This window comes from Mycobacterium sp. E2479 (assembly GCF_001667925.1).
GTDB lineage: Bacteria > Actinomycetota > Actinomycetes > Mycobacteriales > Mycobacteriaceae > Mycobacterium.
This window is the reverse complement of record NZ_LZJR01000122.1, coordinates 1-55,144: the sequence shown is the minus strand read 5'-3', so window position 1 is coordinate 55,144 and position 55,144 is coordinate 1. Positions and strand designations below refer to the sequence as shown.

Here is a 55,144-nt window from a genome sequence, read left to right as displayed (position 1 = left end):
CTCGCGGGCGCTGTGGCGCGGTCAGCGCGACGAATGCGATTGCGGCGCAACACGCCACAAACAGCACCGCGACGACGGTGTTGAGCACCGTCGGCGGCTGCCAGAACCCGAGCTTGGGGTCGAATCCCCGCCAACCGGTGAACGACTTGATGACGTTGTACAGCGAGTCCATATCGTCGTCGCGGTGCTGTTTGTGGCGTGTTGCGCCGCAATCGCATTCGTCGCGCTGACCGCGCCACAGCGCCCGCGGGTAACCCAGCTGGTGTTCTTGGTGGTCGCGGCTTTTCTGCTGACCAACAAGGTGTGGAGCCCGCAGTTTTCGCTGTGGTTGGTGCCGCTGGCCGTGCTCGCGCTGCCGCATCGGCGGATACTGCTGGCATGGATGACCGTCGACGCCTCGGTATGGGTGCCGCGGATGTATTTCCTGTACGGCAACCCCAACCGCTCGCTGCCCGAACAGTTCTTCACCACGACCGTGCTGCTGCGGGACCTAGCGGTGATCGCTTTGTGCGCGTTGGTGATTCGCCAGATATATCAGCCCGGTGAGGATTTGGTGCGCTGGGGCGCGCGGGTGGACGATCCGGCGGGCGGACCGTTCGATCGCGCACCTGATGCCCCGCCTGCCTGGTTGCCGGACTGGCTGCGGCCGGTCGGGTCGCGCCGCTCGACCGCGCCGGCACCCGACGACGCCGACGAGCAAGCAGCGGTGGCGAGCGGCGCCAGGCCATGATCCGGGACGATGACAATGTTGCCGCGTAACCGGAATCGGCGGGATCGTGGCGCCGTGACGCAGGTCGTCATCCCGATCTTTCCGCGATTCACCGCGCTCGACGCGGTGGGTCCGTATGAGGTGCTGCAACGCATCCCGTCGATCGATGTCGTGTTCGTCGGGAAACAGCGGGGTGAGGTGCGGACCGAGAACGGACTGCTCGGTATCAGCTGTGACGCCACCTTCGACGAGGTGAACGCTCCCGATGTGGTGGTGTTCCCCGGCGGGATCGGGACCCGCCCGCTCGTTCATGACGAGGCCATCCGGGCGTGGCTGCAGGCGGTACATCCCAACACCAGGTTCACCACCTCGGTGTGCACCGGTGCCCTGCTGCTGGCAGCGGCCGGACTGCTCGACGGGCTCACCGCCACCACCCACTGGCGGGCCGCCGACACACTCAATGGCCTGGGCGCCCGATACGTGCCGGAACGAGTCGTCGAACACCTGCCGCAGCGGATCATCACCGCCGCCGGTGTATCCAGCGGCATCGACATGGCGCTGCGTTTGGTGGAACTGCTCGTCGATCGCGAGGCCGCACAGGCGGCCCAGCTGCTCATCGAATACGACCCGCAGCCACCATTCGATTCGGGAGTGCTTGCCAAGGCCACTCCCGCAACGCTGGCGAGGGCCGAGGAATACTTGGCCGCCCGGCGGTAGTGAATTGCCCAACCGACCGGATTTTTCTGGTCAGCCCGGTATCCGGTAGCCTGATGCGGTTGCCGACGCAGGCGACCCTCCTGCCACGGAACGTCCGTGGCCGCACAGTCCAGAGGAGGTGGTGAGGTTTCCATGCGTCCATACGAAATCATGGTCATTCTTGACCCCACGCTCGACGAGCGCACCGTTGCCCCATCCTTGGAGACGTTCCTGAACGTCGTTCGCAAGGATGGTGGCTCCGTCGACAAAGTCGACATCTGGGGCCGGCGCCGTCTGGCCTACGAGATCGCCAAGCACGCCGAAGGCATTTATGTGGTCGTCGACCTCAAAGCCGAGCCGGCGACGGTATCCGAGCTCGACCGCCAGCTGAGCCTCAACGAGTCGGTACTGCGCACCAAGGTGATGCGGACAGACAAGCACTAACAGCCTTGGCTGCGTCGCGTGCTTCTCGTCGGCGCACCTGCCTAGGCTGTGGAGAGCTCAGCGAAAAGCACGCTCATGACGTCCACCACCGGAGCGGCGAGGAACAGGGTGGAACGAGGAGGAAACTGTGGCTGGTGACACCACGATCACCGTTGTCGGAAACCTGACCGCCGACCCCGAACTGCGGTTCACCCCGTCGGGTGCCGCCGTCGCGAACTTCACAGTGGCGTCGACACCGCGAATCTATGACCGCCAGAGCGGGGAATGGAAAGACGGTGAAGCGCTGTTTCTGCGGTGCAACATCTGGCGAGAAGCCGCCGAGAATGTCGCGGAAAGCCTCACGCGCGGTGCCCGGGTGATCGTCACGGGCCGGCTCAAGCAGCGCTCTTTTGAGACTCGTGAAGGTGAGAAGCGCACCGTGGTCGAGGTAGAGGTCGACGAGATCGGCCCCTCGCTGCGGTACGCCACCGCCAAGGTCAACAAGGCCAGCCGTAGCGGCGGTGGCGGCGGCGGCTTCGGCGGTGGCGGTGGATCCCGCCAGCAGCCGGCACCGGCGAGCAGTGCGCCCGCGGACGACCCGTGGGGCAGCGCGCCCGCATCGGGCTCGTTCGGCGGCGGGGACGACGAACCACCCTTCTGATCTGAGAAAACTTCAGTAATAGAGAACGGAAAGAAAGACAGACATGGCCAAGTCCAACAAGCGGCGGCCGGCTCCGGAAAAGCCGGTCAAGGCGCGCAAATGTGTCTTCTGCGCCAAGAAGGATCAAGCGATCGACTACAAAGACACCGCATTGCTGCGTACGTACATCAGCGAGCGCGGCAAAATCCGTGCGCGTCGCGTCACCGGCAACTGTGTGCAGCACCAGCGTGACATCGCCATCGCGGTGAAGAATGCCCGCGAGGTGGCGCTGCTGCCCTTTACCTCTTCGGCGCGATAGTCGCTCCAGTCCTACCGAAAGTACGAAACGATGAAGCTGATTCTGACGGCCGACGTCGACCATCTTGGCACCGTCGGCGAGACTGTCGAGGTCAAGGACGGTTACGGCCGCAATTTCCTGCTCCCGCGCGGTTTGGCGATCGTGGCCTCCCGCGGTGCGCAGAGGCAGGCCGACGATATCCGCCGGGCCCGTGAGACCAAGGCCGTGCGCGACCTCGGGCACGCCAACGAACTCAAGACGGCGATCGAGGCGCTCGGCCCAGTCTCGCTGCCGGTCAAGACCGCAGCCGATTCAGGGAAGCTGTTCGGCTCGGTTACCACCGGCGATGTCGTCGCGGCGATCAAGAAGGCCGGTGGGCCCAGCCTGGACAAGCGGATCGTGCGGCTGCCCAAGTCGCACATCAAAGCCGTCGGGACTCACCCAGTGGCGGTGCACCTGCACCCCGAGGTCGACGTCGAGGTCGCGCTCGAGGTCGTCGCGCAGAGCTAAGCACCCGGCATTTGCCCGTTCCCGGTGGTGGCCATGATCGGCCGCCGCCGGGCTTCGTTGTGCAGCGGGCATGCGGTGGCACTCCGGTGCCGAGGGTCGCGGGCGCGCTTCCTGGCGAACTGTTTCCGGGGTGTGTGGCGCCCGGGCGATTTACCGGCCCGTAACGCTGGGAAAACACGGTGGAAAGCCAACACGCCCGGGGCAGTAACCTGGCCCGACACGCCGTAGAGATTCTTGTCCACACGAATTTCATGGCGTTGTATGGCCGGTATCTGCAGTGATGTCCTTGCCCTTTGCATTAATCCACAGGTTCTCCACACCCCGCTCAACACAGGTGTCGACGGATATGCACACACGATGCACAGCTCCATAAACAGCACCCCCTTTGCCTGCTAGCCAGCAACGTTTAACGTCGTCCCGGCGCCGCGAGTCGGGCGCCATGCGGCGCGGTTTGTCAGCACCTTGACTTACGCTCGATGTCGGCGATCGAATGTATGTTCGGATGCGTGAATCAGGGGAGGAGGGAATCCGTGGCGGTCGTCGATGACTTGGCGTCGGGCATGGATTCCTCGCCGCCAAGCGAGGACTTCGGGCGGCAGCCTCCGCAGGACCTGGCGGCTGAGCAGGCGGTGCTGGGGGGCATGCTGCTCAGCAAGGACGCCATCGCGGATGTGCTTGAACGGCTGCGGCCCGGCGACTTCTACCGCCCCGCCCACCAAAATGTCTACGACGCGATCCTGGACCTCTACGGGCGCGGCGAGCCGGCCGATGCGGTGACGGTTGCCGCGGAACTGGACCGCCGCAACCTGCTCCGTCGCATTGGTGGGGCACCGTATCTGCACACGCTGATCTCTACCGTGCCGACCGCGGCCAACGCGAGCTATTACGCGACCATCGTGGCCGAAAAGGCGCTCCTGCGCCGCCTCGTGGAGGCCGGCACCCGCGTCGTGCAATACGGTTACGCGGGAGCCGAGGGCGCCGACGTGGCCGAGGTGGTCGACCGTGCGCAAGCCGAGATCTACGAGGTGGCCGACCGCCGGACGTCAGAGGATTTCGTTCCGCTTGAGGATCTGCTGCAGCCGACGATGGACGAGATCGACGCCATCGCCTCCAATGGTGGTGTCGCGCGGGGCGTTCCGACCGGTTTCACCGAACTCGACGAGGTGACCAACGGTCTGCATGCCGGGCAGATGATCATCGTGGCGGCCAGGCCTGGAGTGGGCAAATCGACACTAGGACTGGATTTTTTGCGGTCGTGCTCGATCAAGCACCGCATGGCCAGCGTCATCTTCTCGCTGGAGATGAGCAAGTCCGAGATCGTCATGCGGCTGCTGTCGGCGGAAGCGAAGATCAAACTTTCCGACATGCGTTCCGGCCGCATGAGCGACGAAGACTGGACGCGGCTGGCGCGGCGCATGAGCGAGATCAGCGAGGCGCCACTGTATATCGATGACTCGCCCAACCTGACCATGATGGAGATCCGCGCCAAGGCGCGGCGGCTGCGGCAGAAATCCGACCTGCGCCTGGTGGTGGTCGATTATCTGCAGCTGATGTCGTCGGGAAAGAAGGTTGAGTCGCGCCAGCTCGAGGTGTCTGAGTTCTCGCGCCAGCTCAAGCTTTTGGCCAAGGAGCTGGAGGTGCCCGTCGTCGCGATCAGCCAGCTGAACCGCGGTCCCGAGCAGCGCACCGACAAGAAGCCCATGTTGTCGGACCTTCGTGAGTCGGGATCGCTCGAGCAGGATGCGGACATGGTGATCCTGTTGAACCGGCCGGACGCGTTCGACCGCGACGATCCACGCGGAGGAGAGGCGGATTTCATTCTCGCCAAACACCGCAACGGCCCCACCAAGACGGTGACGGTCGCGCACCAACTGCACCTGTCGCGGTTCACCAACATGGCGCGCTGACCTAGGTCCAACTGCCATCGCGCGCCCGCGAGCTCCCGAGCGCGGGTTTTTGCCGGTCTCGGCGCGCCCGTAGGGGTCCCCGGTAGAGCGGCTCCCTAGCACGTTCCGTCGTTGCCGGCATGGGTGATGCTCCACCGCCGCGGTCCGCTAAATAAGCGCGCAGCCGGTTGATCACTTTGTGGCGGTGGAATTTTGGACGCACGCTTGCCAAGACCGACCGGCCGAGCTATATAAAAATATATGCCGCAAGGCATAGATAATCGATGCTCAGTGACAAATAGATGGGAGTGTTGGAGGTGACGACCATGTTGGTGCGTAGCGATCCGTTTCGTGACCTCGATCGCTTCACTCAGCAGGTTTTCGGTACTGCGGCGCGTCCGGCGGTGATGCCGATGGATGCCTGGCGCGACGGCGAGCAGTTCATCGTCGAATTCGATCTGCCGGGAGTCGACGAACAGTCGCTGGACCTCGATATCGAGCGCAACGTGGTGACGGTACGAGCGGAACGCCCCGACCTCGATCCAAGCCGGGAAATGCTGGCGACCGAAAGGCCGCGCGGGGTGTTCAGCCGGCAGTTGGTGCTCGGAGACAATCTCGACACCGACCGTATCAATGCGCGCTATGACGCGGGGGTCTTGCGATTGCACATTCCGGTCTCTGAGGAGGCCAAACCGCGCAAGATCGAAGTCAAGCGCGGGGATAGGCAGAACGCCGCCATCAGCGCATGATCGGCCGCTCCGATGCTGACAGAACGCTTGTTGGTGATGACACACAACGGCACCGGGGCAGGCGCGGTCCCCGACGGCTCGATGGTCCAGGCCGCGGCGCTGGTTGACGAGGGCTCGGCATTGTCCGTGCTGATCGCAGAGGTCGACGCCATCCTGTGCGATGCGGCGGCGAGCCTGCTTTGCCCCCCACCGTCGCCCCCAGTGGCCGGTTGTGCCCTTGCCGGGCCTCGAACATCTGGGAGGTTCCGGGTGATATCTGGGCGGCCCTGGACTGCGCCCGCGCCCGACGTGCGCGCCGTGCAGCGCAGCCCTCCGTGAGCGCGCATTTGCGAAAAAAGGTGAGACAACAACTAAGGAAGGCAGGTGATGGCATCACAACGAGGATGACCGGGCCAGTCCGTCGGCCGGGCAATACCGTGGGCGCTGCGTGAATCCCGACGAGGCACGCCACTGCCGCAACCAGGCAACTCGTTTCCGGCGCGGACGGCCCGCCCTCACATCCACCGATGACGGTGTGATCAACGCGAAGATGTTGCTAGTTGGTGCTATTCGCCAGTAGGCAAGGAAGGGGTACCCGTGATCAATCAAGCCATCCTCGGCGCTGCACGCGGTCACTCGGGCGCGCTGCGCAACTTTCACCCGCTCGAGGCCGATCCCGCCGACTGGGCCGAGCAGCAACAGCCGGTTCCGCTGCCCGATGACGAATATCCCCATGCTGGTGGTGACCGCCGTGTCTGGTGACGGCGGGTGCTTCGACATCGACTGAGGAAGTATGCCGTTCCGCGGCGGCGACGCTCCCGCCGTCAAGGTATGCGCGGCGGGGCGTTCGCCGCTGCGTGACGGCCGGTATCAAAAGGCCATGTCGTAGCAGACCCACAGCAGCGGGCCTACCAGAATCAAAGCCAGCAGGGTGACGCCGCCGATCAGCCGCCACGTGATGGTCGAGCGAAAGATCACCGCCGCCACCGCCGAGGCGCTCGACAGGACAGTCAACACGGCAGCGACGACGACTTCGGTGCGTGCGGATTGCACCGCCGATTCGGACAAGGGAGGGAAGAAGCCGGCCTCCAGTCTGAATGCCAACGCAGGGTTGCTCAAGGCAATCAGCAACAGCAGGGTCGCCAGCACCATCGTCGCCAAACCGACCAACGACAGACATGCCCCAAAGATGTTGCGGTTGCAGGGGTCTATCGGGCCCGTGTAGCGAGGCATCTCATCCACAACCCAGATCGTAGGGGCTGGATTCAGCGTTGTTCGCCGACTGATCAACAACGGTAAAGCGCCGAAAGCGCGATGAGGTGGCTGGTCTTTCGCCGCTGACCGTGCGCCGGTCCAGCGGTTGTTGGCCGAGGTGTAGCCCTCGCGTGACCTCCCCGTGACGGCGACGAAGGACGCTCTACACGTGACGATAATCGCCGCCATCGCCGGGCTGGCGACAGCGACATGCGTCGGCTACTACTTCGGACGGCGTGCCGCTTCTGCGCCGCCAAGCTGGAAGAAGCGAACGAGCCGGGTCGCGCTGGGCAGGCAGGTGTGCAGCCTGCTCGCGATGATCACGGCGCGCCGGATCCAGCAGCGGTTCCATCCCGAGCGTGTCCTTTCCGACCTGGCCGCCAGATGCGGGTCGAGAGCCATTGCACCGCTTCGCGTTCGACGCAGCGGCGTGGTGCGGTTGCGGTCCTACTAGACGGAACCAAGTAGTGTCTGCCGGATCGACGGTCACGGAGAAGGACGGGTTGGCATGGCCGCACTGCAGGGCAAAGTGGCGTTGGTGACGGGTGCGTCGTCCGGTCTGGGCGCTGAAACGGTCAAGCTGTTTTTTCGCCAGGGCGCAACGGTTTTCGGTATCGGGCGTGATGCGGGTCGCTTGGCCGACGTGTTCACCGGCATCGATGGCGGCGGATTCGCGTCGCTGGACGTCGGTTCGGTGCAGGCCTGCCGAGATGCGGTCGAGCAGTGCGTTCGTGATTTCGGTGGGCTCGACATCCTGGTCAACGTCGCCGGGCGACACCAGATGCGCCGCACGGAGTCGATGACCGACGAGGACTGGGAACAAGACCTTGCGGTCAACCTCAACGGGCCGTTCTACCTCTGCAGAGCGGCGCTGCCTCATCTGCTGAACCGCGGCGGCAACATCGTCAATGTGAGTTCCATCGCCGGAGTCGAGGGCCAGGCGTACTCGGCTGGCTACTGCGCCGCCAAGCACGGCCTGATCGGGCTCACCCGTGCGTTGGCCGTGGAGTACACCCCGGATCGGTTGCGTGTCAACGCGATATGCCCCGGCGGCATGCTCACGCCACAGATCGAGCAGTTCAGCGCGCCGGAAGACCCCAATTACGACCTGATCATGCGCACGGCTTCGCCGCGCGGCATGATGCAACCCCTCGAGGTCGCCAACGTGATCGCCTTCCTCGCCAGCGACGCCGCTGCCGCGGTCCATGGTGCCGTCTATCGGGTCGACAACGGTAAGGGCGCCGGATAGCAACCGGCCCACAGTTCGAGGGGGCGGGCGGATGACCTGACCGGACACCGGGCGGGCGTACCTGACTGCGGTAACGGTTCGGGCACGTTTAGATCACCCACCGACACGTCGTGTGGCATCACGCTTCTCGTGGTTGACAATTCGGGCTATGACGCAACCGCGGGAGTGCGACGATGGCGCGTGAAATCTCGCGGCAGGCGTTTCTGCGGGGCGCCGTCGGAGCGTTGGCCACCGGCGCTGTCCTTGGCGCACCCCGGGTCGCCGCTGATCCGAGACCAACCGGATGGGAGGGTCTATCCGCCACCCTCGGCGGGAAGGTGCTGCTTCCGGATAATCCCCAATTCCCCGGGGCGAAACAAGTTTTCAATACTAACTACAACGGGCTGACCCCGGCTGCGGTCGTCATCCCGACATCGGCGGCCGACGTGCAGAAGGCGATGGCTTTCGCGGCCGCCCACAACCTCAAGGTCGCCCCGCGCAGTGGCGGGCACTCGTATATCGGGGCGTCGACCGCCAACGGTGCGATGGTGCTCGACCTGCGCCAACTGCCCGGGGACGCGAATTATGATGCGGCCACGGGCCAGGTGACGGTAACGCCGGCTACGAGCCTGTACACCATGCACCGGACATTGGCCGCGGTCGGCCGCGGCGTCCCAACCGGTACCTGCCCGTCGGTCGGCGCCGCGGGGCACGCGCTGGGCGGTGGCATGGGGGCCCAATCGCGCCATGCCGGTCTGCTCAGCGACCAGCTGACCTCGGCGTCGGTGGTGCTGCCCAACGGCCAGGTGGTGACCGCGTCCGCGGCCAGCAGCCCGGACCTGTTCTGGGCACTGCGTGGTGGCGGCGGCGGCAACTTCGGCGTGACGACCTCGCTGACCTTCGCCACCTTCCCCACCAAGGACGTCGACGTCGTCAACCTCAACTTCCCGCCACAGTCGTTCGCGCAGGTTCTCGTCGGTTGGCAGAACTGGCTGCATACCGCCGACCGCAACAGCTGGGCGTTGGCGGATGCCACCGTGGACGCGACGGGGATGCATTGCCGGATCCTGGCGACCTGCCCGGCCGGATCGGGTAACAGCGCCGCGGCCGCAATCACCCAAGCTGTGGGATTGCAGCCATCGGGTATCGAGAACCACACTTTCAATTACCTGGATCTGGTGAATTATCTGGCCGTCGGGAACCTCAACCCGTCGCCGCTCGGGTATGTCGGTGGATCCGACGTCTTCGCCACTGTCAACGCGGGCGTCGCACAGGGGATCGCCTCGGCGGTCAATGCCTTTCCTCGGGGAGCCGGCCGGATGCTGGCCATCATGCACGCTCTGGACGGCGCCCTCGCCACAGTGGCGACGGACGCGACCGCCTTCCCATGGCGCCGGCAGTCGGCGCTGGTGCAGTGGTATGTCGAGACGGGCGATCCCGCGGCAGCAACCAACTGGCTGAACACGGCACATCAAGCGGTGCAGCAGTATTCGGTAGGCGGCTACGTGAATTACATTGAAGCCAATCAGTCGCCGTCACGGTACTTCGGCCCCAATATCTCCCGGTTAAGCGCGGTACGGCAGAAGTACGATCCCGGCCGGGTCATGTATTCGGGGCTCAATTACTGAACGCCACCCGGCGCGGTCGCCGCGGCCAGCCGATATCCGATGGTTGCGCCGGCTTGGCACGGGGTATTTCCACTGAGTCTGCGGCGAGTTTAGGGGGTGGCGAATGGCCATCGAGCACGGTCCTGCGCGGTGCCCACGGTGTATGGCGTGGGCGCAATACCGGTTTCTCGAGGGTGCTGGGGACACGCTCGAGTATCAGGTGAATTGCGATACGTGCGGAAACCTGTACTCCGAGGTGACCATCGCATCGACCGCGGCCTCGCCAGCTGCCTAGCGCACCGTCGGCTGTCCCTGTGCGGTGAACCCGCCCGGCGACCTGCTGCGTTACGAAACTTTTTCCGGGTGTAAATTCTAAAACCGCGAGCCAAGACGCCCCCACACCGGAGCAGCGTTTAGCGCGCGTAACGCCGTGCGACACGCGTTGAAAGGGGCGGCGTGAACGAGGTATTGGCGCGAGCCGGCATCTTCCAGGGGATCGCTCCCGATGCGGTCGATGCGCTGGCTCGCCACCTGCAACACGTAGCGTTTCCGCGCCGACGCACCGTCTTCGTCGAAGGCGAGCTGGGTAACGATCTGTACGTCATCTTGTCGGGCGCGGTGAAGGTACGCCATCAAACTGCGGACGGCCGCGAAACGGTCTTCGCCGTGCTGGGCCCGGGGGACGTGTTCGGTGAGCTGGCGCTGTTCGATCCCGGCCCGAGAACATCGACGGTAATCACCCTGACCGAAGTGGAGGCCGTCAGGATGGACCGTCAGGCGTTACGGACGTGGATCGTCGAACGACCCGAAATCGCAGAGCAGCTGCTGCGCGTGTTGGCGCGCCGGCTCCGCCATACCAACAACACCCTGTGCGACCTGATCTTCACCGATGTGCCTGCCCGGGTAGCAAAGCAAATCCTTGACCTGGCAATGCGATTCGGCACCAGCAACGGAGGATCGGTGCTGGTCGAACACCACCTCACGCAGAAGGAACTGGCTCAACTCGTGGGGTCCTCGCGTGAAACGGTCAACAAGGCACTATCCGACTTCGCCCAACGCGGCTGGATTCGTCAGCACGGCAAGGCACTCATCGTCGACCAGCCCGCGAAACTGGCCCGCCGCGCACGGGCTTGACGTCTCGGTAAACCCTTTCATGCCTTAGGTGATCGACCAGAATTCCAAAAGCGTCCGTAGGGTCGCGACCAGCGGGAGCGGTTGGTCCAGCATGGGATGGTGGCCGGCGAGGGCCAACTCCACGAAGGGGCCACGCAGCTGAAGCAGGGAACGGATCCGTTCGGCCATCTCGGGCGGCACCAACCCGGCTTGGCAGCGCAAATACCCAACGCGGCAACGTATCGCAGACAGCATCGTCTCCAACGAATCTTCGTCGGCGGGCGTCGGCTCGAGAAATTCACCATCGAAGACGGCCGGGTCGAACTTCCAGATCCATCCTTCGTCGGTTTTGCGTACCGACTCGCTCGCTATGTGTTGTCGGACGTAGGGCAGGATCAACTCCTGCGAGGGCACGGCCGTAAAGCGGGCCAGGATTTCCTCCCTGGTCTGATACCGGGTGTGTTGGCGCCTGCGCAGTCGCGCTTCCTCGGGTGCACGCTCCCACAACGGCGAGTCGATCACCAGCATGCTGTTGATCTGTGGGCTGTAGTGCATCGCGGCCGTGGAAACCACCCAACCGCCCATGCTGTGGCCGACGATCGTCGGCCGTCCCGCGGGCCCGGCGGCTGCCGCGGCCGCCATCACTTCGCTTGCCCAGGTTCGCAGGTCATAACCGCCACGCGCTTCGCTGTCACCATGTCCGGACAGATCCGGCGCAATCACTCGATGGGTGCGCGACAGGAACGGCGCGATGTGATCCCACCAACCCGAATGCGCTCCGCCGCCGTGGACGAGCACCACGGGGGCTTGGTCAGCAGCGCCCCAGACCCGCAGGTGTATGCGCGAACCGTCGACGTCGACGTCGCGGTGCTCTGGCTTTTGATCGAGTGCCGTGCTGAACCACGACGGTGTGACCGGCGGCCGGCGCGAACGGGAAAACAGTTTCGACCTCCGTGGTTCAAACGCTTTATCTTGGTCCAGCTTTCGCTCGGCTGGAGCCAGTGGCGCTGCGGTAGCGGTACTCAGGAATTCGGTTCGGCGAGCCGCACCGTGACGGTGACAGCCCCCTTTTCGTCCTGCTCGGCGACGGCGTGTCCAGCGCGTTCGGTCTCGTCTAGTCGTAGCGTCAGGGGCCCGCCGGTGTCGAGGAAGTTGCGCCACCACGTCTTCGCCTCGGGCATACCGACGCTGATGACGATGTCGCCACCGGCACGCCGATAGGCCACCGGGATGCTGTACGTGCGTCCAGAGCGCCGACCCTGATAGGTCAGCATCGTGATGTTGCGTTTGATCAGGCGGCCAAACCGACGGGAGTTGGCCAGCGCGGCTACCGGCGCATTGAAAACAGGCGCGCCGCGCACAAGGAGGTGGCCGAGTTTGTTGGGACCCACGTGCAAAGTATCGCAGCAAATACCGCCGGACTGTCGACGCGGGCACTCAACGCGATGCCGGCCGTTGGACACGGAGGTAGCATCCCGCGCAGATAATCCAGCGTTTGCCATCCACGAGGAGAGGGCGCTGATGACTGCTCCTGTCGACCCGTCGGTGCCGCCCAGCGGTATGGGCTGCGTCGAGTGCGATGAGGCCGGTGGTTGGTGGGTGCACTTGCGGCGTTGCGCCGCCTGCGGGCACATCGGCTGCTGCGACGACTCGTTCTCTCGTCATGCGACCAAGCACTGGCAACAGACCGGTCATCCGATAATCCGGTCGTTCGAGCCCGGCGAGGACTGGTTCTGGAACTACGAGGCAAACGACTACTGCGAAGGCCCTCAGCTCGCTCCGCCCGAGTGCCGCCCCGAAGACCAGTCGGTCCCCGGGCCCCGCGGGCGGGTGCCACATAACTGGTTCGAGCTGCTCCGGCATCGACAAGGCTGAAGAGGTTAACCGGCCGGTGTGTGAAGCCCGATAGCGTTGCAGTCCTGCACGCGAAAGGCGTGGCCAATAGGCTCGTCCACCATCCGCTCATCCGCGGCCTCGCGTCTGTGACGATGCACCCTGCGGAATATTCGACGGAGGCGTGGTGAATTTCAACAGTGGGCACCGTATCGGATCACGGCGGGTAATCGCGACGGCGGCAATCGTTGCGTCGGCGACCGCATTCACCGGCCCCGCCATGGCCGGCGCGGACGCGCAATTGTGCAATCCGGCGAGCGTCGATGCGAATCAAATGTGCCATTTCAACGCCTCTGAACCCCTGTCGGACGTCAGCATGGTGTTTCCGGCCAACTATCCCGACGAGCAGACGATGATCGGCTATTTGACCAAGGCCGATGACGATTTTCACAACGCGCGCGGACCACTGCACACGTTGAAATCGCCGAGCGCGCTCAACATTACGGGCACCCGATACAGCTCCGGTCGCCAGGCACGGGGCACCCAGTCCGTGGTCACCGAGATCTACCGGAACCTCGGCACCGCTCACCCCTTGGTCTGGTACAAATCCTTCAACTACAACCTGGCCAATCAGCAGCCGATCACCTTCGATGCGTTGTTCCAACCAGGAACTCAGCCGCTGCAGGCCATCTTGCCGATCGTGCAGAAGACCTTGGCCGACCGGTATCGAGCGACGGTGTCGATTCCGCCGGCTACCGGCCTACAGCCGGCGAGCTACCAAAGCTTCGCGATCACCAATGACGCGATCGTGTTCTTCTTCGACCAAAACGCGCTGCAGCCGGCGATGGAGGCTACGCAAGTATCGGTGCCGCGCAGCGCGATCGCGCCGATGATCAGCCCCGACATCGCGTAGCCGACCGGTATCTGCTCTGGAAGACGCTACCGCGCAAGGGGTTTGAGGGCGCGCGATCTTGTCGGCCAGCCGCCGACCCCGTTGCCGATTCTCCGCGGCAACGGGAAGCGACTCGCCGACCAGGTTCCGGGTAGGCGACAGCTTCGTAGCGTTGGGCGATAGCTGGTCAGTTGCATGCGCCGGAGTCGCGAAGCGCGTTGGCCCAGCCGGTGGCCGAGACGATGTTCGCGTGTGTGACTCCCGACGGATCCATTCTCTTGATGCTGTCGCTGATGCGTGACAGTTGAAATGCCAAGTGGGTCATCGATTCGCCGCCATCCACCGGCGAATACGGCCCTAGGTTATCGGGCTGGTTGGTGATGATCAGCGGCTTCACTCGCGGTGCCAGGAAAGCCGTCGACTGGTCGATATTGGCGACCACAGTGTGCGCGTTCCCCTGCACATTGCCGACCGAGTAGTCGTCATGCTGATCGCCGAGGTACCGGTTGAAGTCATTGATCTGGCCCATCAGCGGGTCGAACTGCGACTTGAACCATTGGCAGGAGTCCGACATGCCGCTGATCATCTCCGGCGTCACCCGTGGCGCGAATATGTTGTACGGCCAGATGTCGAACTTCGGCGACCAGTCGCTGGGCGCCGGCGTGAACACTGGCAACGGCGGAGGGGGCTGACTCGGATCGGCGGAGGCCCGGCCGGAGAACATCATTGCGGCGACCAATGCCGGGCCGGCGCACGCTAGGGCGCACCCGGTCCGGCGCAACTCGGTCAGATCCATCCGCCCTCCCGAACCAATACGATATCGCGCGGCCACCGAATACCGAACCATCAATCTGATCGTCGAAATACCAACCGGTATCCGGGCATTGGTAGGGGACCGTCTCACGAGCGCTCCGGCTCGGCAATTCCGGTCGTCTACCGACCGCCCGGGTGGCCGCCGCTGCGGCTACGGTGATCTGTATGCCGTCGGCTGGCAGCTCGTCCGCAGATCAGGTAAAGCGGCGCCCGAAGGACCGCAAAATCCAGATCGCACGCGCCGCGACCGATGCATTCAGCGAGTTGGGCTATCACGCGGTCAGCATGGAGAACATCGCTGCCCGCGTCGGCATCTCCGCGGCCGCGTTGTACCGCCACTCGCAGGGCAAATACGACCTGTTCCGCGACGTCATCTTGGCCCTGGGCCAGCGACTGGTCGACGCCACCGCGTTTGCCGACGATTTGCCGGACGATGCCGATCCCGAGAAGACGTTGGGCGCACTGACCAGCGCGCTGATCGACAGCACGATCGTCAACAGGACAGCCGGTGGGCTATACCGGTGGGAGGGCCGCTACCTACGTGGCGACGATCAGCGCGCTCTGGCTGACCAAATCAAACTGATCAACCGGCGGCTACAGCGTCCGCTCATGAGGCTTCGACCGAAACTCACGTCGCGGCAACGCTGGGTTCTGTCGGCTGCGACGCTGAGCGTCATTGGCAGTATCACCGATCATCGGTCCCGGTTGGGTAACGCCGAGATCCGCGCGGCGCTGACCGACATCGCAACCTCCGTGTTGCACGCCGAGCTGCCAGGCCAACGTGGCCGCGAACCCGACCAGCCGCGTCCGGTGACGCTGACCAGCGCCGCTGGAAGTTATGAACTTCTTCTCCACGAATCGATGCGCCTGTTCAACGAGCGCGGCTTTCGCGAAACCGGGATGGAAGACATCGCGGCGGCCGTGGGTATACCGGTTGCCAGCATCTACCAGTACTTCCCGAGTAAGGCCGCGATTTTGGCGGTCTACTACCGGCGCGCCGCGGACCAACTTTCTGCTGATCTCTCCAGCATTTTGGCCACCAACGCAGACCCGGAGCAAGCCCTTGCGCAACTCATCGAGGCCTACGTCACCCGGTCGTTCGCCAATCCCGAACTGGCCTGCGTGTACTACACCGAACGGCACAATTTGCCCGACACGGACGCGGTGCTGCTCTACAACATTCAACGCTCCACTGTCGAGTCCTGGGCCAGCCTCGCAGTTGCGGCCGGCCCGGAACTCACCCTGGGCCGGGCCCGCTACGCCGTCCACGCCGCGTTCGCGCTTGCGGTGGATGTCGGGCGCCTCGTTTACCCTGACTCGGGTGCGACGGCCGGCCTCACGGTACGGCGCCTGATGGAGGTGACGGTGCTGGGACGACCGGCCGCAGCATCCCGCCATGCGGCGCGCGGCGGGGGGCGCCGACGCCGCCCTCAATAGAGGTTCGCGGTGGGGCCCACGAAAGTATCTGCTGTTCAAGTGTTCTCGTGCGATACGGCACGCCGGAACTCATCAGCTGCGCTGCTTGGCAGCCGGAACAGGGCATCCGCCGCCGAGGCTGGCCGTCGCTAGCGGCCGGTTCATCTTCAGCATCCGGCCCCACAACGCGGTGTCACTTTCTCGTCTAGCGGCGCGACGCGCGGCGCCGGGCGTGCGATCGAGCAGTCGGCGGAATCCGATGTTGATATGTGCCTTGGCCACCCGCGTCCTGCAACGGCGGCGAAGTGCAGTTTTTCATTTCGCGACGTGACTTCGGTTAGAAGGATTCGCATTGACGGTGGAGGGGTTAGGTACGGAACCGGTTGCGGCGAGCCATCCTTTGCGTGCGGTCGGGTGCCAGGCCAGTTGTGCCGGCATCAACGGCCACGCCCGTGCGATGGTGGTCCGGATCATGCGGTAGGAACGCTCATGCCGATTGGTCCACCTGATAGCGAATTGCCGGCGCACGACTGGTGGCAGCCCGCCGAAGATAACGAGGCGCATCGGCGGCGCCAAGGCAGCCCGCACAGGCAATGTCGGCAGCAGGATGTCAGCTATAGGACGCAGTCGGGGATGAGCCGGGTAGTCGGGGGAGGCACTCATATCGGGAATGGCTGAACGCTTGATGTAGTCGATGAGGTAATCCGATGCCGGGTTGGGGCGCAGCACTTCTCGACAGTAGCGATCAACTTCGCGCTCGAACGCAGCGCGATCAGGCGGCAGCACGCTCTCGGCGACCCCGTAGCGGCGATACCACTCGCATCCTTCGGCGTAGAGGCGTTCACTGTCGCGTGCACTAAGTGGTCGGCGTTGCCAATATTCAGCAATGCGATCGACCATGCGCTGAAATGTTGCGTGCGCCCACCAGAACGTTTCTGGATTCAATGCGTGGTAGCGCTGGCCGTCCGAGAGTTCCCCCTTTATCTCGCGATGAAAATCGCGAACTTGTATTCCCGTCGCGCCAGCTTGCGGACCGTTGTAGACGGTGCCCAGGATTCCGGGCAGGGAACGGAAGACGCGGTCGACGGGGTCGTTGAAGAAATCAGAGTGGTCGATCAGGCCCTGACCGATGGCGGGATGCATGGTCTGTAGCAGTCCTGCGGTGCCACCTTCGAAAGCTATGCGCATATCGCCGGCCCATCGCCACAGCAGTGAATCGGGTCCTAGGTCGAGGCGGTCGTCAGTGGGCCGCGCTAGTTCGTCGGTCATGGCGCCCACTTTCCTCTCGACGTCGATTACTGTGCCGGAGTCGATGTCGCACCCACTGCATATTTGGCCGCTCTAATGATTCATCCATCACGGCCGTTCCTGCCCAGGGGATTTCACGCCGGCGGCGGTAGCAGCTGATGCGCGCTGTAAGGCGCGGGCCATCTGTGCCACCATGATCTGATGGTGACACGAGTAATAACTCACATTCAATTCGCGTTTTGATGGGGGACTCGTCCTCACCGGAGCGGCGCCGGATCCCACGACTAGATCGATCGCGCGCGACGGTCGAGCGCATCCTTGACGCCGCTCAGGAGGTCTGGGGCGCTCCTCGATTCCGTCGATCAGCCGCGATGAAATTACTGTCCTGGCACTCAATTACCTGCGTCCGTCGCCGGCTCATGAGTGCGCATCGACCCGGGACCGACGAACGGACACGCGTGACACCGAAAGACGAATCGAGACCGAGTAGACGACAGCGGCACCACCCACAAGAACCCGATGCTGAATAGTGCGCGTGCATACTGCGTCGAACGCTGCTGCACTTTTTCGCTCAAACACCGTTCCAAAGGCAGCTGGTAATATATGTCGAACCGCTTATATGACCCCATGTTATGGGGTATAAAAGGCAATTCGTGACGCGGTTGATCGGGCCGCGGCACTACCGAATGATCCGAGCGATCATTAACATATATGGCGTCTAGTCCGCACGCCGAGACGCGGTGGGTCCTGATTGCTTGGTGAGCCGCCTTCAAACTCGGCAGCCCGCGCGAAAGGCATGCCCATGCTCAGCAGGATTCGCACCCTCCTGGAGTATCAATTGACCATCGCTGAACTGCTGGGGCTGGCGATATTGCTGGGGACGCCGTACGTGATCGTCGGCGTGATCTGGTCGAGCACCCATACCCAGCACCTGCACGACGTGCACGGCGCCGATCTGGTGGTGTCGTTCCTCGGCTCGATCGTGTCGTGGCCGGTGCTGCTTTTCGCCAACGTGTGCATGACTTAGGGGCTCGCATGGCCAACCGTGGGCCGCTGATCGTCTCCGCCGCCGTATTACTCCTCGCCGGCGGGCTCTTGGCACTGTGCTTCCCGGTGTTCATCGACGCCTTTGATCAGTTTGGTTGGCAAGTCAAGTGCGGCAACGGCTTTGTGGCCGAACTCATCCAAGCCTCAAGCGCGGTCGGCACGGCGAGCAACAAATACGTCGACCAATGCAATAGCGCGTTGATGGTCCGACGGTTGTGGGCGATTCCGATGGCGGTCCTGGGCGGCATGACGCTCACGTGGCAGGCGGCGGTGGCAGTCGCCCACGACCACCGGCGATCGACGCCATCAGGGCGTGGGGCGCAACCACCACGACGTGGGCAAGTGGCATCTCGGCAAGACGGAAAACCGTATTGACAGCACTTTCCACCGTCTAACAGCAAAGGGAATCGCTTACCGCGTGCTCTCGTCCGGTAAGTCGTGCCGAGACTGGTGCAATCCCGGCCCGGCCGGGTCCTCGTCCTGGTGTTCGAGTTGCTCCTGCAACTTGCGCTGTTCTTCGGTCGCCTCGCGTGCATCCTCAGGTGCCGCGGGCGGGTCGAAGTTGACCTGTTGATCCACCGAGATCTCCTCTGAACGCCTGCACTGCCTGTTCCAGGATCTCCCGAATAAGGGGCGGCGAAACGCGGTCCGGTCCCGCGATGTCGATTGCGCTGCTCACGGCGCCGCGGAAATCAATACCGCTTGACCAGCGCGCGCGGCACCGTCCGCCACCCTCTGCTTCCATCGTCTGGCGACTCGAGCAGCAATACGGCCCGGCGTTCCCGCCCCCATCCCCGGCCCTGGTGACCGGGGCCGAGGGCTTCGGCTACATGGTTGGCGGCGTCGGCCTCAACATGGAATCGAAAGCGCAGACAGAGGCCAGAAGCGCGGTACCCACCGGGCAGACCGCCGCATCGGCGGCGAGCCTGACGTCTGCGGAGCATGCGCAGGGACGCTCACGTAAGCGTCCGCGGTCGATCGTCGACCCCGGTTACCGCTACGAATTCATCGAGGCCGACGAGGATGCCGCGCTTGCATCGGCATTGCCGGATCGATATCGGCCCTCGGACTCCAGGGCCTCGATACAGGGCTTCACCGGTACGTTACCCAAGCCTGTTGCGCGCGTGGCAGGCCTGATCACGCTGACCGGCAAGGAATCCGGTGACCGCACCTGCATGCCAATGGTGCCGGAGAGCTGGGAGGGGTCGTAGGCCGCGCGCTTCGGCGCCGTCAGCCGAGGTGCGCGGACAGTAGCCAGGCGCCCACGGACTTGCGACCGTTGTCCTCGTCGCGGATGTCGGCGCCGGCGAAGGCCTCAAAGCCCGCCAGGAAGCCCTCGGGCACGTTGGCGTGGATGCGGGCTGGCCGGATCTCGTCAATCACCCAGTATTTCGAGACCACATCGCGCAGCTCATCTTCCGTGACCGCATTGATGGGGCCATCGGGTGGCATCGCCGCGCGGTCGAAGACGAGCACGAAGTACGAGGCTTCTGGAGCGGCTGCCCGCACGATCGACTGCTGATATCCCTCGCGCAATTCAACGGGCATCGAGTGGAAAAGGGTGCTGTCGACGACGGTTCCGAAACGGCCGTCGTAGCCGGTGAAGGCGCTGATATCCGCGACGTCAAAGGTGGCGCTGGTCAGGCCTCGTCGAGCGGCTTTCTCGGTTGCCAGCGCGATGGCGGTGGGCGACTGGTCGAGACCCACCGTGGTGAAACCGCGCTCGGCGAGGTAAAGCGACACCGCCGCCTCGCCGCAACCCGCATCGAGCACATCGCCATGGAACTTGCCTTCGTCGATGAGGGCCGCGATCTCTGGCTGCGGCTCACCGATGCTCCACGGCGGTCGATTGCCCTCGCCCATCTCGGGGGCCTCACCCCGGTAGGCGGCTTCGAACATCTCTTGAGTTGGTTGCGTCATGATGCGTTTATATCAACCGCACTGATATATGTCAATAAGGCTGATATGCTGGGCGGCCGCCAGCGCTGCGCATGAAGGCTGGGTCCTGCAAGGCGAGCGCTGACAACCCGCGACCGCGCGGGCTACCCGATCGCGACCTGTGCGAAAACCTGCAGCGGTGCTCCTGCTCGCAGCGGTCATTGGCTCGAGCGGTGTCGGCCGGTGTAGGCGAGACCCGGGGAATGCAGCAGCGGTGCGCGGGTGTTCGCTGTAGGTATGGCTGACGAAATCGAACTGAGCCCCAGGGGTTGGGTGCGCGACCAGACCGAACAGATCTTGAGTCAAGGAACGACCGACGGAGTCGAGGTGTTCGACCGGCCGATTGTGCTGCTCACGATCACCGGGGCGAAGTCCGGCAAACAGCGCTACGTACCGTTGATGCGGGTTGAGAAGGATGGCCGCTACGCCGTAGTCGCGTCGCACGGTGGCGCTCCGGAACATCCGGTCTGGTACTTCAACCTCAAGGCGAATCCGATGGTGACGCTGCAAGATGGCGACAAGGTTGTCACACTGACCGCCCGCGAGCTCGACGGTGCCGAGCGGGACGATTGGTGGGAGCGGGCCGTTGCAGCCTTTCCGCCTTACGCGGAATACAAGACGAAGACCACGCGCGCGATTCCGGTTTTCGTTCTGGAGTAACCACTTTCCATCTCATGCACCGTCGCCTGCGATGGGCATCACAAAGATTTGCATTCAATATGCGCTCGGCCCGTCAGGTTGACCCTGGTACGCGCCCCGCATACCTTCGAACGCATAGGCCAGGCATGTCCGCCGAACAATGACGTTCGTGGTATTTCTAACCGCCTGTGCTGCACGGCTTTACACAATTTTTACCTGCCGTGACCGGGTGGATATCCAAAGCTCGCCGCTAAAGACCAATTCAGGGGAGGGCCGGTGCAACACGTCGAACAGCCAGTTGGCCAGGGTGCGGAGGACGCAGTCCCGTCCCGCATCGGCCGGATGCGCGAGACGCTCCCGTATGACCTGCCGGCCTCGTTGGTGGTCTTCCTGGTGGCGCTTCCGTTGTCGCTGGGCATCGCGATTGCCTCGGATGCACCGGTTCTCGCCGGTTTGATCGCGGCGATCGTTGGGGGCGTGGTCGGTGGATGGATCGGCGGTTCACCGCTGCAGGTGAGCGGACCGGCCGCAGGACTTACCGTCATTGTCGCCGATCTGGTGGCCCAGTTTGGTTGGGCAATAACGTGTTTCATCACGGTGATCGCCGGTGTCCTGCAAGTCATGTTGGGGCTCAGCCGGATTGCCCGGGCAGCTCTGGCGATCTCGCCGGTGGTGGTGCACGCCATGCTGGCCGGCATCGGGATTACAATCGCCCTGCAGCAAGTGCACGTATTGCTCGGTGGTGCCTCGAAGAGCTCGGCTTGGAGCAACGTCATCGGTCTGCCCGCACAGATTCTCGGTGCTCACCGGCCGGGACTCGTCCTGGGCCTATTGGTGATCGCTATTCTCGTTGCCTGGCGCTGGGTTCCGGCCCGGGTTTCCAAGATTCCCGGACCGTTGGTTGCGATCGTCGTGGTCACCGCTATCTCGATAATCTTCCCGTTCAACGTATCCCGAATAGTCCTGGACGGCTCTGTCCTCGAGGCGCTGCGCCTGCCATCGCTGCCGCACGGGAACTGGGGAGCAGTCGCCGTCGCAGTCATCACCGTCACCCTGATCACGAGCGTGCAGAGCCTACTGACGGCGGTATCGATCGACCGGATGCACACCGGGCCACGAACAGACTTCAATCGCGAGCTGATTGGCCAGGGCGCGGCGAATATCGCGTCAGGCGCCGTCGGTGGGCTTCCCATCGCGGGCGTAATTGTGCGCAGCGCGGCCAACGTGAGTGCCGGCGCAAAAACCCGCGCCTCGACGATCCTGCATGGCATTTGGATATTGCTGTTCGCCGTACCGTTTGCGGGACTCGTCGAAAAGATCCCCACGGCGGCCCTCGCCGGCCTTCTCATCGTGATCGGCATCGAACTGCTGAAGCCCGCACATGTCGAAACCGCTTTGCGGAATGGCGATCTCGTTGTTTACCTGGTGACCGTTCTCAGTGTCGTCTTCCTTAATCTGCTGCATGGCGTCATGATCGGACTAGCCTTGGCCGTCGCCATGACCGGATGGCGGGTGGTGCGAGCCAGGATCGATGCCAAACCCGTTGGTGACGGATGGCACGTCGTTGTCGAAGGTGCGTGCACCTTCCTGGCGCTGCCACGGCTGACCGGCGTCTTGGCCTCCGTCCCCGAACGTACTTCGGTCACCATCCACCTGCTCACGAATTATCTCGATCATGCAGCACACCAGGCGATCAGCGACTGGCAACGACGGCACTGCGCTACCGGCGGTCAGGTCCACGTTCGTGACACGGTCGACACGAGCGACTCTGACACCCTGGCCACCAGCGGCCTTATGGAATCGGTTGGCCCCAAGAGGAAGTCGCCGAAAACCAACCGCCGCAACGTGCACCTGAGCCTGGTCGAGGAGTTGTCCGCGTCCGGGGGCAAATAAGACCGACTATCGTGTCGGCGCCGCTAGGTCAAGTCGGTGGCAACCTCCTGCAAGGCGGCGAGGTGTTCATCGACACTCGCGAAGCCGGCCTTCATGGTGTTCACCGACAGGTGGCTGGCGCCGGCTCCGCCCTGATCGACCACGGTCGTCAGCGGGATTTTCCATTGCGGGCTGAGCGAATCGGTAATCGGTGTGAAGCATGATGTAGTCGTGACGGTAAAGAAGGTCAGTGGGGTGCTACGGGTCGGCGAGATGGAGCCGACATTCGAACACGAGTTGGCCGCGCGCTACGCGATTCCGAAGCTCCCCGACGGAACAGCGCGAACGCAGTTCCTTTCCGAGCATGGCGCCGAGGTGCGGGTGCTGGTGACGTCGGGATCACCCGGTGTCGATGCCGCCACCATTGCGGCACTGCCCAATCTGGAGGTGATCGTCAACAACGGCGCCGGGGTGGATCTGATCGATTTGGGTGCGGCGAGGCGGCGCGGCATCGGCGTGAGCAACACTCCCGATGTGTTGTCGGACACAGTCGCCGACACGGCAGTGGGTCTGATCTTGATGACGCTGCGCCGTTTCGGTGCCGCCGATCGGTACGTGCGCGCCGGCCGGTGGGCCCGTGAAGGCCCATTTCCCTATGCCAGAGATGTCAGCGGGCTGCAGGTCGGAATTCTGGGCATGGGCCGGATCGGTTCGGCTATCGCGACCAGGCTCCTCGGATTCGACTGCGCCATCGCCTATCACAACCGCCGCCGCGTCGAGGGATCGCCATTCCGCTTTGCCGAGTCCCCCGTGGAACTCGCCGAATCGGTAGACGTGCTGGTCATCGCCACGACGGGTGATCGCCACACCCGCAAGCTGGTCGACCGCGCTGTGCTGCGAGCCTTGGGCCCCGAGGGTTACCTGATCAACATCGCGCGGGGCAGCGTCGTCGACGAGGACGCGCTGGTGGAGTTGCTGGTCGCCGGGCAACTGGCCGGTGCGGGGCTGGACGTCTTCGCCGAAGAGCCGCAGGTGCCCGCGGAATTGCTCGAGTTGGACAATGTGGTGCTTCTCCCGCATGTCGGCAGCGCCACCGCGCGGACCCGGCGGGCCATGGCACTGCTGGCCATCCGCAACCTCGACAGCTACCTCGACAGCGGCGAATTGGTCACACCTGTCTTACCGCCGCGCCATTAGAACTTGCTAACGACGCGGTCCGCGGCCATGACCTGGTGATTCTGTACGGGTATCGGTCTGTGGCCGAAGCGATACTGGCAGAAGGTTATTGCTCCGAGCGCATCTGGGTATGCGACCTTCATGAGTCCACTACCGCCGGAGATTGCCATGCCAATGCGGCTGACGCTTGCCGGCACAGCTCGCCCCGATACGGCAGCGGAGTGGCGTCGTGTGCTGCAACGGTGGTTGCAGCAAGAGGTGCGCGCACCGGACGAAATCCGTGAGGACGTGGTTCTGGGCGTCAACGAGGCGCTGGCAAACTGTGTTGAGCACGCCTATCGCTCGCATAGCCAGGTCGGTGCCATGAGACTTCAGGCCAGCTTCGATCCCGAAGCCGAGTCGATTCGGGTCTGTGTCAGTGATCGCGGGAGCTGGCGGAAGCCGTCATCCAGGCACTCCAGCGACCCTTACGCGTCGCGCGGCATCATGCTGATGCACGGCGTCGCCAATCACTGCACCATCCATGCCCGTCCCAATGGCACCAGCGTCTACCTGGATTACGCGACCGACGTGGAGGCTGGCGCTCGCCAACAAGATTGGAGCCCGGCCCAGCCCGGATCAGACGCCTGACCGCGCCGATGGCGTGAACTTGACCGGCATCCTTTCCAGACCGCTGACGAAGTTGGCCGGACGCAGCGGCAGCGATTCCTCGGAGGCCAGCTGCATATCGGGCAGGCGCCTCAGCAACCGCTCCAGCATCGTCGACAACTCCAAGCGCGCCAGCTGGTTGCCCAGACAGAAGTGGGTTCCGAAACCGAACGCCAGGTGATTGTTGGGGTAGCGGTCGATGCGGAAGCTGTCCGGATCGCCGAAGACCGCCTGGTCGAAGTTCGCCGATTCGAACAGCAGGATTATCTTCTCGCCCCGCTTGAGCTGCGCACCGTGAAAGTCCAGTTCGGCGGTCATGGTGCGGGCCATGTTCTTGACCGGGGCGGTCCATCGCAGCATTTCCTCGATTGCGTTGGGTAGCAGCGTCAGGTCGTTAACCAGCTGCCGGTGCTGCTGTGGGTGCCGCAGAAGCTGCGCGGTTCCGCCGGACAGCGTGTGCCGGGTGGTCTCATCGCCGCCGATCAGGAGCAACAAAACTTCGGTGACGATCTCGTGCTCGGCCAGCTTCTCGCCGTCGACCTCCGCGTGCACCAGCACGCTGACCAGGTCATCGGTCGGATCCGCCTTGCGCGCGGCGATCATGCCCGTCATGTACTCGGTGTATGCGGCGAAGGCGTCCACCGAGACCTGAAAGTCCTCCTGCGCGGTCGTGCTGCTGAGCAGGGTCACCATGTCGTCAGACCAGCGAAGGAACATTTGACGTTCCTCCGGGAGCACCCCGAGCATGTCGCCGATCACCGCCATGGGAAGCGGAGCGGCGAGGTCCCAAACGAAGTCGCACTCCCCTCGCTCGCAGACGTTGTCGATCAGCGCATCGCACAGCGTGCCGATCGAGTGCGCCCGGTCCTTGACGCGCTTGCGGGTAAAGCCCGCGTTGACGAGCTTGCGCCGCAGCAGGTGCGCGGGGTCATCCATCGCGATCATCATCGGCGGCGCGTCCTGGTCCGGCCGGATCCCGCCGGCGTTGGAGAACAGCTCGGGCGCACGTTCGGCTTCGATGACCGCCTGATAGGTCGCCGCGGCCGCCAATCCGTTGCGGTCCCGAAAGACCGGTTCGTTCTCGCGCATCCACTGATAGACCGGCCTCGAGTCGCCCGCGTAGAAGGCGCCGTCCGTCAGATCAATGTCGGGCCGCAGCTGGCTGCGCGTATCAACAGTGCTTGGCACGGCTCACCCTCCCAGCATGCGCTCACTACCGTGAACCTTACAGTAGGAGCTGTGGTATTTCCCACAAGCTTCAACCGGTTGGTGACAGACAGCGTTGAGGCCGGGTAAGCGATGGCCGCTCAGGCCCGCGAGGTGGCGTGTCGGCGGGCCTCACACGCGCACGCGGTACGGCAAGCGACGCAACGCATCTCAGATGCCTGATCGTCAGATGCCTGCGATGAGTTCCAAGTCCTTCAGAGCCGCCTCGAGGTGACCGAGCATCCGCTGTAGGTGCGGGACGCTGCGGCGACAACCAACGAGGCCGAAGTCCAGGTTGTCTGCATTGTTGGTTACGGTGATGTTGACCGCCTGGCCGTCGAGCGGGATCGACAGCGGATAATTTCCGTCCAATCGCGCTCCGCGCCAATATAATTGGTCGCGGTTACCGGTCGATACGTTCGAAATGACGATGTTGAACGGCGGTGCGGCCGCGGACAGGTAGCCGGGGATCAGACCGAAAAACAGCCCCCCGATGTTGAGCGCTGACAGCGCCAACTGCTGAACCGGTGGAAGCTCCCAGAACACCTCTTTGGTTTGGCGGATGGATGCGCTGATCGTCTCGAGCCGGTTCGCCGGGTCGTCGAGGTCGGTCGCGAGATTGCATAGGAAGGTTCCGACGTTGTTCCCGCCGCGGTCGTCGTCGTCCTTGCGCAGATTGACGGGCACCATGGCGGTCAGGGGTGTGTCCGGCAGGGCGTTCTGGTCGATGAGATAGGCGCGCAGGGCTCCGGCGGACATCGCGAGCACGATGTCGTTGATGGTCGCACCGGTTGCCGACTTGATCGCCTTGATGCGCTCCAGCGAGTAGGACTGGGCCGCAACCCGGCGGGCGCCGCCGATTCGCACGTTGAACATGGAGCGTGGCGCCCGAAACGGCAGGGTCAATTGTTGTTCGAGCAGCGCCGCACGTGCGAGCTTTAGCGTGGACGGCGCCAAGGCGAGCGCCGACCCCGCGGTGCGGCCGAACCGGTCAAAGAGGGATGGCTGGTGCCGGCGTCCGCTGCGCTTGCGCGGACCGAGGTTCCACGGAACGCGCACCTCGTCGTCATTTGGGTCGGACGTGAACGCGCGCTGCATCAGGCGTAACGCCGAGACGCCATCCATCAGGGAGTGGTGATACTTCGTGTAGACCGCGTACCGCCCGTCCTGCAATCCCTCGACGAGGTGCGCCTCCCACATCGGACGGTGCCGGTCGAGCAGCCCGCCGTGCAGCCGGGAAGCCAACTCGAGCAAGTCTCGGACCCGTCCGGGTTCGGGCAGAGCCGATCGGCGCAAGTGGTAATCGAGTTCGACGTCCTTGTCGAAGGACCACGCGACATTCGTGATGCCGCCGAAGAAGGCGGGGTGCTTGCGGAACGTCGGCTGTAGGTCCGTGCGCTCGAGCATCGCCTGATACGCATCGCGCACGAAATGGGGACCGGCATCCTCCGGGGGTTCGAAGAGCTGCAGCGAGCCCACGTGCATCGGATGCTCGCGTGACTCACCGAGGAGGAACAACGCGTCCGTCGGTGATATCGGTTCCATAGTCGTTCCCATTCCCTCCGCTGTGCCGCTCGTCCAGCGCATGCCCCCTTCGTATTAGCCACATGGGGCGATTGCTAATCCCGAATAGCCGGTCTGTTCACTCGCGGCCGTCAGAGCGCTTGCACGGGCATTCGTTTGGGTACTGACGCTCCAGGGGGTGAAAATGCCGGCGGATTCGGGTTGTCCCAAGCGGATGGAGTTTGGACCGTGCGGCGGTGTGCGCCCGGACGGACAATGCGAGATGCGCCCGAGTCCTTGTGTGTTCGACGACGTCGTACCGTGGTCGGGCGATCGCCCCACCCCCCGTCCCGCGCGTGCTCCGCGGGTGCTCACCGACTTCAGTGCCACCCCGTTCGATCCTGACGACATTGCGGCCACCGCGGCCATCCTGGCGCCCGGGTGCGACGCCGTCCTCGTCGGCGAACATCAGAACAAGCCCGACTTTCCGCCTACGCTCATGGCCTCGCTGCTGCTCGATGCAGGCGTGACGCCGTGGATCACGTTGTCGTGCCGGGACCGCAACCGGGTGGTCCTCGAGCAGGAACTGAGGGGATTGCGCAGCATCAATGTCGACACGGTGTTGTGCGTGACGGGCGACGGACGCGGCTACGACGTGCGTCCAGAAGTCACGCAGACCTTCGACCTCGACGGGCCCCGACTGGTGTCGCTGGCCGCGTCGGTCGGCATGGCCGCGGCGGTACCCGAGACGCCCACCGCCCCACCTGTGCACCGCCGACCGGCTCGCTTGGTCGAGAAGCAGCGAGCCGGAGCGAGCCTGGCGATCCTGAACCATGTGCCTTTTCCCGACATGGTCGCCGGTTTCATGACGGCCGCGCGATCGGCCGGCTTGACAATCCCGGTGATCACCTCGGTGGCGGTGTTCACCGACAGCATCTCGGCGGCGGTCCTGGAGAACTTGCCCGGACTTGAGATCGACCCCGTTGTGACACAACGGGTTTTGAGTGCAGCGGATCCGGTGGCCGCCGGTATCGCGGCGGCGGTGAGCGAGGCTCGAGCGTTGTTGGCGATCGAGGGCGTCGAGGGTGTCAACGTTTCGGGGCTGGCATCCGCTTCGGGCCCTCGCGTTGGCGCGGAGATCAAGGCCGAGGTCGGTCGTCGGATCCGGGCGGAGGCGCCTATGACGCGCGTCGCCGACGATGCAGAGCGTAGCGATGAGGAGGAGCGGCGCCTATGACGCGCGTCGCCGACGATGCAGAGCGTAGCGATGAGGAGGAGCGGCGCCTATGACGGACGCAATGGAGGCCGAGTTCGACACCGTAGCCGAATGGACCGCGCAGGTCGCGGCGGAACTCGGGCCGGACTATCACCTTCCTGCCGGGTGCCGGGGAAGCGGGAGTCCGGCCGCACTCGACTGGCTCATCGAGCGGATGGAGTTGGCGCCCGGGGCCGCCCTGTTGGATTCCGGCGCGGGCGTCGGAGGCCCCGCCGCCTACGCCGCCCGATCCGGCGCGGCGCGGCCCTTGCTCGTCGAACCCGAAACGGGCGCCTGTCGCGCGGCGCAGAAGCTTTTCGGTTTTCCGGTGGTGTGCGCTCTCGGATCGGCCCTGCCGGTGCGGGATGGCAGTTTCGACGCGGCCTGGTCGCTGGGCGTGTTGTGTACGACGCGGGATCAATTGGCGCTGCTCACAGAGTTGGGCCGCGTCGTGCGGCCGGGTGGGCGCATTGGGCTGCTGGTTTTCGTCGCGCACCGGGAAATACCGTCAAACATTTTGGAAGGCAATCACTTTCCGACGCCCAGCGAATTGCGTGAGCTATTGACCGGCGCCTCACTTCACGTCGAGCAGTGGTTAGGCACGGCGGCCCTGCCGCCGATCGACGACACGTGGAACGAGCGCGTCGATACCGTAGAGAGTGTTCTCGGTGAGCGGCACGGCCACACGGAAGCCTGGCAGCTCGCCGAACGTCAAAGTTCCAGGATCGGACGGCTGTTGGGCGATGGAACCTTGACCGGTGAGTTGCTGGTGCTACGTCACGCCTGAATGATGCGGCGGCAACACGTCGTGTCGGGCATGTCCTCGGCGGAGTGTGCGGTACCCGGGCGGTTGTCACCGACTCCGAGGGCGGCTGGCACCGGTGGCCAGGAAGATGACCCGTCGCGCGATCTCGATCGCATGGGCGGCGAAGTGTCGTAGGAGCGGCCCAACAGGGTGGCCTCCACGGCGGCGGCGACTTCGTGAGTCCGGTGTCGTACGTCGTCGGGAACGGCCGAATAGGGGTGACGGGTGCGGACGATCTCGGCGGTCGGTCAGCGCGTCCAGGCGCTGCTGGAAAGCGGTCCGCATCTTCAAGGGATCAGCCCGTCAGCGCCAAAGAAACGTTTTCGTCGAGAACGGCCGTTAGCTGATTTCCTCGGCGAGCGCGCGGGCCTCCCGCTCGGTTTCGACGGCAGGCCCGGAGCCGGGCAACGGCTTTCGCGCTACTTCCGGGGTGAATAGCAGCGTGATGGCGCCCACTACGCCGCCGAATATCAGCATGTAGGCAGGCACCATCACGTTGCCGGTACCCGATACCAGCGCTTGGGCGATCAAGGGTGTGATACCGCCGACGAGCGATATCGAGATGTTGTACGAAATCGCCAGCGCCCCATAGCGCACGTTGGTCGGAAACAGAGCCGGCAGCATGGCCGGCCCGGTGCTGTCAAAGCACAATTCCATCAGGCCGATCGTCAGCACCCCGATGAAGATCACCGGGTATATGCCCCCGAAGCGGATGAGCAGGAACGCCGGGACGGACGCCACGATCAGCAGCCCGCAGCCCGTCCACATGATGGGTTTGACGCCGATGCGGTCGGACAAGCCGGCGACGAGCACCACGGTGACCATCAGTATCGCCAAGGTCGACACGATCATGACCAGTCCTGCGGTGCGCCCGACGCGGACGAAGAGCCTGAGGTACGTCGGCAGATATCCGGTGAGCATGAAGTCGGCGACCTGGGAGGTCAGCACCAGCGCCGCGCAGATCAGCATCGGGCGCCATTGGGTCGCGACCGTGCGCAGAATTTGCTGCCGACCTTGGCCACCCGATGCGGACGCAGCGTCGTGCGCACTCTGGTAGGCGGAGGACTCCTTGAGCCGAAGCCGCAGGTACAAGGCGACCAGACCGAAGGGCAGCCCCAGCAACAGCGGAATCCGCCAGCCGTAGGTCAGCATGGCGTCATCCGGCAGCCAGGTCTGCAAACCCGTCACCAGCAACCCGGCCAGGACGAATCCGACCAGGTTGCCCATGGGCAAGAACCCGACCATCATGCCGCGTTTGTGGTCGGGGGCCTGCTCGACGAGATAGGTCATCGCGCCGACGTACTCGCCACCGGTCGATAGGCCCTGGAAAATTCGTGCGACGACGAGCAGGATCGGCGCCCAGATGCCGATGGCGCTGTAGGTGGGCAGCAGGCCGGTCATGGTGGTGCTCACCGTCATCATGAGGATGGTGACCACCAGGACTCGGTGGCGACCGATCCGATCGCCCAGCGGGCCGAAGATGAATCCGCCGAGCGGGCGCACGACGAATGCCGCCGCCAGCGTGCCGAAGGTCGCGATGAGGTGAACGCCGCTGACGTTCTTTCCGGGATAAAACACCTGGGCGATCGTGGTGGCGATGTAGCCGTAGACCCCGAAGTCGTACCATTCCATGAAGTTGCCGATCGCGGTGCCCATTATGGTTTGGCGCATCGCCGGATCGGCGACCCTGATGTCTTTACGTGCCCACTTCCTCCGGCGGCGTCGAATAACCATCGAGTGATGGCTTACCCGAAACATTTCGCGGACGAACCAGCGGGGTGGGGGTAATCACGCGCATCGACGGGAGATGCCAGTTAGGCGAGCGTCGCCGGAGTCACCGACGTCGGAATCCCGCCGCCGTGCAGGCCGAAATCGGTTATCCGCGTCACGCCGGCTCGTTCGCGGGCGCCGCTCATTGGCCTTTGAGGCTCCCGATGCGCAGCGAGAAATCGGCCGGCTTTCCCTGTGTCGGCTCGTCGAACTGTTCGACGTAGCGCTGCGGGTCACGATCCGTGATCGACAACCCCTTGGTGGTGGGGTGCTCGGCCATGAACTCGCTGTATTGACGGCCGAGCGCTTCCCGAAGCCCGATGGGCGCATTGCGGCGAAAGTCCGACAGGCCTTCTCGTTCCTCCTCGCCCATGTGATCGTCGTTGGCCACCCGGGTGCGGCCTACGGCCGCCCACCACTGCTCGCTGCCGAGTGGGGCGGCGTCGGCGTCGCGCACACCGTCGCGGATGTCATTGTGATCGCCGATCGCGTCGAGCGTCTCGCCTTCGGCGTCGTCACCCCCACGTTTCAGCAGTTGGGGGTAGAAGATCTTTTCTTCGATATAGGCGTGCACGTCCAGTTTGTCGGCGAGCGCACGCCACACTCGTTTGAGCGCGGGCCGGTCATCGGGGCGCTGGGCCTGCAGATCGTCCAGTCGCGCGAACTGTTCCCGAAACCACTCGTGGTCGGCGAGGATCAACATAGTGATGTCGTCCATCGCAGTGTCCCGCCTCTCTGAATGTCGGTCAGCCGGGCTTACCCCGCTCACCAGCTGAGGTAACAACTCGGCGCGGGATTCGTCAACCGCGTGTGCCGTCGGCGCCGCGGTCATCGGCGCTATGGCCCTGAACTGGAACTCGGCGGCAGGGCGCAGGCATCCGGGCGGATACACTGGGGCGTCAGTCAGCGGTCAGCTTCGATCGCACCCGTACGCCAATAAGATCAGTCAGAGGTTGTGCCTTGTCCGAAAAATCCGGCGATGCCGTCAGCTTGGAACCGCATTTCGAGGACGTACAAGCGCACTATGACCTCTCCGATGAGTTCTTCGCGCTCTTCCTAGACCCGACGCGGACCTATAGCTGCGCCTATTTCGAGCGCGACGACATGACGTTGGAGGAGGCGCAGTACGCCAAGGTTGACCTCTCGCTGGGCAAGCTTGGACTGCAACCTGGCATGACGTTGCTCGACATCGGGTGCGGGTGGGGCACCACCATCGTCCGCGGTCTCGAAAATTACGATGTCAACGTCGTGGGCCTCACGCTCAGCCGCAATCAGCAGGCACACGTGCAGCGGCGTCTTGACAGCCATCCGTCGCAGCGGTCCAAGCGCGTGCTGCTGCAGGGCTGGGAGCAGTTCGATGAGAAAGTCGACCGGATCGTGTCGATCGGCGCCTTCGAGCACTTCGGACGCGACCGGTACGACGACTTCTTCAAAAAGACCTATGAGGCGCTACCGGCCGACGGCGTCATGATGCTGCACACCATCATCAAGCCCAGCGACGAAGAGTTCGCCGAGCGCGGGCTGCCCATCACCATGAGCAAGCTGCGCTTCATGAAGTTCATCATGGACGAGATCTTCCCGGGCGGGGACCTGCCACAGGCCAAGGGCGTCGTGGAGCACGCCGAGCGCGCGGGCTTCGGTGTCAAGCTGATCCAGCCGCTGCGCCTGCACTACGCCCGCACCCTTGACACTTGGTCGGCCGCGCTCGAGGCGCGCCGAGACCAGGCCGTCGCGATCCAGTCCGAAGAGGTGTACGACCGGTACATGAAGTACCTGACGGGCTGCGCCGACCTGTTCCGTGAGGGCTATACCGACGTCGCACAGTTCACCCTGACCAAGGGCTGACGCGCATCTCCCACCGGCCCGCTTGGCCGGAGTGCGGTTTACCGGTCCGATTCGGCGGGTAATTGGACGGCAACAACCTGATTCGGTGGGCGCCGGTGTTCTTCGGTGTGACGCCGCTGGAAGGATTAGACCGTGAGCGCCAAACACCGCATGCCGGATGCACCGGAGCGCAGGCCGACTTCCACTCATCGGGGTCGTCGGCGCGGGCTGTCCGGCGCCGGCGCGGTGTGCGACATCGTCTCCGCGTCACTCTTGTGTGCCGCCTGCGTGACGGCGCTGATGCTCAACCTAGGCCAGCCTGAGAAGCGCGCTGTAGCCGCCGATCTGGAGCCGCCGGCGACTTTGCAACCGGTGAGCCAGGAAGGGACTGTGGTGGCCGTGTCGGCGAACTCGGTGACCATGCGCAGCGCCGACGGGCACATCCAGACCTATCGATTCACCCCGGAAACCACCGTCGTCCCCCATGGTGCGCGCCAACCCATCACCACCGCACCGCATTTCGCGGTCAATGACAACGTCGTTGTGGTTGGGACGATCGAGGGTGCAACGGCGCTGGCTACCGCGGTCGCCTACCGCGGTGCAGGACATGGCGAGGCTTTGCCAATGGATTATTCTGACGGCCAAGCGATTCCATCTTGGCGTCACCTGAGCTTCGACTCCTAGAATTCGCGTTTCCTCGCAGAAACTGGTAACCCGGCCTGATCTGGGAGCGAGTGGGACACGGGAGGCGCCATGAGTGAGCACGAAGCGAAGATGATCATCTTGTCGACCGACGACCTGGACGAGTCGATCAGGTTCTACAGCGAGACCTTGGGCATGTCACTGAAGTTCCGCGACGGTGCGCACTTCGCGGCCATGGACGCGGGCCCGATCACGTTGGCGTTGGCGACCGCGATCGACCATCCCATCCCGGGCCAGGTCGTGGTCGGGATCAAGACCACCGACGTCGATGCCGCGGCGGAGGCTGTCGAGGCCAGCGGCGGCGGCATCGTGAAGGGCCCTTACGACGACGCCCATGAACGGCGCGCCGTGGTCTATGACAACAAGGGCAACGGCTTGGTGTTCTATAAGCCGTTGGACCGATAGCGGCCCACCTCCCCGAGAGTTCCGGTGCGCCTTTACTTTCCGGTGCGCTCGCGGTGTTTGCAACCCGGCCAGCAGCACGGCCGGCGCTTGCCCTCTTCCAACTCCTCCTGGGTCCGGCGGATGCGGCGCTCTCGGGTCACCTGTTGCTTGGCGTCCTCGACCCAACAGATGAACTCGTTTCGCGCCAGCGGCGTGATGTCCTTCCACGCGGCTAGTGCGGTGGCATTGCCGATCAGCGACTCGCGCAGATCCGCCGGCAACTTGTGCACGACACCGCCCGGCACGCGCTGGCCGCTCATCGGCCCACCAGATGCGCGCTGTCATCATGTAATTCGTCGCGGCGTAATGTCATCGGCGTGCGCGCCGGAACGTCGCCTCCCGCGACCACCGTGCGGGTGATCGGGGTGAGTGTCTGAAACAGCGTCTCCACCTCGTCATCGTTGAGGGCGTCGAGTGCGGACAGCGCCAGCGTGTCGGTCGTCGATTCGATGTGATCCTTCAATTGCCGTCCGGCCGCGGTCAGTGTTCCATCGCTGCTGAGTAACCCCCGCTCGGCGAGCGCTTGTTCGTGTTGACGCCAGGACGTCTCGTCGTAGTCACGGGTGCGTGCGATGTAGTCGCGAGAGACGTTGCCCGCCGCGGCGTGTAGGACGTTGGATTCTCGGCCTGAGACGCCGGCCGCGGCCAGCACCGCCACGTGGGCGTCGCCGCGCTGTTCGCGCAGCAGCGTGGTGGCGTGCCACAGGGCGGACAATGGATCGTCCGGCCAGGGCAGCGCCACATTGGCCGCGAACAGCGGGCGCGCATCGAGGGGCGCGTGCCGGGCCGCCCTGCTCGCCAGTTCGGCTGCAACGCGGACATTTTCATTTAAGCCCAGGCCGTAGCGGCGTAGCGCCGCCACCGCCGACTCTTGCCGAGCACGCAGTGCGGCCTCTGGACCCGCGATCTCCCATGCCGCGGGCAGTGCCTTAGCGACCCGTTCGGGCGCGAAGTTGTAGAACACCGCGGTGACCACCTCGCGGGGTAGGGCGCCGAGCGGTGCCGAGCGAGCCGCGAAATAGCCCATCCAGAAACCCCGGTAGCCCAGTGCGTCCAGCGCGGCCCGTGCCTCCGGTGCGAAGTACGTGACTGCGTGCACCGGTTCGTAGCGATCGAAAAAACGTCGGGCCAGCAGCGGTTGTCGTCGCATGTTCGCAGTTAACCACTGGCGCAGCCCACCACCAAGCACGGACCTGCGGTAGAAAAGCTCCTCAGTTTAGGCTCGGGTGGTGACCATCCCCTATGACCAGGCTTTGCGTGTGCGGATACGGAACCATCTGGACGGCCACGATCGTCGCGTGCTGACCGATCCGACAAAGCGGCACGCGGCCGTCGCGGTGGTACTGGTCGATTCGGAGGTGGGGGAGGATCGGGTCGATCCAGTGTCGGTGGACGAGTGGAATGGCGGACGTCCGATGCCCGCCACCCATTTGGACGGCCGCATGGTCGATGTCTCCGGCGGGGCCGCGTTTTTGCTGTGCCGCAGGGCGTCTCGTCTCAGTTCACATGCGGCCCAATGGGCACTACCGGGTGGTCGGCTCGATCCCGGCGAGACGGCGGTCGACGCCGCGCTGCGAGAACTGCGTGAGGAGGTCGGCGTCGAGCTGTCCGATTCGACCGTGCTGGGTTTGCTCGACGACTACCCCACCCGGTCCGGGTACGTGATCACACCGGTAGTCGTGTGGGGAGGAGGACGGCTGGAGCCTCGCCCCGCGCCCGACGAGGTGGTGGCCGTTTACCGGGTGGGGCTCCACCAGCTCCAGCGTGATGACTCGCCCCGGTTCATCACAATTGCGGAGAGCCCGCGACCGGTCGTGCAGATCCCGTTGGGAAATGACCTCATTCACGCACCGACCGGCGCCGTGCTGCTGCAGCTGCGCTGGCTGTGTCTGGAAGGGCGAGCCGACCCGGTCGACGGGTTGGAACAGCCGGTTTTCGCGTGGAAGTAAACCAGTCGGCGCCGGCTCAGCGATCTCCTCGACTCCGACCCGGTGCACCGAACATCAACGTGGCCAATTCGACCAGCGATGCGCCCGAGAGGTCGACGCCCGTGGCTTCGAGGTATAGTTCCCGGCCGGGGCCGTATTCCTGCGGTCGCGCGACGAAACCGGTGGCCAGGCCGCTGTTCTGAGCCGCCTCGAGGTCGGTGGGGTGCGCCGCCACCAGCATCACCTCACCGGGTTCCAGACCGAGCAGATGCGCGGGCGTCTGGTAAGCACGCGGATCGGGCTTGTAGGTTTTGCCGACATCGGACCCGAGCACCACATCCCATGGCAGACCGGCGTACTTCGCCATATCGACCAGCAGTCCGGTGTTGCCGTTGGACAGCGGCCCGACGATGACGTGTCGCTTCATGGCCGCGATGCCGTCGACACTATCCGGCCACGGTGGCAACCAGCGCCACGACCGGGCGAGTGCCTCCACCTCCTCGCTCGGCAGCACTTCGGCGGCGACACCGAACTTCTCAAACGATGCGAGGAGGTTTTCTTCATGCAAAATGTCCAGCGACACGAACTCGCGACGGCCCGAAAGGACCTCGGACATCGATGGCAGGTACCGTCCGCGCCATTCCAGCGCGAAAGCCCCGGAGTCGACGCTGAGGTGGTGGCGCTGCGCGAAATCGCGTACTGAGGCGGCGATCCCGGAACGCCAGTCGACGACCGTTCCAAAGGTATCGAACAAAACGGCACGTACAACCCGGCCGGTCGAGGGCGAACGATATTCGGTCATTCCTCAGGCTAACGTCGCCGGCCTTCGATCGGCCCATGCGCGCCCTCCGCGAACGCTGACCCGTTCCCCGGACTCATCGGCGGGCAGCAGCGCGGCGCCGTGATCGTGCGGTACGCGCAACGCCGTCGGACAGGCGACGTTCGACGATGCTCAGCGCGCGCTCGGCCCATCGAATGTTCTCCTCTTCGAACGAGATTCCGCGCGTGAGTGTCAGGTAGGGGCCAACTCGGTCGACCTGGGCGAGATAATCCTCTTCGCTGCGGCCGTCCAGCATTCGCGCCCGCAGCCGTTCGTAGCGTTGTGCTTTGGCGACCGCCCAATCCCGTCGTTCCCGAATGAATCCGCGGACCGCCTCGAGGTCTCCGGCGTCGGAGGCCTGGACCTTGACCAGCAATTCATCGCGGATGACCGACGGCTTCGGCGCCGTGGTGGTGAACTGCCGGATCGCGTCACGGCCCGCCTCGGTCAGCGAGAACATGCGCTTGTTGGGCCGGCGTTCTTGCTGCACGATTCGGGCCTGGATGAGGCCTTGCTCAGCCAGCCGGTCGAGTTCGCGATACAGCTGCTGGGGGGTGGCCGGCCAGAAGTTGGCGACCGAGGCGTCGAAATCTTTGGCCAGGTCGTACCCGGATGATTCACCCTCGAGGAGGGCGGCCAACACCGCGTCACGCAGCGACATCGATCGATGCTACAACAACACGATTATTCAATAAAGTGATTAATCGCATCTGGACATTTACCTGCCGGCGCCCTAGCGTCAGATCCACCTACTCAACTAGTTGACCATGTGAGGTCGCGATGCACCCGTTCCGCAAAGCCGTCGAAGACCGCGACGAGAAGGGCATCCAAGCGATGTTGGCCGACGGCGTGGTCTTCACCAGCCCGGTGGCCTTCAAGCCCTATGTCGGCAAACCGATCACCGCCGCGATCCTGCGCGGTGTGTTGCGGATCTTCGAAGACTTCCGCTACGTCCGCGAGATCCACGACCCCGGCGGTCGGAATCACGCCTTCGTGTTCGAGACCGGGATAGCGGGGGCCCCGGGCATGAAGATCACCGGTTGCGACTTCCTGCACTTCGACGACGACGGCCTCATCGACGACTTCATGGTGATGGTGCGGCCGCTTTCGGGCGCGACGGCGCTGTCCGAGGCGATGGGTGCCCAGTTCGATCGCATCCAACGGGAGGCGCTCGAATTGGCCAATCAATCCGGTACCGCGTAAAAGTAATGACCATGCGGATTGGACTGGGCATCAACTATGCCGGCGGCTTCAAGGACGTTGCCGCCGAAGTGGCCGACCTGGAACGCGCCGGATTGGACATTGTCTTTGTCCCCGAGGCGTATTCGTTCGACGCGGTGAGCGCGCTGGGCTACCTGGCGGCGAGCACCGAACGCGTCGGGTTGGCCTCGGGCATCCTGCAGCTCTACACCCGTACCCCCACCCTGACCGCGATGACCGCGGCCGGCCTGGACTACGTCTCCGACGGTCGGTTCACCCTCGGCCTGGGCGCCTCCGGCCCGCAGGTTATCGAGGGCTTCCACGGTGTTCCCTACGATGCCCCGATCGGGCGGACACGTGAGGTCATCGACATCTGCCGCCAGGTGTGGCGCCGTGAGACCGTGCAGCATGAGGGCAAGCACTACACGATCCCGCTGCCCGCCGGCCAGGGCACCGGGCTCGGCAAGCCACTCAAGCTGATCAATAAACCTGTCCGCGAGCGCATTCCGATACTGATTGCCGCGCTGGGGCCCAAGAATGTCGAACTGGCGGCCGAGATTGCCGAGGGCTGGCAGCCGATCTTCTATCTGCCTGAGAAGGCGCGCGACGTGTGGGGGGATGCGCTGGCTGCTGGCCGGGCCAAGCGTGACCCCGACTTGGGTGAGCTCGACATCTATGCCGGCCCCGTTCTGGCCATTGGCGAAAATGTCGAGGCACTAAGGGAATTCGTCAAGCCGCACCTGGCGCTCTACATCGGCGGAATGGGCGCCAAGGGCAAGAACTTCTACCACACCCTGGCCACCAGATACGGCTACGGCCCCCAGGCCGACCGGATTCAAGAGCTCTACCTTGCCGGTGACAAAGACGGCGCCGCCCAGGTCGTGCCCGACGATCTGGTGCGAGACGTCAACCTGATCGGCACCCGTGAGTTCGTCAAGGAACGATTGGCGGCGTTCCGCGAGGCAGGGGTAACCACCCTCAATGTGGCGCCTATCGCCTCCACGACGGGTGAGCGGATCAAGCTGATCGAAACGCTGCGCGAACTCGTTTGATCCGGGGCAAGACCAGATCAGTCTTGCCGGTGACTATCTCGTCGTAACCGCACCGCTCTGGTGACCGCCACTGTCGAGGCGAGCACCGCCATCACGGCAAGAATCACCGCCGAGGCCGCGGAGCCGACGGTGTCCAGGACCAGCGGAAGCGCGAATCCGACGTACGTGACGACGTAGAACACTCCGGTCAGCGCGCCGCGCAGGTGCGGCGGGGCGGCGGCCTCCAGGTCGATCAGTCCTTCCCGCAGGCACAGGCCCGAGGCGCAGCCGAGGACGAACAAGACCGGTAACCCCAGCGCCGGGCTCAGGGCGGGCGGCGCGATCGCGGCCAGCGCGTAGCCGAGCGCGGCCAGCACCGCTCCCGCGGTGCCGGCCCGGGGCCCCCACCGGAGCACGCGGGCCAGTACCTGGACGACGCCGCTGACACCGTTGACGATCAGGGTGGCCGTGCCTGCCGCCATCGGAGCCGCGAGCGCGGTGTGTAGCCGGGTGGGGATGGTGACGAATCCCAATGTCGCCGAGGCGTATACCCATGGTGCGAGTGGCATGGCCCAGCTCAAGGCCCGGCTGATTCCGCGCGCCGCCGGTGCGGCCGCTGCCGCTTGCCCCGTGTCGTGGGCCGTAACCGGCCCGGTCACTTCGGCGCGTCGGGCCGCGCCGACGACGGCGAACGTAGCCAGCACGACGATGGCGGCGGCGACACCGAAGGAGAGCCGGATGCCGGACCGGCCGGACCATACGATGAACCCCCCGGCGAATGGACCGAGGGCGAAGCCGGCCGTCAGTACCGCTCCGGCGGTCGCGGCACCCGCGGGCCCTCTCAGATCCGATGCCCACGCAGTGCACGAGCTGATGGCAAGGCCCACACCGATCCCGACGGTCAGCCGACCCAGCAGCAGAGAACTTGTGTGCTGGGACAACAGCATCACCGCCGTCCCCAGCAGTGCGGCCCCCGACCCCGTCAAGGCCACAGACCGGCGCCCGAGCGCGTCGGACGCGCGTCCGCCGACGAGCAACCCGGGCAGCAGCCCGACCGCATAAATGCCGAAGATCCCGTCGAGGGTGGCCGTGCTGAGGTGCTCGCTGTCACTGATGACCGGCATCAACCCGACGAAGTGATTGGCCACCCAGCCCGTGGTCAGCAGCAGCGTCAACACGCTGACAAACAGCGCCCTGGTCCCCGCCGGCTCCCACCTCGACCGGAGCCTGCCATCGTGGCCGGTGCGCACATTCGACGAGGTCACAAACGCCCTCCCCTCTCCAAATCCACGGTGCGTACCCGGCCGATCGACGATGATAGAACGCGATGTCACCTGGGCAGTTATTCCCGCTGGCGGCGATCGCGCCGCCACGTCGCCGGTTCGGCGCCCGCCTGCAAACGCGGCGATCACCGGTCCGGAGTCCCCTGCGGGGTTTGAAATCAGGCGATTTGGTGTACTGATACCACTACTCGCACCCAGGAAGGCAAATGATGAAGTACATTGCGGCAGCCACGATCGCGATCTCCGTCTTGCTGTCCAGCGCGTGTTCGGCCTCACAGGTCATCAACACCGGCGGCGACACGAAGTGCAAAGATTTCACCACTCAGGACGAGAAGAAGCAGAACGACGAAGTCAGCAAGATGCTCAAAGACAAGAACGGAACCGATCCGAGCAATGTGGAGATCTCCGCAACGCGGCTCTCGGCGATGACGTATTGCCAGACGCTCGGCAAGCCCGACACCAAGATCTCCGAGGCACCGCACGGCTGACGCCTGCCGGCGGTTTCCGATCGGCAGCCGGCTACACGCAATCACGAACTGTTCAGCGGAAATTCGTGACGACCGGGGTTGACGTGGCCGCGACGGCGCGACCGTGCGCGGATCGGCAGTCGGCCCGAGCTCACGCGGATTGGACGCGGTATTCGGGCACGACCACCTGGAGCCTTCAGCCCCTGCGGCAATGTCCTAGGCGGCGCGAGTAGTTCGCGTCAGCAGGCAAGCGGCGGTGAGCAATTGCCAGGTGGTGATCGAGTACACACTTCCGCGTTCCCATGCGCCGTCAGGCAGCAGGGCCGTTTTTGCCGTCGCCGAATTCATCATCAGCATCGCAAGAGAAGAAAAGCCGAGCGTCGCGAGCGCTTTGGAAGCCAAGCGATACCAACGCCGATCGGCGAGTGCGCCGATGGCATTGGGTCCGGTCACGATGGCGGCGTTGCCGCCGACGATCGCGAGCACAGCGCCCTCGATGTGCACCGCGCCGCTGTGCACCGTCCCGATCACGACGTTGCCTACCGCATTCGCGGCGACGGTACCCAAAAACACCCGCGCCCTTCGGTTGTCGGGCACACCCACGATCAGAGATGCTCCGAGCAGGAACAGACTGCCCTGCAGGTAGAACGCCGCATGCATCAAGTAGGCCCGCGCTGGGTAAACCGTCCGTCCGCGAACCGGCCTGCCGCTGGGTAGGCCGAGATCGCTGATGTAGTCGCGTGCATAGCTATAGGTGGGCTCGAAGCCCGCGGCGGCGACGGCCTCGAGGACAAGGTAACCAACGGCCGCCACGACCCAGAGGGCTGCTCCACGTGTGCTGGCCAACTCGGGCCGCTCCTCCCTGGCGGGGCCGGACGAGGGACCACTCGGTGCCCGTCTTTGCCGCCACGCTTTCACGTGGGGCCCGCTTACCCGCACAATAACGCGATGCGTGCAGTGCGGGAGATCTTAGAAGTCGTGACGTATCCGTCGCGCGCCGCTGCGGGTGCCCGCCGATGCCTGTTGAGTGCCGCACTGTTCGTCGCGCTCGTGGGCTGCGGCGGAGCGACGCACAATGCTGGCGCACCGGCGGCGGGCGGCGAGTTCGCCGGCCCGATCGACATCGGCAACGGCCGGCACCTGTATCTGGAGTGCTACGGAAGGGGCAGTCCCACAGTCATTTTAGAGTCGGGATATCACAACTCGTCGGATCCGTGGAGCCAGTCCGACGCCGCTGCGCCTGCAACGGGACCGGCCGTACTGCCGTCTCTCGCGGCGGATCACCGCGTATGCGCGTACGACCGGCCCGGCACTTTGCGCTATCCCGATCCACCCAGCATTACCGACCGCAGTTCGCCGGTCGAGATGCCGCGGAGCGCGCAAGACGTGGTGCAGGATCTGCATGCGCTGCTCGCCGCCGCCCATCTGCCGGGTCCGTACGTATTGGTCGGGCACTCGCTGGGCGGACTGTTCATCCGGCTGTATGCCCAGACTTATCCCGACCAGGTGCGGGCACTGGCGTTCGTCGATGCCTTTCCGGTCGAGATACCGGGCCTGATGGGACCGGACTGGCCGGCCTATCGCCTCGCGTTGGACCAGCCGTTGCCCCAGTTCGCGAATTCGCCGTCGTTTGAGAAAATCGACATCGACAAGAGCGTCGCCCAGGTTGGCGCGGCCCCCGCTTTTCCGCCCATCCCCACCGTCGTGCTGACCAGGACCGAACCGTTTGCGATCCCTGGCAGCGTCTCGCCCGAGCAGGGCGAGCGACTCGAGCAGGCGTGGCGAGAGGCCTCTGCGGATCTGATTGCGCTGCGGCCGCAGACACCGCACATGATCGCGACCGGCAGCGACCACTTCATTCAGGTCCACCAGCCCGACTTGGTCGCGGCGGGTGTGCGTCTGGCGATGCAAAGGTCGGAATCGAACCGCTGATCCGCCGGGCACCGTGCTTCGGTTAAAAGAACGTTCCGGCATGTGGTGCTTCGGGGACCGCGAACAGTTCATCGGCCGCAGCCAGCACCGCTGGATCGTCAGCCCGGGCCAGTCCGGCTGCGGCAAGACTGCGCCAGCTCGTGCCGCCCAGCAGCGCCGCGCCAAGACCCTCGATCCCGACACGGACGTCGGCGCGGTGGGTTGTCGGTTCGGCGCCGGCCCCGGTGATCGTAAAGCTCGTTGAATTCCGTGGCAGCAGTGGGTCGTTCACCGCGATCGTCACCGCTCCGCCGCCGCGGTAGGATCGCGCCGCCAGGGCACGTTCCGCGTCGATGACACGCAGCCACGTTTCGTCGTACACCGCGGTGACCTTCGCCGCGCGGCGATCGACGAACAGCCAGGGTAGCGGGTCGTCGATGGGTCGCATCCAAAACGTCACGCGGTGAACAAGATCCAGGTCGAGCAGGAAACGCAGCAATCCGAAATATGCGTCCGCGCTCGGCGCGAAGAAATCCTCGACCACGATGGTGCGCTGGTCGCTGACAAACCAATCCTCGGTGCCGATCGGGTGGTAGCGGGCGAAACCCGACTCGGCCCCCGGGTGGCCGTGTACAGCGACATACCAAGCCCCCGAACATGATTCGGCGCGGCGCCGTGCGCTCTCCCACCACACCCCGGGGCGGTCGATCGTTCCGGGACGCGGCGGACGATTGGCGTCATAAACCCGGGGCAAAATCTCCCATACTTCGGCGGCACCCAGCAACCGCACCGGACCACCCAGGCCGACCTGCGGGCGAAACGTTGCCCGCGCGCTCGTAACCTCCACGGTTTGGGCGCAACTCGCTACCCCGTAGCCGTACCGCCCATAGATGGTGGCCTCCGACGCGCGCAGCGACGCGACGACCTCACCACGCTCCGCGATGTCGTGAAGCTGGTGCTGGATCAATTCGGTGGCGTAGCCACGTCGGGTGAACGATGGCAACACTGCGATGTGGGTCACGGCGGCGTGGCCGACGGTCGCTCCGCCGGGAAGTGTCAAAGTGCTCGTCACGGCATCCGCGGTGCCGACAAGTTGTCCATCGATGAACGCGCCGAGGGTGCGTCCGGGCTCGAACAGCTTCGTGATCTGGCCGGGCGGCAGCTTCTGCATGGGCGGCAGACCCACCATCGCGGTGCGAAACAATTGAGCTGCGCCGACGAGATCGTCGTCGGTGTCCAGGGCCCGGATCTCGGTGGTCATCCGCCCATCATGTCGTGCCCGGCGCGTGGGGTCACTAGATCGGTGTGATCAACGGGGCGAAGATCGACCGCGATCGCCCGGCACGACGCCACGCTGCAGCCACCGACGACGACTCCGAGTCGTCGCAGAAGCTCTTGGACGCAGTCGAATTGCGCGTACTAACGGATGGGCAGGCCGGTCACCGCCCGCGAAATCACCAACCGCTGAATCTCGCTGGTGCCCTCGAAGATCGTGAAAATCTTTGCGTCGCGGTGCATGCGCTCCACGGGGTAGTCGCGGGTATAGCCGTTGCCGCCCAAGATCTGGATGGCCTCGTCTGTGACATAGACCGCGGCCTCGCTCGCGACCAGCTTGGCCATCGAGCCCTCCGCCGAGTCGAAGTTCTGGTTGTTGCGCGCCATCCAGCCGGCCCGCCACACCAGCAGGCGGGCCGCATCGATGCGGCTCTTCATGTCCGCCAGCTTGAACGCCACCGCCTGGAATTCGCCGATCTTGCGGCCGAATTGCTCACGCTGGCAGGCATAGTCGAGAGCGTACTCGTAGGCGGCCCGCGCCACGCCGACGGCCATCGCCCCGACCGTGGGCCGAGTACGCTCGAAGGTCTTCATGGCCGCCTGACCGCCCGAGGAGGCACCGGACTTGACTCGGGCGATCCGCGCCTCGAACTTCTCCCGGCCGCCGAGGATGGCGTCCTCGGGCAGGCGGACGTTGTCGAGCACCACCTCTGCGGTGTGCGACGCACGGATGCCGTGCTTCTTGAACTTCTGACCCTGCGCCAGACCTTTGGTGTCCGGCCCGATGACGAAGCTGGCTTGGCCGCGGGTGCCGAGTTCAGGATGGACTGAGGCGACCACGATGTGCACGTTGGCGATGCCGCCGTTGGTGGCCCAGGTCTTGGTGCCGTTGAGCACCCACTCATTGGTCGCCTCGTCGAAGCGCGCCCGAGTGCGGATGCCGCCTACGTCAGAACCCGCGTCGGGCTCGGACGAGCAGAAGGCACCGAGCTTGGGCTCGTCGGACGTACCGAACATCTCGGGTAGCCAGCGCCCCAGTTGGTCGGGAGTCCCGTTGCCCGCCAACGCCGCTGCGGCCAGGCCGGTGCCCATGATGGACAGCGCGATGCCGGCGTCACCCCAGAACATCTCCTCGAACGCGGTCAGCATCCCCAGCCCGGTGGGCTCGGCAGCCTGCTGCGCGAAGAAGTCTGGGGAATACAGGCCGACCTTTGCGGCCTCTTGGATCACCGGCCACGGGGTTTCCTCGCGCTCGTCCCATTCGGCCGCGGCCGGACGGATGATGTCGGCGGCGAACTTGTGCACCCAATCGCGCACCTCGATCACGTCGTCGCTGAGTTGCAGTGAAAATGTCACAGCTGTGCTCCTGAAATAGATTGCCGGTTAGCGGTTTCTGTATTGGTTGAGGACGCTGACGGTTTGGTTGACCCACGCCTGGAAGTACCGTCCTTCATCGGTGTTGCCGGGCAGGCGACCGGTCAGCGCTTGCAGCGTCGCGGCATACGACAGCGACCCGATCGCGACGGCCGCGGCCGCTTCGGGATCGGGGATGCTGGTGCGGCCGGACCGATTCAATGCCGCCAGCTCGTCCGCGAAGCGTTGATAGGCGTTGTCGGTGATCACCTGCCACGTCTTTTCGTCGAGATCACCGAGCTCGTCGGGTTCACGCAGCATGACCTTGAGCAGATCCTCGCTCTGTTTGAGGTTGTTCCAGATCAACTGGCCGGCGGTGCGCACGGCCCGCTCAACGCTGCCCGGTTGCCCGGCGTCGTATTCCTCTCTCGCGGCCACGATGCTGTCGATCCGGTGCGCAACCGCCGCTTCGAGAAGCTCGCGCTTGGAGCCGAAGTGCTTGTAGAGCGCGCCCGAGCCGGGCGCCAGGCCCGATTCGCGCTGAATGTCGGCCACCGACGTCGCCGCGTAGCCCTTCTCGGCAAAGAGCCGCAGTGCGGTCGAGAGCAACCGGTCACGTCCTGAGACGAGCATGGTGAGAGAGTACTCACTCACCAACGCTGGGGCAAAATCGGTCGGTTTTGGCACGTGAGGGAGGAGACGGCGATGCCGTTAGCGTTAGATTCTTGCGAAACGCCACTGCGCCTGCCGGACCGGTACTGCTGTGAGGGTTGTACTCAGGTTGGTTGACATAGGATCAGCACCCACTGAAGGAGCCTGACATCCGCGTCCTACCGCGCGTACAGCTGCCCATGCGGGTGCTGTCGCTGCGCACCATCGTCATCGTCGCCGCCATATCGGTGATGACCCTCGTTGTACTGCTGGGCACCTGGGTATGGGTGGGTGTGACCAACGATCAGTACAGCCAGCTCGATCGGCGTCTCGATTCGGTCAGCAGCCTGGGCGACATCAGCAGCCTGCTCAACAACGCGGAGCACACCAATCCGGACCGCCCCGCTCCGGATGGCAACCTGGTGCGCACGGCCCGCATCGGCGGGGTGACCGTGTCGGTGCCCACCAGCATCGTGTTGCCCCGGCTTCCCGATGGCTACGCCAACACCACCATCAACGGCGTGCAGTACCGCGTCCGCACCTTCACCGCGGGGCCCGCCTCGATCGCGCTGGCCGCTCCGTTGGCCGAAGCTCAGCATCGGATCAATGAACTGCACCTGCGGGTGCTGCTGATCTGTGCAAGCGTGATCGGCGGCACCGTCGTCGTGGGCTGGGTGATCTCGTTGATCATGGTCAATCCGTTCCTGCTGCTGGCCCAGCAGGCCCGGGCCATCAACGCCCAGTCGAGCCCCGACGAGGTCCAGGTTCGCGGCGTGCGCGAGGCCGTGGAGATCGCAGAAGCGGTGGAGGGAATGCTGGCCCGCATAGGCAAGGAGCAGCAGCGCACCAGGGCCGCGCTCGAGTCGGCCCGCGACTTTGCGGCGGTCGCCTCCCACGAGCTGCGCACCCCGTTGACCGCGATGCGCACCAACCTGGAGGTGCTGTCCACCCTGGATCTGCCGCTCGAGCAGCGCCACGAGGTCATCGGCGACGTCATTCGCACCCAGAGCCGCATCGAGGCGACGCTGACCGCGCTCGAACGGCTGGCCCAGGGTGAGCTGACGACCGTCGACGATTTCGTCCCGTTCGACATCACCGAACTCTTGGACCGTGCCGCGCATGACGCGCTGCGCATCTATCCCGATGTGGACGTGTCGCTGGTGCCCTCGCCGACCGTGCTGATGATCGGATTGCCCACGGGGCTGCGGCTGGTGATCGACAACGCGATCGCCAATGCCGTCAAACACGGCAATGCCCGCAAAATCCTGCTGGCCGTTGGCAGTTCAGGTGAGGGTGTAGAGATCACGATCGACGACGACGGCACCGGGGTCCCGGAATCCGAACGCGCCACCGTCTTCGAACGGTTCGCCCGGGGCTCGACGGCCTCACGGTCGGGCTCCGGGCTGGGCTTGGCGCTGGTCGCCCAACAGGCCGAATTGCATGGCGGCACAGCGGCATTGCGGAGCAGTCCGCTGGGTGGCACCCGGTTGCTGTTGCGGCTGGCCGGCGATGGGCGTGGTCCGGCGTAGCAGGGGGCTAGTTCTCTTCCGTTGCCAAAGGCGAGTTTCTCGTGGGCGTGCGAAAACAAGCCGGGCACTTACCCGTTCTTCTAGCCGGGCATTAATGAGCGGCGCTGATGCCGAGTGCATGACCGCGATGACCGGGTCGCCGAATCGGCGACCCGGTCATCGCTTCGGCCATTTCGCCAATTACCATCGACTTTCGGTAGCAAACGCGCGACCAAACGCCGTCACGCAACGACTCACTAAACGCGTATAACGCGATCGCGCAAGGGCGACGGAGGTGTATTTGTGACTACCGAGTCTTGAGTTGCCTCTGAGGTCTACACGACTTCTCTTGTTAATCCAATGCTTTCACGCTGGAGACCGGAGTCGGGAAACAAAATTTCCGCGCCCTGAGCCCGGCCAAAACGGAGTGAATACAAGATCAACGAAATCCCATTACACTAAGCCCCCAGCACGGCTGGGTTGAGCGTTCGGAGGGAAATGATGGGTCCTGTCACCTCGGTGCAGTCAGAGGCGGTGCTGGCGTCGGCCGGCGCCGAGTCGGCGATCAGCGCCGAGACCGAGGCAGCGGCTTCGGCTGCCGCGCCTGTCCTGCTGGGAGTGCTGCCGATGGGCGGCGACCCCGACTCTGCCATGTTCGCAGCGGCACTCAACGCCTGCGGCGGCAGCTACCTGGGCGTAGTGTCTGAGCACGCCGCCCAGCGCGGCTTGTTCGCAGGCGCGCAAAGCATCGCCTCGAGCACGTACGTCGTCACGGAGCTCATGCGCAGCTTGACGATGGCAATCGGGGCTTAAGGCCCGGCGACGTAAAAGAGGGGGAAAGTACGCATGGCCGATCCGGGATGGGCTGCGCGTACGCCTGAGGAAAACGACATGCTGCTCAAGGCGGGGGCCGGCGTCATCACTCACCTGGCGAACCAGGCCGCCTGGACCGCCCTGGCTGCCACCCATCACGGCTCCAGCATCGCGTCAACGATCAACACCGTCGCGACGTCGGCGAGTTGGACGGGCTCGGGTTCGTTGGCCTCCGCGGCGAACGCAACTGCGCTGAACGCGTCACTGCATGGGCTGGCCGGCTGGGTCGACGTCAAACCGGCAGTGGTGTCGACCGCGGTCTCGGCGTATCAAATGGCGTACGGCTCTATGCGTCCCGCTCCCGAATGCATCGAGAACCGCACCGAGACCGCCACCGATTACGGCATCAATCCACTGGTTCTCGGCGCACTAACCCCACGCATCACGTCGCTGGAGCTTGAATACTTCGGGTCGATGTGGCCAAACAACTCCGCAGTGGGGGCCAGCTACGGAACGATTCTGACGGCCTTGTCGCAAAGTCTCACCATCCCTCCGCCCATCGCAACCATGGGTGCGTCACCGGCCGCGCCCGCGCAAGCGGCAGCGGCAATTGGCGAATCGGCAGCGGAGCAAGGGGCGGGAGACGGCATGCGCGCCGCCATGCAGGGCGCACAGACCGGGACGCAGGGTGCCGGCCAGGCAGCCTCGGGTGGGCAGGACTTCATGAATCAGGCCAGCACGTTGATGCAGCCGGCGCAGCAACTAATGGGAGCGGTCCCGCAGGTGATGCAGGCTCCGATGCAAGCGATGCAGGCTCCGATGCAGATGATTCAGCCGCTGATGGGCATGTTCGCCAATCCTGGTGCCATGGGCATGGGAGGAGCGACGCCGGCGGTGTCGGCGGTCTCGGCCACCGGACTTTCCGCGGCGGAAGCCGGGGCCGGTGGCGGCGCATCCCTGGGTGGCGCGGGAGTCCCCGCGACCACCTTCACCCGTCCGGTCAGCGCCTTCGAGCCCGCCACCAGTGGTCGGCCGGTAGGGCTGCGGCCGGCCGGCGCATTAGGCGCCGAGGCCATGCGACCGCAGACCACTACGACGGGTGGGGCGCCGGTGGGCGGCATGCCGGTGGGGCACGCGGCGGGCGGCGACCGCGGCCCGCGCGACAAGGCGGACCAACCGGCGACCGTACGAGTCGTCGACGCTCGAGTGTGAACCGACTGGTGAAAGGTGAATCGACAGGTCCAATTAGCCGCCATACACTTCGCGTCATGCCCTCACGGGGGGCGGCCTACCGGAGAAGGAGAATTCCGTGACAATCAAAGTAACACCGCAAATGCTTCGCGATGCTTCCAACGCCATTCACGCGAATATGGAGCACGCGATCGGGATCGGCCAGGGATACGTTGCGAATCAGGAAAACGTGATGAACCCGTCCACCTGGTCCGGTGCGGCGGTGACCGCGTCGCACGCGACGGCCATCGAAATTCAAAACGACTTGAACAAAGTCTTGACCGGCGGCACGCGGCTGGCCGAGGGCCTGACGAAGGCGGCGGCCTTGATGGAAGGCCACGAGGCCGATTCTTCGCATGCTTTCAGCGCGCTATTCGGCGGCCACGGCTCCTGACCACTTACTCATTCGCAATTTCATTAATGGTTTTCTGAAAGGAAATTCTCTATGTCCGACCCGATCACCTATAACCCGGGAGCCGTCGCGGACTTCGCCACCGACGTCGCCTCCCGCGCGGGCCAGCTGCAGTCGATTTTCGACGACACCTCTAACCGCACGCATGCCCTGCAGGAATTTTTCGCCGGCCACGGCGCATCGGGCTTCTTCGAGGCTCAGGCGCAGATGCTGTCCGGGCTGCAGGGACTCATCGACACCATCCGCCAGCACGGGGTGACGACATCCCACGTCCTGGACAACGCGCTGAGCACCGACCAGCACATCGCCGGTCTATTCTGAGCCGCTCGACCACACGAGGACGAGCGAAGGTGGGGCAGATGCGCCGAGCGTGTGTGCCCCACCCTTCGTCTGACATCCACCGGTCGGCGGACTCACTCATCGAGGGCGAGGCCACATGCTGACCACGACGGTCGACGGCTTATGGGTGTTACAAGCGGTCACCGGGGTGGAGCAAACCTGTCCTGAATTGGGGCTGCGGCCGATGCTGCCGCGTTTGGACACCCCGGAGCGCGCAAGGGACCACCCCGCGGCGGCCGAATTGGTGGCCGCCGGGGCGCTCGATGAGGCTGGCCACGTCGACCCGATGATTCGTGAGTGGCTGACGGTGCTGTTGCGGCGAGACCTCGCGCTGCTGGTGATGATCGGTGTTCCGGGTCGCGAGCCGACGCGTGCGTCGATTTGCCGCTTCGCGACGTGGTGGGTGGTGCTGGAGCGCCACGGTGACGTGGTGCGCTTGTATCCCGCCGGCACGGCCGGCAACGAAGCGTCGGCCAGCGATCTGCTTGTCGGACAGATCGAGAGGCTGTGCGGCGTGGCCGAGGCGGCGCCGCTGAAGCCGGTCACATTGGATACCGAGCAGTTACTGAACTCAGTCCGCGACACCGCCAGCCTGCGATCGTTCCTGCTAGAACAGCGCCTCGACGCCGATCAGCTGCAGCTGGTCCTGACGGCCGCCGACCCCGCACGGTCCGCGCACGCGAACATCGTTGGGCTCCAGGCCGGTGTCGGGCCGGACGAACTGGCGCGAATAGCCGTCGGCGAGTCGACGGTATCCATCGTCGACACCCCGGCGGGACGGATCTGCATCGAAAGCGTCACCTCGGGGCAGCGCCAATACCAGATACTCTCGCCCGGCTCGCGCACGGACATCGGCGGCGCTATTCAACGGCTCATCCGCCGATTGCCGGCCGGCGAGGAGTGGCACTCGTATCGGCGAGTCGTGTGATCCAGCGCTTTGCTATCGGCGGCCAACCGTAAGGGCGCAGCGCAAGCAAACTGACGAAAGTCACTTAGATAACCAAAGTCTTGGAATAGCAATGTCTGTCGTACTTGGAAGGATTTGAACGGGGTAAACGCGGTATCGAAGACCGTGTTAGCATCGCGTCGTGACGAGCCCCTGGAATGACCCGAATATGTCGGACGAAGGCGCGCTCAGGCGGGGGGAACCGTCAAGGGCCAGCAACTTCCCTGATTCGGTATCCGACACTATGCGTATTACCGATCTGGCCGCGCCGCGAAAAATTCCACCGGGGTCCGGCTGGCGGAAATTCATCTACTCCATATCCTTTCATAAAATAAATCCCGGTGAATCTCCTCGTGAGCGGCACTACCGGGATTTGCAAAATCGCATCCGGCGGCATATTCGACGGCAATACGTCATTACGGTCGTCTCCGGCAAGGGCGGGGTGGGCGTCACGACGCTTGTCGCCTGCCTCGGGGGTGTCTTCCGGGAATGCCGGCCGCAGAACGTGATTGCGATCGACGCCGTCCCGGGTTTCGGGACACTGGCCGACCGCATCGACGAGTCCCCGCCCGGGGATTACACCGCAATCATCAACGACACCGATGTCCAGGGTTACGCGGATATTCGAGAACATCTGGGACAGAACGTCATCGGCCTTGACGTCCTGGCCGGCAACCGGACTTCCGACCAACCCAGGCCGTTGGTGCCTGCGATGTTCTCCGGGGTGCTGTCGCGCCTGCGGCGCACCCACACGGTGATGATCGTCGACACTTCTCCAGACCTCGAACACGAGGTGATGAAGCCGGTATTGGAAAACACCGACACCCTCGTTTTCGTCTCCGGTATCACCGCGGACCGGTCACGCCCGGTGCTGCGCGCGGTGGACTACCTGCGTTCGCAGGGTTACCACGAGTTGGTATCGCGCAGCACCGTGATTGTGAACCACACGGACCAGATCACCGATAAGGACGCGTTGGCCTACTTGACCGAGCGGTTCACCAAAGTTGGGGCGACCGTCGAGGTGCTGCCGTTTGATCCCCACCTCGCCAAAGGCGGCATCATCGATACGGTTCACGAATTGAAAAAGAAGTCGCGACTGCGCCTCTTTGAAATCACCGCGGGGCTGGCGGACAAATATATTCCTGACGCCGAGCGGTCGATGCCGTGACAGCGCCGCATAAGGTCGCCTTCCCGGCGCGTTGTGCGGTCAATATTTCTTACGAGAAGCATCTGTGTTCGCAGGTTTTCCCGGCCGCGATCCCGATGGAGGGATTCTTCGAGGGAATGGTGGAGCTGTTCGATGCCGACCTGAAGCGCAAAGGCTTCGACGGTATCGCACTGCCCGCGGGCAGCTATGAACTGCACAAGATCAACGGGGTTCGGCTCGACATCAATAAGAGCCTCGACGAGCTGGGCGTCCAGGACGGCGACACCCTGGTTCTGGTGCCCCGCGTCGACGGTGAATCCTTTGAACCGCAATACGAGTCGCTGTCAACGGGGTTGGCGGCCATGGGTAAATGGCTGGGTCGCGACGGCGGGGATCGGATGTTCGCGCCGGTAACCCCGTTGACCGCCGCGCACACCGCGGTCGCCGTGATCGCGATGGCCGTCGGTGTGGCCGTGGCCCTGGCGCTTCGGGCACGGACTTTCACCGACGGACCGATGCCGGCTGCGGTGGCGGGCGCCGTGGGCGCCTTGCTGCTAATGGCCACGTTGGTCGTACGAAGCGGTTGGCGGGGCCGGCGGGACCTGTTCAGTGGATTCGCATGGCTGGCGGTGTTGTCGTTGGCTACCGCCGGCGCGTGCGCGCCCCCGGGCATGCTGAGCGCCGCCCATGGACTGATTGGTGCCGTCGTGGTGATCCTGGGCGCCATCGCCATCGGGGTGACCGCGCGAAACCGTTGGCAGACAGCGGTGGTCACCGCGGTGGTGACCGTGTGCGGGATCCTGGCCGTCGTCGCCGCCGTCCGCATGTTCCGGCCGGCTTCGGCTCAGGTGCTGGCGGTCTGCGTGCTGGTCGGACTGCTCGTCCTGGTCCGGATGGCCCCACTGATCGCGTTGTGGGTGGCGCGGGTCAGACCGCCGCACTTCGGATCGATCACCGGCCGGGACCTGTTCGCGCGGCGGGAGGGAATGCCCGTCGATACCGTGGCTCCGGTCAGTGAGGACGAATCCGAGGACGAGGACAACGAACTGACCGACATCACGGCGCGCGGCGCCGCGATCGCCGCGTCGGCACGGCTGGTCAATGCGGTCCAGGTGGGCCTTTGCGTCGGGGTGTCGATAGTGCTGCCCGCCGCGGTATGGGGCGTGTTGACACCGGGCCGCCAGTGGGCGTGGTTGGCGCTGGTGGTCGCCGGGCTCGTCGTGGGCATCTTCCTCACCCAGGGGCGCGGATTCGCCGCCAAATATCAGGCGATCGCGCTCGTGTGTGGGGCGTCGGCCGCGGTGTGCGCGGGCGTGGTCAAATACGCCGTCGCCGCCCCGAAAGACGCCCTGACGGGGCTGATGTGGCCGGTGGTGGCCGTGACGATGTTCGCCGCACTGGGTTTGGCCGCAGCACTTTTGGTACCGACCATGAGGTTTCGGCCATTCATCCGGTTGACGGTGGAATGGGTGGAGGTGCTCGCGTTCATCGTCTTGCTACCAGCCGCGGCGGCCTTGGGAGGGCTTTTCACGTGGATTCGCCACTGAAAAGGGCCGCGGCGGTGACCGCCGCCTTCGCCCTGGTCGCGATGTCAGCCAATATCCCTGCCGCATTTGCCATTACGCCACCCTCGGTGGATCCGGGGATGGTTCCGCCGGATGGGCCGCCAAGGCCGGACCAGCCGATGCGCCGCGCCAACAGCTGCTCGACCCCGATCACCGTGAGAAACCCCGATGTGGCGCAAATGGCCCCGGGTATCAACATGCTGAACATCAGCAGGGCGTGGCAATACAGCACCGGTAACGGTGTGCCCGTGGCGGTGATCGACACGGGAGTGTCGCCGAACCCGCGGCTACCGGTGGTACCCGGTGGCGATTACATCATGGGCGAGGACGGCCTGTCGGACTGTGACGCCCACGGCACGATCGTCAGCTCGATCATCGGCGCTGCACCACAAGGGATTCTGCCGATGCCACGGCCGATGCCCGCCACGCCGGCATTTCCTCCGCCGGCCGGTCCGCCGCCGGCCGCCGGCGCACCGCCCCCACCGGTCGAGGTACCACCCCCGCTGGCGTCAACCGCGCCCACCGATAGGACGTAATCGGAAAACCACGACGGCGCCGAGACGATCTTGACCTGATGCCAGTCCCGGGGATCCGATGGGTCAAGTGGGTCGTACATCGGATTGTTGTTACACCCGGCTTCCCCATCGTTGCCTGCGGCCGCGACGATCACCGCATCCTTCGTGGTCGACGCGTACCACAGCGCCGCACCCAACGCTCGCTGATCGGCCGGGGAGGCGGCGGGCAGGCAGGCGGTGACCGAAACGTTGATCACCTTGGCCCCCATGTTCGCGGCGTGAACCACCGCGCGCGCAACCGAATTCAGCGTTCCGGCCTTCACCTTCTCGTCGGAGTACGGGTCTGCCGGCGGCGGATTGACCGGTTCGAAGGCGCGTGACGATTGCCGGATCGAGATGATGGTCGCGTGCGGCGCCACCCCCACCACCCCGTCGGGTGCTCCCGGGGGAAGGGGCGGTACCGCGGGTTCGTCCTCGGTTTGTGGATCGGCGGGGCCGTTCGACGCGGCGGTGGCGCCGCCGCCCTCCGGCGGCGGGGGCGGCGGCGGTGGTGGCGGCGGCGGGGAGCGGATGTTCGCGCGGCTGACCCCCTCCGGCGCGCTCACCGAGGTCGCCGTGATCGCGATG

At 64.8% G+C, this 55,144-nt stretch carries 63 protein-coding genes and 3 pseudogenes; 42 read left to right on the top strand and 24 right to left on the bottom strand.

Annotated features, from left to right (window positions below):
- Positions 1 to 103: 103 nt before the first annotated feature.
- The 10 genes and pseudogenes from A5686_RS18395 to A5686_RS27670 all read left to right on the top strand — a co-directional run.
- A pseudogene (locus A5686_RS18395) lies at positions 104 to 730 on the top strand (hypothetical protein); the annotation flags it as partial.
- A 54-nt stretch (positions 731 to 784) separates the two neighbouring features.
- Entirely contained in the window at positions 785 to 1,426 is a 642-nt protein-coding gene (locus A5686_RS18390) for a DJ-1/PfpI family protein (protein WP_082947699.1), read from the top strand.
- A 132-nt stretch (positions 1,427 to 1,558) separates the two neighbouring features.
- Positions 1,559 to 1,849, top strand: a complete 291-nt coding sequence (gene rpsF / locus A5686_RS18385; protein WP_007771721.1) for a 30S ribosomal protein S6 — start codon at positions 1,559 to 1,561, stop codon at positions 1,847 to 1,849.
- Positions 1,850 to 1,976: 127 nt separating this feature from the next.
- Complete coding sequence (locus A5686_RS18380; protein ID WP_067937254.1) at positions 1,977 to 2,489, top strand: single-stranded DNA-binding protein; 513 nt, start codon at positions 1,977 to 1,979, stop codon at positions 2,487 to 2,489.
- 43 nt (positions 2,490 to 2,532) lie between these two features.
- On the top strand, positions 2,533 to 2,787 hold the full coding sequence (rpsR, locus tag A5686_RS18375; protein WP_003874730.1) for a 30S ribosomal protein S18: 255 nt from the start codon (positions 2,533 to 2,535) through the stop codon (positions 2,785 to 2,787).
- A 30-nt stretch (positions 2,788 to 2,817) separates the two neighbouring features.
- Positions 2,818 to 3,276 carry a 50S ribosomal protein L9 gene (gene rplI, locus A5686_RS18370; RefSeq protein ID WP_067937252.1) on the top strand — a complete coding sequence of 153 codons (459 nt, stop codon included), beginning with the start codon at positions 2,818 to 2,820 and terminating at the stop codon, positions 3,274 to 3,276.
- 530 nt (positions 3,277 to 3,806) lie between these two features.
- Complete coding sequence (gene dnaB / locus A5686_RS18365; protein ID WP_067937249.1) at positions 3,807 to 5,183, top strand: replicative DNA helicase; 1,377 nt, start codon at positions 3,807 to 3,809, stop codon at positions 5,181 to 5,183.
- Between the two features lie 305 nt (positions 5,184 to 5,488).
- Positions 5,489 to 5,911 (top strand): Hsp20/alpha crystallin family protein, encoded by a 423-nt coding sequence (locus tag A5686_RS18360; protein ID WP_067937277.1) that lies wholly within the window; start codon positions 5,489 to 5,491, stop codon positions 5,909 to 5,911.
- 12 nt (positions 5,912 to 5,923) lie between these two features.
- Positions 5,924 to 6,229, top strand: a complete 306-nt coding sequence (locus tag A5686_RS18355; RefSeq protein WP_067937247.1) for a hypothetical protein — start codon at positions 5,924 to 5,926, stop codon at positions 6,227 to 6,229.
- 258 nt (positions 6,230 to 6,487) lie between these two features.
- Entirely contained in the window at positions 6,488 to 6,652 is a 165-nt protein-coding gene (locus A5686_RS27670) for a hypothetical protein (protein ID WP_197520624.1), read from the top strand.
- Positions 6,653 to 6,760: 108 nt separating this feature from the next.
- Here the strand turns inward: A5686_RS27670 and A5686_RS18350 are convergent, their stop codons facing one another.
- Entirely contained in the window at positions 6,761 to 7,132 is a 372-nt protein-coding gene (locus A5686_RS18350) for a hypothetical protein (protein WP_067937245.1), read from the bottom strand.
- A gap of 181 nt (positions 7,133 to 7,313) precedes the next feature.
- Between A5686_RS18350 and A5686_RS18345 the strand changes: the two genes are divergently transcribed.
- The 4 genes from A5686_RS18345 to A5686_RS18330 all read left to right on the top strand — a co-directional run bounded on the left by A5686_RS18345 (position 7,314) and on the right by A5686_RS18330 (position 11,113).
- On the top strand, positions 7,314 to 7,598 hold the full coding sequence (locus A5686_RS18345; protein ID WP_067937275.1) for a hypothetical protein: 285 nt from the start codon (positions 7,314 to 7,316) through the stop codon (positions 7,596 to 7,598).
- Between the two features lie 54 nt (positions 7,599 to 7,652).
- Complete coding sequence (locus A5686_RS18340; protein WP_067937242.1) at positions 7,653 to 8,393, top strand: SDR family NAD(P)-dependent oxidoreductase; 741 nt, start codon at positions 7,653 to 7,655, stop codon at positions 8,391 to 8,393.
- 173 nt (positions 8,394 to 8,566) lie between these two features.
- Positions 8,567 to 10,000, top strand: a complete 1,434-nt coding sequence (locus A5686_RS18335; protein ID WP_067937240.1) for an FAD-binding oxidoreductase — start codon at positions 8,567 to 8,569, stop codon at positions 9,998 to 10,000.
- A gap of 435 nt (positions 10,001 to 10,435) precedes the next feature.
- Positions 10,436 to 11,113 carry a Crp/Fnr family transcriptional regulator gene (locus A5686_RS18330; protein ID WP_067937238.1) on the top strand — a complete coding sequence of 226 codons (678 nt, stop codon included), beginning with the start codon at positions 10,436 to 10,438 and terminating at the stop codon, positions 11,111 to 11,113.
- A 24-nt stretch (positions 11,114 to 11,137) separates the two neighbouring features.
- Here A5686_RS18330 and A5686_RS18325 read toward each other — a convergent pair whose 3' ends face one another.
- Complete coding sequence (locus tag A5686_RS18325) at positions 11,138 to 12,034, bottom strand: alpha/beta fold hydrolase (protein WP_197520625.1); 897 nt, start codon at positions 12,032 to 12,034, stop codon at positions 11,138 to 11,140.
- Positions 12,035 to 12,114: 80 nt separating this feature from the next.
- On the bottom strand, positions 12,115 to 12,483 hold the full coding sequence (locus A5686_RS18320) for a nitroreductase/quinone reductase family protein (protein WP_231986414.1): 369 nt from the start codon (positions 12,481 to 12,483) through the stop codon (positions 12,115 to 12,117).
- Between the two features lie 130 nt (positions 12,484 to 12,613).
- On the opposite strand from A5686_RS18320, the gene A5686_RS18315 reads away from it, so the two are divergent.
- Positions 12,614 to 12,967 (top strand): UBP-type zinc finger domain-containing protein, encoded by a 354-nt coding sequence (locus tag A5686_RS18315; protein WP_067937232.1) that lies wholly within the window; start codon positions 12,614 to 12,616, stop codon positions 12,965 to 12,967.
- 145 nt (positions 12,968 to 13,112) lie between these two features.
- Positions 13,113 to 13,838: an esterase gene (locus tag A5686_RS18310; RefSeq protein WP_067937273.1), complete on the top strand. Its 726-nt coding sequence runs from the start codon at positions 13,113 to 13,115 to the stop codon at positions 13,836 to 13,838.
- Between the two features lie 166 nt (positions 13,839 to 14,004).
- Here the strand turns inward: A5686_RS18310 and A5686_RS18305 are convergent, their stop codons facing one another.
- Positions 14,005 to 14,613, bottom strand: coding sequence for a hypothetical protein (locus A5686_RS18305; RefSeq protein WP_067937230.1), 609 nt, complete (start codon positions 14,611 to 14,613; stop codon positions 14,005 to 14,007).
- A 182-nt stretch (positions 14,614 to 14,795) separates the two neighbouring features.
- On the opposite strand from A5686_RS18305, the gene A5686_RS18300 reads away from it, so the two are divergent.
- Positions 14,796 to 16,067, top strand: coding sequence for a TetR/AcrR family transcriptional regulator (locus A5686_RS18300; protein ID WP_067937228.1), 1,272 nt, complete (start codon positions 14,796 to 14,798; stop codon positions 16,065 to 16,067).
- 72 nt (positions 16,068 to 16,139) lie between these two features.
- On the opposite strand, the gene A5686_RS27360 is transcribed toward A5686_RS18300, so the two are convergent.
- Positions 16,140 to 16,328 carry a hypothetical protein gene (locus tag A5686_RS27360; RefSeq protein ID WP_156750132.1) on the bottom strand — a complete coding sequence of 63 codons (189 nt, stop codon included), beginning with the start codon at positions 16,326 to 16,328 and terminating at the stop codon, positions 16,140 to 16,142.
- A gap of 33 nt (positions 16,329 to 16,361) precedes the next feature.
- Positions 16,362 to 17,315, bottom strand: a complete 954-nt coding sequence (locus A5686_RS18295) for an oxygenase MpaB family protein (protein WP_067937226.1) — start codon at positions 17,313 to 17,315, stop codon at positions 16,362 to 16,364.
- Positions 17,316 to 18,096: 781 nt separating this feature from the next.
- Here A5686_RS18295 and A5686_RS18290 point away from each other — a divergent pair.
- Together A5686_RS18290 and A5686_RS18285 are read left to right on the top strand one after the other, a co-directional pair.
- Entirely contained in the window at positions 18,097 to 18,321 is a 225-nt protein-coding gene (locus A5686_RS18290; protein WP_067937271.1) for a hypothetical protein, read from the top strand.
- Positions 18,322 to 18,329: 8 nt separating this feature from the next.
- The gene (locus A5686_RS18285; RefSeq protein WP_067937224.1) at positions 18,330 to 18,716 is read left to right on the top strand and encodes a hypothetical protein; all 387 of its coding nucleotides are present in this window, start codon (positions 18,330 to 18,332) and stop codon (positions 18,714 to 18,716) included.
- A gap of 36 nt (positions 18,717 to 18,752) precedes the next feature.
- Here the strand turns inward: A5686_RS18285 and A5686_RS27665 are convergent, their stop codons facing one another.
- Entirely contained in the window at positions 18,753 to 18,920 is a 168-nt protein-coding gene (locus A5686_RS27665) for a hypothetical protein (RefSeq protein WP_197520623.1), read from the bottom strand.
- A gap of 80 nt (positions 18,921 to 19,000) precedes the next feature.
- Here A5686_RS27665 and A5686_RS18280 point away from each other — a divergent pair, with 80 nt between their 5' ends.
- The gene (locus A5686_RS18280; RefSeq protein WP_067937222.1) at positions 19,001 to 19,552 is read left to right on the top strand and encodes a hypothetical protein; all 552 of its coding nucleotides are present in this window, start codon (positions 19,001 to 19,003) and stop codon (positions 19,550 to 19,552) included.
- A gap of 19 nt (positions 19,553 to 19,571) precedes the next feature.
- Here A5686_RS18280 and A5686_RS18275 read toward each other — a convergent pair whose 3' ends face one another.
- A complete protein-coding gene (locus A5686_RS18275; protein WP_067937219.1) occupies positions 19,572 to 20,261 on the bottom strand; it encodes a class I SAM-dependent methyltransferase in 690 nt (229 codons plus the stop codon).
- Between the two features lie 255 nt (positions 20,262 to 20,516).
- Between A5686_RS18275 and A5686_RS18270 the strand changes: the two genes are divergently transcribed.
- On the top strand, positions 20,517 to 20,939 hold the full coding sequence (locus tag A5686_RS18270) for a nitroreductase family deazaflavin-dependent oxidoreductase (RefSeq protein ID WP_067937217.1): 423 nt from the start codon (positions 20,517 to 20,519) through the stop codon (positions 20,937 to 20,939).
- 321 nt (positions 20,940 to 21,260) lie between these two features.
- Positions 21,261 to 22,811 (top strand): SulP family inorganic anion transporter, encoded by a 1,551-nt coding sequence (locus A5686_RS18265; RefSeq protein WP_067937215.1) that lies wholly within the window; start codon positions 21,261 to 21,263, stop codon positions 22,809 to 22,811.
- Between the two features lie 23 nt (positions 22,812 to 22,834).
- Here the strand turns inward: A5686_RS18265 and A5686_RS27355 are convergent.
- Positions 22,835 to 22,936 (bottom strand): annotated as a pseudogene (locus tag A5686_RS27355) (LLM class F420-dependent oxidoreductase); the annotation flags it as partial.
- 85 nt (positions 22,937 to 23,021) lie between these two features.
- Here A5686_RS27355 and A5686_RS18260 point away from each other — a divergent pair.
- Together A5686_RS18260 and A5686_RS18255 are read left to right on the top strand one after the other, a co-directional pair.
- Entirely contained in the window at positions 23,022 to 23,987 is a 966-nt protein-coding gene (locus tag A5686_RS18260) for a 2-hydroxyacid dehydrogenase (RefSeq protein ID WP_067937269.1), read from the top strand.
- A 153-nt stretch (positions 23,988 to 24,140) separates the two neighbouring features.
- On the top strand, positions 24,141 to 24,596 hold the full coding sequence (locus A5686_RS18255; protein WP_067937213.1) for an ATP-binding protein: 456 nt from the start codon (positions 24,141 to 24,143) through the stop codon (positions 24,594 to 24,596).
- On the opposite strand, the gene A5686_RS18250 is transcribed toward A5686_RS18255, so the two are convergent.
- Positions 24,585 to 25,802, bottom strand: coding sequence for a cytochrome P450 (locus tag A5686_RS18250; RefSeq protein ID WP_067937212.1), 1,218 nt, complete (start codon positions 25,800 to 25,802; stop codon positions 24,585 to 24,587). The genes A5686_RS18255 and A5686_RS18250 overlap by 12 nt on opposite strands.
- Before the next feature lie 204 nt (positions 25,803 to 26,006).
- Positions 26,007 to 27,365: a wax ester/triacylglycerol synthase family O-acyltransferase gene (locus A5686_RS18245; RefSeq protein ID WP_067937210.1), complete on the bottom strand. Its 1,359-nt coding sequence runs from the start codon at positions 27,363 to 27,365 to the stop codon at positions 26,007 to 26,009.
- Positions 27,366 to 27,528: 163 nt separating this feature from the next.
- On the opposite strand from A5686_RS18245, the gene A5686_RS18240 reads away from it, so the two are divergent.
- Together A5686_RS18240 and A5686_RS18235 are read left to right on the top strand one after the other, a co-directional pair.
- Positions 27,529 to 28,560 carry a methylenetetrahydrofolate reductase C-terminal domain-containing protein gene (locus A5686_RS18240; protein ID WP_082947698.1) on the top strand — a complete coding sequence of 344 codons (1,032 nt, stop codon included), beginning with the start codon at positions 27,529 to 27,531 and terminating at the stop codon, positions 28,558 to 28,560.
- Between the two features lie 49 nt (positions 28,561 to 28,609).
- Positions 28,610 to 29,365, top strand: coding sequence for a class I SAM-dependent methyltransferase (locus A5686_RS18235; RefSeq protein ID WP_067937209.1), 756 nt, complete (start codon positions 28,610 to 28,612; stop codon positions 29,363 to 29,365).
- 357 nt (positions 29,366 to 29,722) lie between these two features.
- On the opposite strand, the gene A5686_RS18230 is transcribed toward A5686_RS18235, so the two are convergent.
- Together A5686_RS18230 and A5686_RS18225 are read right to left on the bottom strand one after the other, a co-directional pair.
- Positions 29,723 to 31,054, bottom strand: a complete 1,332-nt coding sequence (locus A5686_RS18230; RefSeq protein WP_067937207.1) for an MFS transporter — start codon at positions 31,052 to 31,054, stop codon at positions 29,723 to 29,725.
- A 241-nt stretch (positions 31,055 to 31,295) separates the two neighbouring features.
- Positions 31,296 to 31,871: a hemerythrin domain-containing protein gene (locus A5686_RS18225; RefSeq protein WP_067937205.1), complete on the bottom strand. Its 576-nt coding sequence runs from the start codon at positions 31,869 to 31,871 to the stop codon at positions 31,296 to 31,298.
- Between the two features lie 242 nt (positions 31,872 to 32,113).
- Here A5686_RS18225 and A5686_RS18220 point away from each other — a divergent pair, with 242 nt between their 5' ends.
- From A5686_RS18220 to A5686_RS18210, 3 genes are all read left to right on the top strand, one after another.
- Positions 32,114 to 32,998, top strand: a complete 885-nt coding sequence (locus tag A5686_RS18220; RefSeq protein ID WP_067937203.1) for a cyclopropane mycolic acid synthase family methyltransferase — start codon at positions 32,114 to 32,116, stop codon at positions 32,996 to 32,998.
- A gap of 132 nt (positions 32,999 to 33,130) precedes the next feature.
- Positions 33,131 to 33,661, top strand: coding sequence for a hypothetical protein (locus A5686_RS18215; protein WP_067937201.1), 531 nt, complete (start codon positions 33,131 to 33,133; stop codon positions 33,659 to 33,661).
- A 69-nt stretch (positions 33,662 to 33,730) separates the two neighbouring features.
- On the top strand, positions 33,731 to 34,084 hold the full coding sequence (locus A5686_RS18210) for a VOC family protein (RefSeq protein ID WP_067937200.1): 354 nt from the start codon (positions 33,731 to 33,733) through the stop codon (positions 34,082 to 34,084).
- 32 nt (positions 34,085 to 34,116) lie between these two features.
- Here A5686_RS18210 and A5686_RS18205 read toward each other — a convergent pair whose 3' ends face one another.
- Together A5686_RS18205 and A5686_RS18200 are read right to left on the bottom strand one after the other, a co-directional pair.
- Positions 34,117 to 34,383 carry a YdeI/OmpD-associated family protein gene (locus A5686_RS18205; protein WP_067937198.1) on the bottom strand — a complete coding sequence of 89 codons (267 nt, stop codon included), beginning with the start codon at positions 34,381 to 34,383 and terminating at the stop codon, positions 34,117 to 34,119.
- Positions 34,380 to 35,273, bottom strand: coding sequence for a hypothetical protein (locus A5686_RS18200; RefSeq protein WP_067937196.1), 894 nt, complete (start codon positions 35,271 to 35,273; stop codon positions 34,380 to 34,382). Before A5686_RS18200 ends, A5686_RS18205 begins: the two co-directional genes overlap by 4 nt.
- A gap of 79 nt (positions 35,274 to 35,352) precedes the next feature.
- Between A5686_RS18200 and A5686_RS18195 the strand changes: the two genes are divergently transcribed.
- Positions 35,353 to 36,072 (top strand): CoA pyrophosphatase, encoded by a 720-nt coding sequence (locus tag A5686_RS18195; protein WP_067937265.1) that lies wholly within the window; start codon positions 35,353 to 35,355, stop codon positions 36,070 to 36,072.
- A gap of 16 nt (positions 36,073 to 36,088) precedes the next feature.
- Here the strand turns inward: A5686_RS18195 and A5686_RS18190 are convergent, their stop codons facing one another.
- Both A5686_RS18190 and A5686_RS18185 read right to left on the bottom strand, forming a co-directional pair.
- A complete protein-coding gene (locus A5686_RS18190) occupies positions 36,089 to 36,853 on the bottom strand; it encodes a haloacid dehalogenase type II (protein WP_067937194.1) in 765 nt (254 codons plus the stop codon).
- A 73-nt stretch (positions 36,854 to 36,926) separates the two neighbouring features.
- Positions 36,927 to 37,532 carry a PadR family transcriptional regulator gene (locus tag A5686_RS18185; RefSeq protein ID WP_067937192.1) on the bottom strand — a complete coding sequence of 202 codons (606 nt, stop codon included), beginning with the start codon at positions 37,530 to 37,532 and terminating at the stop codon, positions 36,927 to 36,929.
- A 119-nt stretch (positions 37,533 to 37,651) separates the two neighbouring features.
- Here A5686_RS18185 and A5686_RS18180 point away from each other — a divergent pair, with 119 nt between their 5' ends.
- Together A5686_RS18180 and A5686_RS18175 are read left to right on the top strand one after the other, a co-directional pair.
- On the top strand, positions 37,652 to 38,074 hold the full coding sequence (locus A5686_RS18180) for a nuclear transport factor 2 family protein (protein WP_067937190.1): 423 nt from the start codon (positions 37,652 to 37,654) through the stop codon (positions 38,072 to 38,074).
- An 11-nt stretch (positions 38,075 to 38,085) separates the two neighbouring features.
- Positions 38,086 to 39,123 carry an LLM class F420-dependent oxidoreductase gene (locus A5686_RS18175; RefSeq protein ID WP_067937263.1) on the top strand — a complete coding sequence of 346 codons (1,038 nt, stop codon included), beginning with the start codon at positions 38,086 to 38,088 and terminating at the stop codon, positions 39,121 to 39,123.
- 17 nt (positions 39,124 to 39,140) lie between these two features.
- Here A5686_RS18175 and A5686_RS18170 read toward each other — a convergent pair whose 3' ends face one another.
- Positions 39,141 to 40,367, bottom strand: a complete 1,227-nt coding sequence (locus A5686_RS18170) for an MFS transporter (protein ID WP_067937188.1) — start codon at positions 40,365 to 40,367, stop codon at positions 39,141 to 39,143.
- A gap of 224 nt (positions 40,368 to 40,591) precedes the next feature.
- Here A5686_RS18170 and A5686_RS18165 point away from each other — a divergent pair, with 224 nt between their 5' ends.
- Entirely contained in the window at positions 40,592 to 40,873 is a 282-nt protein-coding gene (locus tag A5686_RS18165) for a hypothetical protein (protein WP_067937186.1), read from the top strand.
- A gap of 195 nt (positions 40,874 to 41,068) precedes the next feature.
- Here the strand turns inward: A5686_RS18165 and A5686_RS18160 are convergent, their stop codons facing one another.
- Positions 41,069 to 41,698: a DUF998 domain-containing protein gene (locus A5686_RS18160; RefSeq protein WP_067937184.1), complete on the bottom strand. Its 630-nt coding sequence runs from the start codon at positions 41,696 to 41,698 to the stop codon at positions 41,069 to 41,071.
- A 102-nt stretch (positions 41,699 to 41,800) separates the two neighbouring features.
- On the opposite strand from A5686_RS18160, the gene A5686_RS18155 reads away from it, so the two are divergent.
- Entirely contained in the window at positions 41,801 to 42,784 is a 984-nt protein-coding gene (locus A5686_RS18155; RefSeq protein ID WP_082947695.1) for an alpha/beta fold hydrolase, read from the top strand.
- A 22-nt stretch (positions 42,785 to 42,806) separates the two neighbouring features.
- Here A5686_RS18155 and A5686_RS18150 read toward each other — a convergent pair whose 3' ends face one another.
- From A5686_RS18150 to A5686_RS18140, 3 genes are all read right to left on the bottom strand, one after another.
- The gene (locus A5686_RS18150) at positions 42,807 to 44,024 is read right to left on the bottom strand and encodes a GNAT family N-acetyltransferase (RefSeq protein ID WP_067937179.1); all 1,218 of its coding nucleotides are present in this window, start codon (positions 44,022 to 44,024) and stop codon (positions 42,807 to 42,809) included.
- 158 nt (positions 44,025 to 44,182) lie between these two features.
- The gene (locus A5686_RS18145) at positions 44,183 to 45,394 is read right to left on the bottom strand and encodes an acyl-CoA dehydrogenase family protein (RefSeq protein WP_067937177.1); all 1,212 of its coding nucleotides are present in this window, start codon (positions 45,392 to 45,394) and stop codon (positions 44,183 to 44,185) included.
- 27 nt (positions 45,395 to 45,421) lie between these two features.
- Entirely contained in the window at positions 45,422 to 46,024 is a 603-nt protein-coding gene (locus A5686_RS18140; protein WP_067937175.1) for a TetR/AcrR family transcriptional regulator, read from the bottom strand.
- Between the two features lie 218 nt (positions 46,025 to 46,242).
- On the opposite strand from A5686_RS18140, the gene A5686_RS18135 reads away from it, so the two are divergent.
- From A5686_RS18135 to eccD, 8 genes are all read left to right on the top strand, one after another.
- Positions 46,243 to 47,571, top strand: a complete 1,329-nt coding sequence (locus tag A5686_RS18135; protein ID WP_067937173.1) for a HAMP domain-containing sensor histidine kinase — start codon at positions 46,243 to 46,245, stop codon at positions 47,569 to 47,571.
- A 480-nt stretch (positions 47,572 to 48,051) separates the two neighbouring features.
- Entirely contained in the window at positions 48,052 to 48,363 is a 312-nt protein-coding gene (locus tag A5686_RS18130; RefSeq protein WP_067937261.1) for a PE domain-containing protein, read from the top strand.
- 33 nt (positions 48,364 to 48,396) lie between these two features.
- Positions 48,397 to 49,575 carry a PPE family protein gene (locus A5686_RS18125; protein WP_067937171.1) on the top strand — a complete coding sequence of 393 codons (1,179 nt, stop codon included), beginning with the start codon at positions 48,397 to 48,399 and terminating at the stop codon, positions 49,573 to 49,575.
- Between the two features lie 97 nt (positions 49,576 to 49,672).
- A complete protein-coding gene (locus A5686_RS18120) occupies positions 49,673 to 49,987 on the top strand; it encodes a WXG100 family type VII secretion target (RefSeq protein WP_067937169.1) in 315 nt (104 codons plus the stop codon).
- Between the two features lie 51 nt (positions 49,988 to 50,038).
- Complete coding sequence (locus A5686_RS18115; RefSeq protein ID WP_007771836.1) at positions 50,039 to 50,326, top strand: WXG100 family type VII secretion target; 288 nt, start codon at positions 50,039 to 50,041, stop codon at positions 50,324 to 50,326.
- A 115-nt stretch (positions 50,327 to 50,441) separates the two neighbouring features.
- Positions 50,442 to 51,272 (top strand): ESX secretion-associated protein EspG, encoded by an 831-nt coding sequence (locus tag A5686_RS18110; protein WP_067937167.1) that lies wholly within the window; start codon positions 50,442 to 50,444, stop codon positions 51,270 to 51,272.
- 160 nt (positions 51,273 to 51,432) lie between these two features.
- On the top strand, positions 51,433 to 52,458 hold the full coding sequence (locus tag A5686_RS18105; protein WP_156750131.1) for a MinD/ParA family protein: 1,026 nt from the start codon (positions 51,433 to 51,435) through the stop codon (positions 52,456 to 52,458).
- Positions 52,455 to 53,984, top strand: coding sequence for a type VII secretion integral membrane protein EccD (eccD, locus tag A5686_RS18100; protein ID WP_082947694.1), 1,530 nt, complete (start codon positions 52,455 to 52,457; stop codon positions 53,982 to 53,984). The genes A5686_RS18105 and eccD overlap by 4 nt, the downstream gene beginning before the upstream one ends.
- On the opposite strand, the gene A5686_RS28445 is transcribed toward eccD, so the two are convergent.
- Together A5686_RS28445 and A5686_RS18090 are read right to left on the bottom strand one after the other, a co-directional pair.
- Positions 53,965 to 54,267 carry a hypothetical protein gene (locus A5686_RS28445; RefSeq protein WP_067937163.1) on the bottom strand — a complete coding sequence of 101 codons (303 nt, stop codon included), beginning with the start codon at positions 54,265 to 54,267 and terminating at the stop codon, positions 53,965 to 53,967. The two genes, eccD and A5686_RS28445, sit on opposite strands and share 20 nt — an antisense overlap.
- 171 nt (positions 54,268 to 54,438) lie before the next feature.
- Positions 54,439 to 55,144 (bottom strand): annotated as a pseudogene (locus tag A5686_RS18090) (S8 family serine peptidase); the annotation flags it as partial.

Bases quoted from the DNA above. Each gene is read 5' to 3' on its own strand.
- A5686_RS18240 (WP_082947698.1), top strand. From the start codon at position 27,529: ATGCCGGCGGATTCGGGTTGTCCCAAGCGGATGGAGTTTGGACCGTGC.
- A5686_RS18360 (WP_067937277.1), top strand. From the start codon at position 5,489: ATGTTGGTGCGTAGCGATCCGTTTCGTGACCTCGATCGCTTCACTCAG.
- A5686_RS18115 (WP_007771836.1), top strand. From the start codon at position 50,039: ATGTCCGACCCGATCACCTATAACCCGGGAGCCGTCGCGGACTTCGCC.
- A5686_RS18300 (WP_067937228.1), top strand. From the start codon at position 14,796: ATGCCGTCGGCTGGCAGCTCGTCCGCAGATCAGGTAAAGCGGCGCCCG.
- A5686_RS18270 (WP_067937217.1), top strand. From the start codon at position 20,517: ATGGCTGACGAAATCGAACTGAGCCCCAGGGGTTGGGTGCGCGACCAG.
- A5686_RS18290 (WP_067937271.1), top strand. From the start codon at position 18,097: ATGCTCAGCAGGATTCGCACCCTCCTGGAGTATCAATTGACCATCGCT.
- A5686_RS18280 (WP_067937222.1), top strand. From the start codon at position 19,001: ATGTCGATTGCGCTGCTCACGGCGCCGCGGAAATCAATACCGCTTGAC.
- A5686_RS18255 (WP_067937213.1), top strand. From the start codon at position 24,141: ATGCGGCTGACGCTTGCCGGCACAGCTCGCCCCGATACGGCAGCGGAG.
- A5686_RS18315 (WP_067937232.1), top strand. From the start codon at position 12,614: ATGACTGCTCCTGTCGACCCGTCGGTGCCGCCCAGCGGTATGGGCTGC.
- A5686_RS18130 (WP_067937261.1), top strand. From the start codon at position 48,052: ATGGGTCCTGTCACCTCGGTGCAGTCAGAGGCGGTGCTGGCGTCGGCC.
- A5686_RS18340 (WP_067937242.1), top strand. From the start codon at position 7,653: ATGGCCGCACTGCAGGGCAAAGTGGCGTTGGTGACGGGTGCGTCGTCC.
- A5686_RS18335 (WP_067937240.1), top strand. From the start codon at position 8,567: ATGGCGCGTGAAATCTCGCGGCAGGCGTTTCTGCGGGGCGCCGTCGGA.
- A5686_RS18190 (WP_067937194.1), bottom strand. From the start codon at position 36,853: ATGACCGAATATCGTTCGCCCTCGACCGGCCGGGTTGTACGTGCCGTT.
- A5686_RS18275 (WP_067937219.1), bottom strand. From the start codon at position 20,261: ATGACGCAACCAACTCAAGAGATGTTCGAAGCCGCCTACCGGGGTGAG.
- A5686_RS18355 (WP_067937247.1), top strand. From the start codon at position 5,924: ATGCTGACAGAACGCTTGTTGGTGATGACACACAACGGCACCGGGGCA.
- A5686_RS18205 (WP_067937198.1), bottom strand. From the start codon at position 34,383: ATGAGCGGCCAGCGCGTGCCGGGCGGTGTCGTGCACAAGTTGCCGGCG.
- rpsR (WP_003874730.1), top strand. From the start codon at position 2,533: ATGGCCAAGTCCAACAAGCGGCGGCCGGCTCCGGAAAAGCCGGTCAAG.
- A5686_RS18235 (WP_067937209.1), top strand. From the start codon at position 28,610: ATGACGGACGCAATGGAGGCCGAGTTCGACACCGTAGCCGAATGGACC.
- A5686_RS18125 (WP_067937171.1), top strand. From the start codon at position 48,397: ATGGCCGATCCGGGATGGGCTGCGCGTACGCCTGAGGAAAACGACATG.
- A5686_RS18265 (WP_067937215.1), top strand. From the start codon at position 21,261: ATGCGCGAGACGCTCCCGTATGACCTGCCGGCCTCGTTGGTGGTCTTC.
- A5686_RS18150 (WP_067937179.1), bottom strand. From the start codon at position 44,024: ATGACCACCGAGATCCGGGCCCTGGACACCGACGACGATCTCGTCGGC.
- A5686_RS18165 (WP_067937186.1), top strand. From the start codon at position 40,592: ATGATGAAGTACATTGCGGCAGCCACGATCGCGATCTCCGTCTTGCTG.
- A5686_RS18110 (WP_067937167.1), top strand. From the start codon at position 50,442: ATGCTGACCACGACGGTCGACGGCTTATGGGTGTTACAAGCGGTCACC.
- A5686_RS18225 (WP_067937205.1), bottom strand. From the start codon at position 31,871: ATGGACGACATCACTATGTTGATCCTCGCCGACCACGAGTGGTTTCGG.
- A5686_RS18135 (WP_067937173.1), top strand. From the start codon at position 46,243: ATGCGGGTGCTGTCGCTGCGCACCATCGTCATCGTCGCCGCCATATCG.
- A5686_RS18180 (WP_067937190.1), top strand. From the start codon at position 37,652: ATGCACCCGTTCCGCAAAGCCGTCGAAGACCGCGACGAGAAGGGCATC.
- A5686_RS18285 (WP_067937224.1), top strand. From the start codon at position 18,330: ATGGCCAACCGTGGGCCGCTGATCGTCTCCGCCGCCGTATTACTCCTC.
- A5686_RS18305 (WP_067937230.1), bottom strand. From the start codon at position 14,613: ATGGATCTGACCGAGTTGCGCCGGACCGGGTGCGCCCTAGCGTGCGCC.
- A5686_RS18210 (WP_067937200.1), top strand. From the start codon at position 33,731: ATGAGTGAGCACGAAGCGAAGATGATCATCTTGTCGACCGACGACCTG.
- rpsF (WP_007771721.1), top strand. From the start codon at position 1,559: ATGCGTCCATACGAAATCATGGTCATTCTTGACCCCACGCTCGACGAG.
- rplI (WP_067937252.1), top strand. From the start codon at position 2,818: ATGAAGCTGATTCTGACGGCCGACGTCGACCATCTTGGCACCGTCGGC.
- A5686_RS18140 (WP_067937175.1), bottom strand. From the start codon at position 46,024: ATGCTCGTCTCAGGACGTGACCGGTTGCTCTCGACCGCACTGCGGCTC.
- A5686_RS18245 (WP_067937210.1), bottom strand. From the start codon at position 27,365: ATGGAACCGATATCACCGACGGACGCGTTGTTCCTCCTCGGTGAGTCA.
- A5686_RS18155 (WP_082947695.1), top strand. From the start codon at position 41,801: ATGCGTGCAGTGCGGGAGATCTTAGAAGTCGTGACGTATCCGTCGCGC.
- A5686_RS18295 (WP_067937226.1), bottom strand. From the start codon at position 17,315: ATGACCGACGAACTAGCGCGGCCCACTGACGACCGCCTCGACCTAGGA.
- A5686_RS18175 (WP_067937263.1), top strand. From the start codon at position 38,086: ATGCGGATTGGACTGGGCATCAACTATGCCGGCGGCTTCAAGGACGTT.
- A5686_RS18200 (WP_067937196.1), bottom strand. From the start codon at position 35,273: ATGCGACGACAACCGCTGCTGGCCCGACGTTTTTTCGATCGCTACGAA.
- A5686_RS18185 (WP_067937192.1), bottom strand. From the start codon at position 37,532: ATGTCGCTGCGTGACGCGGTGTTGGCCGCCCTCCTCGAGGGTGAATCA.
- A5686_RS18230 (WP_067937207.1), bottom strand. From the start codon at position 31,054: ATGCGCCAAACCATAATGGGCACCGCGATCGGCAACTTCATGGAATGG.